The organism is Enterobacter cloacae complex sp. 385G4 (assembly GCF_057320665.1).
On sequence record NZ_JBXWDD010000012.1, the window covers coordinates 1 to 57,671 of the forward strand.

Genomic DNA, 57,671 nt, shown 5'->3' on the forward strand with positions numbered 1-57,671 from the left:
TTGGTATTCATTTTTCGTCTTGCGACGTTAAGAATCCATGTCACTTTGAGTGCCCACACAGATTGTCTGATAAATTGTTAAAGAGCAGTGCCGCTTCGTTTTCGCTGCGGCGCGGGGTGTGCATATTACGCTTTCCCGCTTCAGAGTCAAGCGTTTGTTTCGCTTTTCTCTGCTGACCCGGCGGCGTGTGTGCCGTTGTTCCGTGTCAGTGGAGGCGCATTATAGGGAGTAATTCCGAAGCTGCAAGGATAAAGTGAAAATTATTTACTGACTGCTCACTTTCCAGGCAAAACGCATCCCAGACCTCAATTTACGCCTGGTTTTTAAACAAAAACGAGCCGCAAGCGGCTCGTTTTTGCATTTTGTGACTTACTGCACTGCCACAATACGATCGTCGTTGGCTTCCAGACGGATAACTTTGCCCGGAATCAGTTCTCCGGAGAGGATCTGCTGCGCCAGCGGGTTTTCGATCTGCTGCTGAATAGCACGTTTCAGTGGACGCGCACCATAAACCGGATCGTAACCATTCTCGCTCAGCAGCTTCAGCGCATCGTCGGAGATGTGAATTTCATATCCACGCTCTTCCAGACGTTTGTACAGACGCTGCAGCTGGATCTGCGCAATCGACGCAATGTGTTTCTCACCCAGAGGATGGAATACAACCACTTCGTCAATACGGTTAATGAACTCCGGACGGAAGTTATGGCTCACCACACCGAGCACCAGATCCTTCATATGGCTGTAGTCCAGCTCACCGAAACGTTCCTGAATCAAATCGGAACCCAGGTTCGAGGTCATGATGACGACCGTATTACGGAAATCGACCGTTCTCCCCTGCCCGTCTGTCAGACGACCATCATCCAGCACCTGAAGCAGGATGTTGAACACATCCGGATGCGCTTTTTCCACCTCATCCAGCAGGATGACGGAATAAGGACGCCGGCGCACCGCTTCGGTCAGGTAGCCGCCCTCTTCATAACCCACATATCCCGGAGGCGCACCGACCAGACGCGAGACGGAGTGTTTCTCCATGAACTCGGACATGTCGATACGCACCATCGCATCGTCGCTGTCGAACATAAAGTTTGCCAGCGCTTTACACAGTTCGGTTTTACCGACACCGGTCGGCCCCAGGAACAGGAACGAACCGATCGGGCGATTTGGATCGGAAAGCCCAGCACGGCTACGGCGAATAGCGTTGGAGACCGCTTCAACCGCCTCGTCCTGACCAATCACCCGCTGATGCAGATCCTGCTCCATACGCAGCAGCTTATCGCGTTCGCTTTCCATCATGCGCGCCACCGGAATACCGGTCCAGCGAGCGAGCACTTCGGCAATTTCGGCATCCGTCACTTTATTACGTAACAGACGCATGGTTTTTCCTTCAGACTGCGTGGCGATCTCAAGCTGTTTCTCCAGCTCAGGGATTTTGCCGTACTGCAGTTCAGACATACGTGCCAGGTCACCCACACGGCGAGCCTGCTCAATGGCAATTTTGGCCTGTTCGAGTTCAGCTTTAATGGTCTGCGTGCCAGAGAGGGAGGCTTTCTCGGCTTTCCACTCTTCTTCCAGCTCAGAATACTGGCGCTCTTTATCGTCCAGCTCTTCATTGAGCATATCCAGGCGTTTCTTACTGGCTTCATCAGACTCTTTTTTCAGCGCCTGCTGTTCCAGCTTGAGCTGAATGATGCGGCGGTCGAGTCGGTCCAGTTCTTCCGGCTTCGAGTCAATCTGCATACGAATGCTCGACGCCGCTTCATCGATCAGGTCGATTGCTTTATCAGGCAACTGACGATCGGCGATATACCGATGCGAAAGCGTCGCCGCCGCAACGATGGCCGGGTCAGTAATTTGCACATGGTGGTGCAGTTCATAACGCTCTTTCAGACCACGCAGGATCGCGATGGTATCTTCAACGCTTGGCTCAGCAACAAACACTTTCTGGAAGCGACGTTCCAGAGCGGCATCTTTCTCAATGTACTGACGATACTCATCAAGCGTAGTGGCACCAACGCAGTGAAGTTCACCACGCGCCAGCGCAGGTTTCAGCATGTTCCCGGCATCCATCGCGCCGTCAGCCTTACCAGCCCCCACCATGGTGTGCAGTTCGTCGATAAACAGAATGACGTTGCCTTCCTGTTTCGCCAGGTCGTTAAGCACGCCTTTCAAACGCTCTTCAAACTCACCGCGGTATTTCGCCCCGGCCACCAGCGCGCCCATATCCAGCGCCAGTACGCGGCGGCCTTTCAACCCTTCCGGCACTTCACCGTTTACGATACGCTGCGCAAGCCCTTCAACGATAGCGGTTTTACCGACCCCCGGCTCACCAATCAGTACCGGGTTGTTTTTGGTACGACGCTGCAGTACCTGAATCGTACGGCGGATCTCTTCGTCACGGCCGATAACCGGGTCAAGTTTGCCCTGCTCGGCACGTTCGGTCAGATCGACCGTAAATTTCTTCAAAGCCTGACGTTGGTCTTCGGCTCCCTGATCGTTCACGCTTTCACCTCCGCGCATTTTCTCAATCGCCTGAGTCACATTGGCGGTGGTTGCACCGGCAGATTTCAGCAGGTCGGTCAAGGTACCGCGTGATTCAAGCGCCGCCAGAACAAAGAGCTCCGACGAAATAAAGTTGTCCCCACGTTTTTGCGCCAGCTTGTCGCAAAGGTTCAGCACGCGCACCAGATCCTGCGACGGTTGAACGTCGCCGCCGGTACCTTCTACCTGCGGTAAACGGCTCAGCGCCTGATCGATAGCGGTGCGTAACTGGCCAGCATTAATGCCAGCAGACGTTAATAAAGGACGTACCGATCCCCCTTCCTGATTCAGCAAGGCGCTCATTAAATGAAGAGGTTCGATGAATTGGTTGTCGTGCCCCAGTGCAAGGGACTGGGCATCGGCGAGAGCAAGCTGGAATTTATTAGTAAGACGATCCAGACGCATAACTCCTCCCATAACAGGTCAAATTTGCTACTGGAGATTAAATGAGGTCATCCCTCAATTATTCAAGGTTAATGACCTGAATTATGTGAAAAGAAAACGGCACGTGCCGGATCGTCTTGATTCTTTAGGTTATATCAGCCAAATGAAACTTGCCATACGACCCGTCGTCTTGTCGCGGCGATAGGAGAAAAAATCATCCTTTTCGGTGAACGTACAGCGATCGCCGCCGAAGATCTGCGTTACGCCAATATTATTCAGACGCTGGCGGGCAAGCTGGTAAATATCCGCCAGATATTTTTCCCCGGCAGGCAGAAAGGCCTCAATGGCTTGCGGATCTTTTTCCATGAATGCTTCGCGAACCTCCGGCCCCACTTCAAAAGCACGAGGGCCAATCGCCGGACCTAGCCAGGCCATGATATAGGCGGGATCATCATTGAAGCAGGCGACGGTCTCTTCCAGCACGCCCTCGCATAAGCCACGCCAGCCCGCGTGCGCTGCTGCTACCTCCGTACCGGCACGGTTACAAAACAGAACCGGCAGACAATCGGCGGTCATTACGGCACAAACCGTACCCGGCGTATTACTGTAAGAAGCATCGGCGCGTTTGGAAGCGTAAGGTTCTCCCGTCAGCTTCAGTACCGCTTTGCCGTGAACCTGCTCCAGCCAAACCGGTTTCGACGGCAGATTTCCCGCAGCAAACAGACGCGTGCGGTTCTCTTCAACGTGTTCCAGGCTGTCGCCGCAGTGCGCGCCGAGGTTTAAAGACTCCCACGCGCCCTGGCTCACGCCGCCAATACGGGTCGAACTACAGGCGGCCACGCCTGCAGGCAGCGGCCACTCCGGGACAATCAGTTTGGTCATAACCAGTCCACTTGATCCTTATGTTCTTCGAAATCGGCACGCATGGCATCAATGAGTTCCACCATATCCTGCGGGATAGGCGCATGCCATTCCATCTGGATACCACTGATCGGGTGATAAAGACGCAGCATGGTCGCGTGCAGCGCCTGACGATCGAATTTACGCAGTACGCTGATGAACTCATCCGACGCGCCTTTTGGCGGACGCGGACGACCGCCGTACACCTGATCCCCCACCAGCGGATGGGTAATGTGCGCCATGTGTACGCGGATCTGGTGAGTACGACCGGTTTCCAGGCGCAGGCGCAGGCGGGTATGAATACGGAAGTGCTCCATAATGCGATAGTGCGTCACAGCCGGTTTACCCATCGGATGCACCGACATATGGGTACGTTTCGTCGGGTGACGGCTGATCGGCTCTTCTACCGTGCCGCCAGCGGTCATGTGTCCAATCGCCACCGCTTCATATTCGCGAGTAATCTCACGCAGCTGCAGCGATTCCACCAGACGGGTCTGAGCGGGAACGGTCTTCGCCACCACCATCAGACCGGTGGTGTCTTTATCCAGACGGTGAACGATACCGGCACGCGGGACATCCGCAATCGGCGGATAATAATGAAGAAGTGCGTTAAGTACCGTACCGTCTGGATTCCCTGCGCCCGGATGAACAACCAGGTCGCGCGGCTTGTTGATCACCAGAATGTCATCATCTTCATAGACGATGTCCAATGGGATATCCTGCGGCTCGAAGCGGATTTCCTCTTCGATTTCAGCATTGATGGCAACAGCTTCCCCACCAAACACTTTCTCTTTTGGTTTGTCCCAGATCTTGCCGTTTACCAGCACGCGCTGGTCAAGGATCCATTCTTTTATGCGTGAACGCGAATAATCAGGGAACAATTCGGCCAAAGCCTGATCTAAGCGTTGACCGAGCTGATTTTCGGAGACTGTTGCGGTGAGTTCTACTCGTTGTGCCATAAACTGCTTCTTTGTTTAACGTTGGGTTTTACGGCTTTGCCGTTTAATATAGTGTGCTATTGTAGCTGGTCTTAATCGGGAGCAGGAACAGAGTTTCTCCCGGACAAACATTTGAGGAAAGTCAAAACGTCATGACGCGCATGAAATATCTGGTGGCAGCGGCCACGTTGAGCCTGGCTTTGGTGGGCTGCTCCGGTTCGAATGAACAGGTCCCTGACAATCCGCCGAATGAAATCTATGCGACTGCACAACAAAAGTTGCAGGACGGTAACTGGAAACAGGCGATAACGCAACTGGAAGCGTTGGATAATCGCTATCCATTTGGTCCGTATTCGCAGCAGGTACAGTTAGATCTTATCTACGCCTACTACAAAAATGCCGATCTGCCGCTGGCTCAGGCAACTATCGATCGTTTCATGCGTCTGAACCCGACTCATCCTAACATCGACTACGTCATGTACATGCGCGGCCTGACCAACATGGCGCTGGACGACAGCGCCCTGCAGGGCTTCTTCGGCGTAGATCGCTCCGACCGTGACCCGCAGCATGCGCGCGACGCCTTCAATGACTTCTCCAAGCTGGTGCGCGGCTATCCGAACAGTCAGTACGTCACCGACGCGACCAAACGTCTGGTGTTCCTGAAAGATCGTCTGGCGAAATATGAGTACTCCGTTGCGGAATACTATACCCGTCGTGGCGCATGGGTTGCCGTGGTTAACCGCGTAGAAGGTATGCTGCGTGATTACCCGGATACTCAGGCAACGCGCGACGGCCTGAAGCTGATGGAAAATGCTTACCGTCAGATGCAGATGACCGCTCAGGCTGAAAAAGTGGCGAAAATCATCGCCGCGAACAGCAGCAACACGTGATAGCGTTTCAATGCAAAACGGCAGCCCGAAGGCTGCCGTTTCTTTATTCAATTCAGACATCCGCTGAAGCGCTTTAGCCTCAACACATCCCGTCAACTATGACCGCAATTCGTACCTTCCACAAGGTAAATCTCATCTCTTCCTGCCCTGCCTCACAAAAAAGATTCCCTGACAAAAACCGACAAAATAACGTGATCTAAATCACACATTTTGACATTAGGTCGGGTATGCTGGAATCACCAAGACGGAAAGACAAGAGGTAAAATTTATGACAATGAACATTACCAGTAAACAAATGGAAATTACTCCGGCAATTCGCCAGCACGTCGCAGACCGTCTCGCCAAACTGGATAAATGGCAAACACATTTGATTAATCCACATATCATCCTGTCCAAGGAGCCTCAGGGTTTCATCGCTGACGCAACTATCAATACTCCAAACGGCCATCTGGTCGCCAGCGCAAAACATGAGGATATGTACACCGCAGTCAACGATTTGATCAACAAGCTGGAACGGCAGCTCAATAAAGTGCAACACAAAGGTGAAGCCCGTCGCGCCGCAACGTCGGTGAAAGACGCCAGCTTCGCGGAAGAAGTTGAAGAAGAGTAATCCTTTAAATTGAGTGTACCGCCAACGCGCCTTCGGGCGCGTTTTTTATTGACAGGGTGAAAACAGTACGGGTACTTTAACGGTATCAATCACAGGATGACTTTATGAAACTTACGCCGTTCTTCTTCGCATTCTTTTTTACCTTCCCCTGAACGGGAGGCGTTTCGTCGTGTGATAAAGAATGCGAAGACGAACAACAAGGCCTCCCACACCGGGGGGCCTTTTTTATTGATAACGATAAAATGAGACAGGCAACACTATGACACCGGAAAACCCGTTACTGGATCTGCGAGTAAAAATCAGCGCGCTGGATGAAAAATTACTGGCGCTGCTGGCCGAACGTCGCGCCCTCGCCGTTGAAGTGGGCAAAGCCAAGCTGGACTCTCATCGCCCGGTGCGTGATATCGACCGCGAGCGCGATCTGCTGGAGCGTCTCATCCAGCTCGGTAAAGCGCATCACCTCGATGCCCATTACATCACCCGGCTGTTCCAGCTCATCATCGAAGATTCCGTTCTGACCCAGCAAGCGTTACTCCAGCAGCATCTCAATAAAACCAACCCGCACTCGGCGCGCATCGCCTTCCTTGGGCCTAAAGGCTCCTACTCTCATCTGGCCGCACGCCAGTATGCCGCACGTCATTTTGAAGAGTTTATTGAGAGCGGCTGCGCAAAATTCGCCGATATTTTTAACCAGGTTGAGACCGGCCAGGCGGATTACGCCGTGGTGCCGATTGAAAACACCAGTTCCGGTGCCATCAACGACGTTTACGATCTGCTGCAGCATACCAGCCTGTCGCTGGTCGGCGAGCTGACGATCCCTATCGATCACTGCGTGCTGGTCTCCGGTTCAACGGACCTGAACACGATCGAAACGGTCTACAGCCATCCGCAGCCTTTCCAGCAGTGTAGCCAGTTCCTGAACCGCTATCCGAACTGGAAAATTGAGTACACCGAAAGCACCTCGGCGGCAATGGAAAAAGTAGCGCAAGCCAACTCCCCAACCGTTGCTGCGCTCGGCAGCGAAGCGGGCGGCGCGCTGTATGGCTTACAGGTTCTGGAACGCAATCTTGCTAACCAGACGCAAAACATTACCCGCTTCGTGGTGCTGGCCCGCAAGGCAATCAACGTGTCAGACCAGGTGCCGGCAAAAACCACGCTGCTGATGGCGACCGGCCAGCAGGCGGGCGCGCTGGTAGAAGCCCTGCTGGTGCTGCGCAACCACAATTTGATCATGACCAGGCTGGAATCACGCCCAATCCACGGTAATCCATGGGAAGAGATGTTTTACCTCGATATCCAGGCCAACCTGGAATCTGCATCCATGCAGAAAGCCCTGCGCGAACTGGGTGAAATTACCCGTTCAATGAAAGTGCTGGGCTGCTATCCGAGCGAAAACGTCGTCCCGGTCGATCCAAGCTAGCATTCGATAAAACGGCTTTTCTTCATCCCTGCCACATTAACCGGCAGGGTGAAGACGGCTCCGGAAAGCGGATACTTCGCCACCTCCTCCGCATCCATATTTTCCCGCGTGGTGGTAATGAACAGCGTTTTCATATCGTCGCCGCCAAAGCAGACCATCGTCGGGCAACGCACCGGCATGCGGTATTCTTCCAGTTGCTCCCCTTGTGGAGAAAAACGTGCGATACGCCAGCCGTCAAACAGCGCGCTCCAGTAGCAGCCTTCCACATCCATCGCCGCACCGTCCGGTATCCCCTCGCCCTCTTTAAACTGACGAAACACCCCACGCCTGCCGGGTTCGCCCTGCTCGTTAAGCGGCGTGCGGTAAATTACGCCGTTTGGCGTGTCTGAGGTAAACATCCACTGTTTATCCGGGGTAAACGCTAAGCCGTTGTGCCCGTGAATATCGCACTGGATCACTTTCGGCGTCAGGTCATTGTCGATGCGCATCAGCAGGGCACCGTTGTAATCTCCCGGCCCCCAGAACGTGCCCGCATAGAACCGGCCCTGATGGTCGGTGCCCCCATCGTTAAAACGTGCGAGTTGCGGGTTAGAGGGGTTATCACACACCTTGCGCTGCAGGAGCCCATGCTTATCGGCAAGCCAGATGCCGTTGCGCATAGCGACGATAAAACCGCCTCGCTCACGCAGGGCAAAGCAGCCCACCTCTTCATGGAAGGAAAGCACGGTATGTTCCCCCGTCGGCAGGTGGTAGCGGTGGATCTCCCCTTCCAGAATATCAGCCCAGTAAAGCGCATTTTCTTCTGCGCTCCACGTCGGGCATTCGGGCAGATGCCCGGTGTAGTTTAACAGCAGCTGCGGTTCAGCCATGACAGTTCCCCAAAATGAAAAAAGCCAGCATTGCTGGCTTTCAGTATATACATCATTGGATTACTGGCGACTGTCATTTGCCTGGCGCAACAGCGTGCGGCTTTCACTCTGGAAACGCGTGGCGTAATCGCCGAACCAGTGCTCCACTTTGCGGAAGCTGTCGATAAACGCCTGCTTGTCTCCGTGCTCCAGCAGCGTAATGGCTTCGCCAAAGCGCTGATAGTAGCGCTTGATCAGCGCCAGATTATTTTCAGACGACATGATGATGTCGGCGTAAAGCTGGGGATCCTGCGCAAACAGACGCCCGACCATCGCCAGCTCAAGACGATAGATCGGTGAAGAGAGCGCCAGCAGCTGTTCAAGCTGCACGTTCTCTTCCGCCAGATGCAGACCGTAGGCAAAGGTCGCAAAGTGGCGCAGCGCCTGAATGAACGCCATGTTCTGATCGTGCTCGACCGCGCTGATGCGGTGCAGCCTCGCGCCCCAGACCTGAATCTGTTCCAGGAACCATTGATAGGCTTCAGGCTGACGGCCGTCGCAGTAAACCACCACCTGCTTTGCCAGGCTGCCGCTGTCCGGGCCAAACATCGGGTGCAGCCCGAGCACCGGGCCCGTATGCGCAGCCAGCATCGCCTGCAGAGGACCGTTTTTAACGGAAGCCAGATCCACCAGAATGCAGTCTTTTGGTAAAGGAGGAAGCTTCCCGATGATCTGCTCCGTCACGTGGATCGGCACGCTGACGATAACCATTCCGGCATCTTTCATCAGTTCTGGTGCTTGTGCCCAGTCCTCTTTTTCCAGAATGCGCACCTGATAGCCAGAAAGCGTCAGCATTTTCTCGAACAGACGCCCCATCTGCCCTGCTCCGCCAACAATCACCACCGGACGCAGGGACGGACAGAGGGTTTTAAAGCCCTTGTCGTTTTCGCTGGAATAGGATTCCCGCATCACGCGACGCAGAACATCTTCAATCAAATCCGGCGAAACGCCCAGCGCCTGCGCCTCTTTACGACGGGAGGCCAGCATTGAGGCTTCGCGCTCCGGGACGTAAATCGGCAGGCCGTATTTGCTTTTCACCTCACCGACTTCGGCAACAAGCGCCATGCGGCGCGCCAGCAGGTCCAGCAGCGCCTTATCCACTTCATCAATTTGATCGCGCAGTGCGGTCAATTCAGCAACCATAACTACCCTCTTAAGCCAGACGCGTCGCCAACTGGCCGCTTAAATCTTTATGGATCTCACGCAGCAGCGCATCGGTGGTTTCCCAGCTGATGCAGGCATCCGTCACGGAGACGCCGTGCTTCATCGCGCTGCGCGGCTGTTCTGATGACTGATTACCTTCATGAATGTTGCTCTCAATCATCAGGCCGATAATCGAACGGTTTCCGTCTTTGATCTGTGCGACCACGGATTCCGCAACCGCTGGCTGGCGACGGTAATCTTTATTCGAATTACCATGACTGCAATCTACCATCAGTGCCGGACGCAGTCCCGCCTGTTCCATCTCTTTTTCACACTGCGCCACGTCCGCCGGGCTGTAGTTTGGCGCTTTACCGCCGCGCAGGATCACATGACCGTCCGGGTTGCCCTGCGTTTGCAGCAGGCACACCTGGCCCGCCTGGTTGATCCCAACAAAGCGGTGCGGCATGGCGGCGGCGCGCATGGCGTTGATCGCCGTCGCCAGGCTGCCATCGGTACCATTTTTGAAGCCAACCGGCATCGACAGGCCAGACGCCATCTCACGGTGGGTTTGCGATTCAGTCGTACGCGCACCAATTGCGGACCAGCTAAACAGATCGCCCAGGTATTGCGGGCTGTTTGGATCCAGCGCTTCGGTTGCCAGCGGCAGCCCCATGCTGACCAGTTCCACCAGCAGGCGACGCGCAATCTTCAGGCCTGCTTCCACATCAAACGAGCCATCCATGTGCGGATCGTTGATCAATCCTTTCCAGCCAACCGTCGTACGTGGCTTTTCAAAATAGACGCGCATCACCAGGTAGAGGCTATCGCTGACCTCCTCCGCTAATGCTTTAAATCGACGCGCATACTCAATGGCGGTTTCAGGATCGTGAATAGAGCAAGGACCACAAACCACCAGCAGGCGCGGATCGCGGCCGGCAATAATGTCAGAAATGGTCTGGCGAGAGTGCTCGATCTGAGCCTCCTGCGCGGCGCTCAGCGGAAACTCCGCTTTCAGTTGATCCGGGGTAATCAAAACCTGTTCGTCAGTGATATGTACGTTGTTCAGCGCGTCTTTTTGCATGATAGCGATCCTGTAAAGCTCGTTTGCGATAGTTGTTTTCCTCAGTGAGGTGAAACCACGATACCATAAAAAGTAAACATTTCAATCCAAAATACGTACACATTAGTTTACATTGGCACAATAAAGGCAAAAATCAGCCGCTAAAATCGTAAAGTTTAAATTACACTCTAAATTTCTCCCGCCAGGCTATGCTGAAGAAAAAGGAGAAGGGTTATGCGATCGATTGCTTTCGTCCTGCTGTCGCTGTTTTTATCGGGCTGCCAGATTAATCCTTACACTTTCCAGCCCAACTGGACGAGCCCGGACTGGTTCAGCGCGGGTAAAGAAGACGCCATAAATGGCCTGCCGGTTAAAGATAACCAGACCCTGGCCGATAGTTTTAACGACCCCCACGTCGATCGTAATGAATATCTTCGCGGCTATGCTGATGGTCAGAAGAAAGTGTGTGAAGAAGGCTTTATTCATGCATGGGGATTAGCGGGCAAATCTTATCCAGCCAGTTGTGATACTGTTGAAAATGCAGCGAAACTGCATGCGTCATGGCAAAAAGGTATGGATGAAAGTATGCGTTCCAGCAGGCTTAATTAAGTCTGCTTTTATTCTTTGGAAAATAAACAACTGTAGGATTTAGCTTAGGTCAGCCATGGGCTATTTCTGACATAATGACGGTTCTGATAAACAATGGTATTCTGCCCGCAACTCTTAAGGACATCTATTTCCGGAGCGGTACGGCGGATTCTGGTGAGAAATTTATACTTGAACTCTTTGTTCCGACTCACTCTGGTGCTAATGCTGTTCCTTATGGTGGGCCCGGCGATGGCAGGCGCGCTCTCGGAGACAGATAAATCGGTACGTTCTATTGTCTCAGGCATAGTGAGCTATACGCGATGGCCGTCGCTTTCCGGTCAGCCTAAACTCTGCATCTATGCCACTTCTCACTATACGCACGCGCTCAGCGAAGACCAGGGGCATAACGAGTTACCTTATACCCCCGTTATTGTACGTAACGATCGGGAAGCCCTGGCCGCGACATGCGATGCTGTTTATTTCGGGACTGAACCACCTGCGAAACAACTTGAATTAATAAGTCAATATCAGGGCAGAGCATTGCTATTAATCTCAGAGCAAAATCCGGAATGTGTTATTGGCAGCGCCTTTTGCCTGATAATCGATCGTGACCAGGTGCGATTTTCCGTCAATCTGGATGCGTTGACACGCAGTGGCGTCAGGGTTAACCCGGATGTATTGATGCTTGCACGGAATAAGCAGCATGGATAAAGATTTCATCTCGACGCAGCGTCCGACCTTTAAAAGAACGCTGAGGCGAAACAGCATGATAAGCGTCATCATCACAATGACGTTAATATGGCTATTGCTCTGTTTTGCCTCGGTCGTAACATTAAAACAATACGCGCAAAAAAATCTCGAATTAACCGGCGCCACAATGAGCCACAGCCTTGAAGCCTCTCTGGTTTTCAACGATTCACTGGCGGCCAACGAAACGCTCGATGCGCTGGGTAAGCAGGGGCAGTTTGCCGTAGCAGAAGTCATCAACGGGCATAAAAAGCGCTTTGCCTACTGGTCCTGGAACCCGAAGGATAATAACGACACGCTGGGGGCGCTGGTCAGCCGCTGGCTTTTCCCCGTTCCGGTTGCGCAGCCCATCCTGCACAACGGCGCGAAGATAGGTGAAATACGTCTTACCGCGCGTGACAGCCTTATCAGCCATTTCATCTGGATGTCGTTTGCCGTCCTCACCGGCTGTATTCTTTTTGCAACCGTCGTCGCGCTCACCATTACCCAGTCTCTGCACCGCGGCATGGTCACGGCGCTGCAAAATATCACCGACGTTGTGCATGACGTCCGCACCAATCGCAACTTTTCCCGTCGGGTGAAAGATGGGCGCATTGAAGAATTCCATCAGTTTGGAGAAGACTTCAACAGCCTGCTGGACGAGATGGAGGAGTGGCAGCTTAAGCTCCAGGCGAAAAACGCTCAGCTGCTTCGTACCGCCATGCACGACCCGCTCACCGGTCTTGCTAACCGCGCTGCGTTTCGTAACAGTATTGCGGCATTAATGAATGACCCCTCGGCAAAAACAAACTCGGCCCTGCTCTTCCTCGACGGTGATAATTTTAAGTTTATTAACGACACCTGGGGACACGCGGCAGGAGACTGCGTGCTGATTGAAGTCGCCAGCAGGATGGTGGAATTTGGCGATAAACGCCATCAGTCCTACCGCCTTGGCGGTGACGAATTTGCCATGGTGCTGTACGGGGTGCATTCTGAACCAGAGGTTCAACACATTTGTGCTGCGCTAGCGCAGCAGTTTATCCGTCCGTTTGATCTGCATAACGGACAAAAAGCATCGATGTCACTCAGCATTGGCTTTGCTCTGGCGTGGGAAAATGCTTCCGTGGAAGCATTACTGGAGAGGGCTGACCGCAACATGTACCAGGTTAAAAACCAGCGTACGAAAACAATAAGTTAGAAAGGATACACTATGTTAAAACGTTACTTCGCGCCGTTAGTTATGGCCTCACTGGTTCTGGCAGGCTGTCAGTCGCCGCCCCAGGGCAAATTTACTCCTGAGCAAATCGCGGCGATGAAGTCATACGGTTTTAACGAACTGAACGGCGACTGGTCGCTTGGTATGTCGGACACCATCCTCTTTGATAAGAATGACGCCAGACTGCGCCCGGAAAGTGAAACACAGATCCAGTCTATGGCCTCTCGTCTGGCGAAAACTGGCCTGAATCACGCGCGAATGGACGGTCATACGGATAATTACGGTGAAGCAAGCTACAACGAAGCCCTGTCGTTAAAACGCGCCAATGCCGTGGCCGACGCGTGGGCGAAGGGCGCGAATATCCCGCGCAGCAATCTCACCACCCGGGGATTAGGCCAAAAATATCCGATTGCGAGCAACAGCACTGCACAAGGGCGCGCTGAAAACCGCCGGGTGTCAGTGGTTATCAGCGCGCCATAGGATTATTTAGCGGATGATTCGGTGAGCGACACGCCTGTTGCCGCTCGCCAGCGCAGCCAGTCAATCAGAACAAACAGCGCCAGACTCACGCCCATCACCGGCAAAGCCAGCCCCAGCAGTGCGCTGATGACCACGGTAACACCTCTTCCCCACCCTGACAGCGCCAGCCAGCTCTGAGTAAGCGTCTGCACCGGATTCATTGCCGACTGTGCCGGACGACGCATCCACCACATCCGGTATCCCCAGATGATAAGCACGCACAGGGCAAGGCCGAAGGCAACGAGCAGCAGCTGATTCACCAGCCCGAATAAGATCCCCATATGGAAATCCACGCCCCAGCGGGTCAGTTTTGCCATGAGCGGGAAATCCTCGAATCGGGTTCTGTCGAGGATCTGCATCGTACCGGGATCAACCGCAACGGCGTCCACCTGAGTCGGCCAGCTGCGGTCGATTTCCGTCACTGTCCATGCGCGATCCATTGTTTTCGCCGGGCGGATCTCCAGCCTGTTGGCATCAATCCCCCCTTTACGCGCCGCGCTTAACACACCGTCAAACAGCGTCAGATCCATCGCCATTTCCGGCATCACCATTCCGCCGTGATGGCCACGGTGTTCGGCGTGCTCATCCACGCTCTCCGGCACGCCGGAGAGCGTCGTGTTCACCTGCGGGGTTAGCCAGTTCAACTCAGCGCGCAGCTTATCAACATTCCCCCCCGCCCACTGGGACCAGGTCAGGCCGGTTGCAGAGAAGAGCAGCATGCCCCCCAGTAATATCCAGCCGAGCGTCACATGCACCCGACGGCGGTTCTGGAAGCGATTGTTAATCCGGCGTTTTGGTCGGGTATAAAACCACAGGGCAATCCCTCCCAGTGCGGCCACCCACATCCAGGAAGCGGCCAGTTCGCTATAGAGCCGCCCGATATCGCCCAGCATCAGAGAGGTATGCAGATAATCAATGGTCTGACGCAGCGGTAAAATCCCGCTGGTGCCGTACACCGTCATATCCCCCAGCACCGCCAGGCTTACCGGATCGATAAAGATCGCCCGGTTTTCCGAGGGCCCCAGCGTCGGGTCAGCAAACATCACGCGGGTGGTTTCACCTTCAACCAGCCCCGGGCGAACGGCGTGCAAACGCAAATCTGAGCCAACGGCCTTTTCCGCCGTGGCGATTTGTTCCGCCAGCGGCTTCGGTTCGCCCACGGAATTCGTGTGGAGCGCGTCCCGGTAGAGCGCATTCTCGAGCTGCGGGGTCGCCACGTACAGCGTACCGGTCAGCGCGGCGAAGAAGATAAACGGGCCGACAAATAGCCCGACGTAGAAATGGAGGCGACGCAGCAGGTTTCCCCATGCCGCGCGCGGTGTGCAGGTAGTCATACTTTTCCTTTTTAAGGCAAAAAGTTATCGATTGAGTTTTTAAAGGGAAAAAGCAGACTTCCGCGGCGGCGCGCGGGTATCAGGGTAAAGCCAGGGGAAAAAGTGCCAGTGGCTGACCGCCTGACGTGGCGGCTTAACGCGAAGCCTCTGCAGCACGATACTGAGCAGCACAATCAGCGCGAGCATCACGCCCGGCACGTGGGCTAACAGCACGCAGTAGCCGCACGCTTCCGCATGGTCGACCGGCATCGTGTGCGGCATATCGCCGTGATGCTCGTCCATCGACATCATGCTCATGTCATGATGCATGCCCGGCATGGCGCTCATGGGGTCTTTCTGCAACGAGACGGAGATAAGGGGTGCCACCACGATCAGCAGGATCGCAAACAGCGCGGTCAATGCCGCTGCGCGTTTCCGGTTTTGCTGATGCAGTACGTTATCCACTTCCCCTCCATTCAAGAGGCAAGCATTGTAAATGATTTATGACGAAAGGGTTAATGCGAGAGGTGCGATGGGATAAAAAAAGGGCCAGCCTTTCGGCTAGCCCTTTCTAACAGGATGTCGCTTAAGCGAATCTTAGTTCAGACGCTCTTTAATACGAGCAGACTTACCAGTACGCTCACGCAGGTAGTACAGTTTAGCTTTACGTACAGCACCACGACGTTTAACAGCAATGCTGTCAACTACCGGAGAGTGAGTCTGGAAGACACGCTCAACGCCTTCGCCGTTGGAAATTTTACGAACAGTGAATGCAGAGTGCAGACCGCGGTTACGAATAGCGATAACCACGCCCTCGAATGCCTGCAGACGTTTTTTGGAACCTTCAACAACCCATACTTTCACTTCCACGGTGTCACCTGGACGGAAGGAAGGTACGTCCTGCTTCATCTGCTCTTGTTCAAGTTGCTTAATAATGTTGCTCATAATTTAATCTCTTATCCTGGGTAAACTGATATTCGGGAGCGTATTACGCATTCCCATCATGTTCATGCTGCTGGTGCGCGTGTTCGGTTTTGAACTCGGCCAGCAACTTTGCTTGCTCTTCAGTCAGAGCCAGGTTTTCCAGAAGTTCAGGTCTTCTAAGCCAGGTTCGGCCCAGCGACTGCTTCAAACGCCAGCGACGTATCTCGGCATGGTTTCCAGACAGTAACACTGCCGGTACTTCCATCCCTTCTAACACTTCAGGACGAGTATAGTGTGGACAGTCCAGCAATCCATCGGCAAAGGAATCTTCCGTTGCCGAAGCTTCATGGCCCAGTACCCCCGGAATAAACCGGGCGACGGAGTCAATCAGCGTCATTGCCGGTAACTCACCACCGCTGAGAACGTAATCGCCGATAGACCATTCTTCGTCAATCTCGGTTTGAATTACGCGCTCATCTATCCCTTCGTAGCGCCCACAGACCAGAATCAGCTTTTGATTCGTCGCCAGTTCGCTCACGCCCGCTTGATCAAGCTTGCGTCCCTGAGGTGACAGATAAATCACCTTTGCGCCTTCACCTGCCGCGGCTTTTGCTGTGTGAATGGCGTCCCGTAAGGGTTGCACCATCATTAACATCCCCGGTCCGCCGCCGTAAGGACGATCGTCCACGGTACGGTGCCGGTCATGAGTAAAGTCACGAGGACTCCAGCTCTGGATGCTCAGCAGGCCATTCTTTACTGCCCGGCCAGTTACCCCGTAATCGGTAATCGCGCGGAACATTTCAGGAAACAGGCTAATTATGCCAATCCACATAGCGCCGTCTTTTACCGTTTATCCGGAGAATTTAAAAACCAGGATCCCAATCTACTTCAATGGTTTGAGTAGCGAGATCGACTTTCTTGATAACCTGTCCATCGAGGAACGGGACCAGCCGCTCCTTGATGCCAAATGCATCTTTCAGGTTTGCCTTAATGACGAGAACGTCATTTGACCCGGTTTCCATCATATCGATGACTTTCCCCAGGCTGTAACCTTCAGTGGTGACTACCTGGCAGCCCATAAGGTCTTTCCAGTAGTAGTCGCCCTCTTCCAGCTGTGGCAACTGCGACGAATCCACGACAATTTCACAATTAGTCAGCGCATTCGCGGCATCACGATCGTCAATGCCTTTCAGCTTGATGATGATGTCCTGATTGTGGTGACGCCAGCTTTCCAGCTCGACCTCTTCCCACTTACCGGCTTTCTGGATGAACCAGGGCTGGTAATCAAAAATGCTATCAGCGTCTTCAGTGGAGGAAAACACTCTGAGCCAACCACGGATACCGTAGCAAGAACCCATTTTTCCCAATACGATCGGTTCAACAGGTGCTTTATTGCTCATCATGACCACCGTGACAGATTAAGCTGCTTTGTTTGCTGCTTTGATCAGCGTAGCAACGCGATCGGAAACAGTAGCGCCCTGGCCAACCCAGTGAGCGATACGATCCAGATCCAGACGGGTTTCTTCTTCTGCGCCAGAGGCCAGTGGGTTGAAGAAACCAACGCGCTCGATGAAGCGACCGTTGCGTGCATTACGGCTGTCAGTCACAACAACCTGGTAGAACGGACGCTTTTTAGCGCCGTGACGTGCTAAACGAATAGTTACCATAACATCCTCTTGTGTGAATAAAACAACCGGGCCCCATCGAGGAACGGAGCCCGGGTGTCATATTAAAAGCCCGAAAATTTTACTCATTTTCGGGCAAAAAGCAATCTCAAAAGCGATTAACGCCCTGGAAAACCGGGAGGCATCATGCCTTTCATGCCGCGCATCATCTTCGCCATGCCGCCTTTCTTCATTTTCTTCATCATGCGCTGCATGTCGTCGAACTGTTTCAGAAGGCGGTTAACGTCCTGCACCTGCATGCCGCAACCGGCAGCGATACGGCGCTTACGGGAACCTTTGATGATTTCTGGCTTGGCTCGTTCTTTCAGCGTCATGGAGTTAATGATCGCCTCCATACGCACCAGCACTTTGTCATCCATCTGGGATTTAACGTTGTCAGGGATCTGGCCCATGCCCGGCAGTTTGCCCATCAGGCTTGCCATGCCGCCCATGTTTTTCATCTGACGCAGCTGCTCAAGGAAGTCGGTCAGATCGAAACCGTCACCTTTTTTCAGCTTGCTGGCGAGCTTTTCAGCCTGCGCGCGGTCGACCTTGCTCTCGATATCTTCGATCAGCGACAGCACGTCGCCCATGCCAAGGATACGGGAGGCGATACGGTCCGGGTGGAACGGCTCCAGCGCTTCGGTTTTCTCGCCCACGCCGAGGAACTTGATCGGCTTACCGGTGATATGACGAATAGAAAGCGCCGCACCGCCGCGGGCGTCGCCGTCGACTTTGGTCAGCACCACGCCGGTTAACGGCAGCGCTTCGTTAAACGCTTTCGCGGTATTCGCCGCATCCTGACCGGTCATGGCGTCAACGACAAACAGGGTCTCTACCGGGTTGATAGAAGCGTGCACCTGCTTGATTTCGTCCATCATCGCTTCGTCAACGTGCAGACGACCGGCGGTATCCACCAGCAGCACGTCGTAGAATTTCAACTTCGCTTCTTTCAGCGCGGCGTTAACGATGTCGACAGGCTTCTGGGCAACGTCGGACGGGAAGAAGTCCACGCCGACCTGCTCGGCCAGCGTTTCCAGCTGCTTGATCGCCGCCGGGCGATAGACGTCCGCAGAGACCACCAGCACTTTCTTCTTGTGCTTTTCGCGCAGGAATTTACCCAGCTTACCGACGCTGGTGGTTTTACCCGCACCCTGCAGGCCCGCCATCAGCACCACGGCCGGCGGCTGAGCCGCCAGGTTAAGCACCTGGTTCTCTTCGCCCATCGCCGAAACCAGTTCGTTACGAACGATTTTGACGAACTCCTGACCCGGGGTCAGGCTCTTGTTAACTTCATGACCAACCGCCTTCTCTTTTACGCGGTTGATAAAATCACGAACAACCGGCAACGCCACGTCTGCTTCCAGCAGCGCCATGCGCACTTCGCGCAGCGTTTCCTTGATGTTCTCTTCAGTAAGGCGTCCGCGGCCGCTGATGTTGCGCAGCGTGCGCGACAAACGATCGGTTAAATTATCAAACATTGTCTCTCGCCTGAGTAGAAACGTTGGGCCGCATTGAGCGACACATACACAGAATTTTGCCGGAGTATAACATGAAGGCGCCTTTGTTGTTATGCAACGGTTGGAGCAGGCGTCACGTAACGTTATACTGCTTCTCTTTCTTATTAAGACAACTGTCGATGCCTATATGCCTGTTTTCGCACTGATCGCCCTTGTTGCCTACTCTGTCAGCCTCGCGCTGATTATTCCCGGACTGCTGCAAAAAAACAGCGGCTGGCGGCGCATGGCTATTCTTTCGGCGGTCATCGCACTGATAAGCCACGCGTTTGCGCTGGAATCACGCATCATTCCCGGCGACGGCAGCGTGCAAAACCTGAGCGTCCTCAACGTCGGCTCGCTGGTCAGCCTGATGATCTGTACGGTAATGACCATCGTCGCGTCTAAAAATCGCGGCTGGCTGCTGCTGCCGATTGTCTATACCTTCGCGCTGATCAATCTGGCTTTAGCCACTTTTATGCCTAATGAATTCATTACGCATCTGGAGGCGACGCCGGGGATGCTGGTGCACATCGGCCTGTCACTGTTCGCCTATGCGACGCTGATCATCGCCGCGCTTTACGCCATGCAGCTCGCCTGGATTGATTACCAGTTGAAAAACAAAAAGCTGGCGTTCAACCATGAAATGCCGCCGCTGATGGTCATTGAGCGTAAGATGTTCCACATCACCCAGATAGGCGTGGTGCTGCTGACCCTCACGCTTTGCACCGGCCTGTTTTACATGAAGAACCTGTTCAGCGTGGAGAATATCGATAAAGCAGTGCTCTCCATCATCGCGTGGTTTGTCTATATTGTCCTGTTGTGGGGCCATTATCATGAAGGCTGGCGCGGTCGTCGCGTCGTCTGGTTCAACGTCGCGGGTGCGGGCATTCTCACCCTTGCCTATTTTGGCAGCCGCTTCATACAGCAATTTGCTGGCTAAGTTATAAAAGGAGTTCCCCCTGGAACACATCTCTACCACCACGCTGATCGTTATCCTGATCGTCATGGTGGTCATCTCCGCCTATTTCTCCGGCTCGGAAACCGGCATGATGACCTTAAACCGTTACCGGTTGCGTCATCGTGCTAAACAGGGTAACCGTGCCGCCCGCCGCGTTGAAAAACTGCTCCGCAAGCCGGATCGGCTGATAAGCCTGGTACTTATCGGCAACAACCTTGTCAATATTCTGGCCTCAGCCCTCGGCACCATCGTTGGGATGCGCCTGTACGGCAATGCCGGGGTCGCGATTGCCACCGGCGTGCTGACGTTTGTGGTGCTTGTGTTTGCCGAAGTACTGCCAAAAACCATCGCCGCGCTTTACCCGGAAAAGGTGGCCTACCCGAGCAGCTTCCTGTTGGCGCCGCTGCAGATCCTGATGATGCCGCTGGTCTGGCTGCTGAACATGGTCACGCGCGTTTTAATGCGGATGGTGGGGATCAAAGCCGACGTCACTATCAGCAGCGCGCTCAGCAAAGAAGAGCTGCGCACCATCGTGAACGAATCCCGCTCGCAGATCTCCCGGCGCAATCAGGATATGCTCCTGTCGGTGCTGGATTTGGAAAAAGTGAGTGTGAATGACATCATGGTGCCGCGCAACGAGATCGTCGGTATCGACATCAACGACGACTGGAAAGCCATTGTCCGCCAGCTGACGCACTCTCCGCATGGGCGCATCGTGCTCTATCGCGACTCGCTGGATGACGCCATCAGCATGCTGCGCGTGCGCGAAGCCTACCGTCTGATGACCGAGAAAAAAGAGTTCACCAAAGAGGTGATGCTGCGCGCCGCCGACGAGATTTACTACGTGCCGGAAGGTACGCCGCTCAGCACGCAGCTGGTTAAATTCCAGCGCAACAAGAAAAAAGTCGGCCTGGTGGTCAACGAGTACGGCGATATTCAGGGCCTGGTGACGGTCGAAGATATTCTGGAAGAGATTGTGGGAGACTTTACCACGTCGATGTCCCCTTCCCTCGCGGAGGAAGTGACTCCGCAGAACGACGGTTCGGTGCTGATTGACGGTAGCGCGAACATCCGTGAACTCAACAAAGCCTTTAACTGGCATTTGCCGGAAGATGAAGCTCGTACCATGAACGGGATGATTCTGGAAGCGCTGGAAGAGATCCCAGCGGCGGGCACGCGGGTGCGCATTGAGCAGTACGATATTGATATCCTGGACGTGCAGGACAATATGATTAAGCAGGTGAAGGTGCTGCCCGTCACGCCACTTCGGGAAAGTATTGCCGAATAAAGCGTAGGCCGGGTAAGGCGAATGCCGCCACCCGGCACTACAGGTAGCAAATTAGGCTTTCGCTTTCGCCACGGTCACCATCGCAGCGCGAATGGTACGGCCGTTCAGGGTGTAACCTTTCTGCATCACGCCCAGCACTTTACCGGCTTCAATCTCTTCAGATTCCACCATCGCAATGGCCTGGTGAACGTTTGGATCCAGCGGCACATCGGTATCCGCAATCACTTCCACGCCAAACTTACGCACGACGTCAAGCATGGATTTCAGCGTCAGTTCGATACCTTCGATCATCGCCGCGTTATCCGGATTCGCTTTGTCAGCCACTTCCAGCGCGCGGTCGAGGCTATCGATCACCGGCAGCAGTTCGTTGACGAATTTCTCCAGCGCAAATTTATGCGCCTTCTCAACGTCCTGCTCGGTGCGACGACGCAGGTTTTCCATTTCCGCCTTGATGCGCAGAACGGTGTCGCGTTCGCGATTCTGTGCTTCTACCAGTTGGGCTTCCAGATTCGCAATTTTTTCATCGCGCGGGTCCACCTGCTCAGCAGATGCGTCTGGCTCTACAGCCTCAACTTCATCATGCTGTTCCGTGATAATTTCTTCAGGGGCTTGCCCCTCAGGCGTTTTCTGTTCTTTACTACTCATGAATTTCTCCGCGTTTTTCTGCATTCATCTCGCTAACTTCGCTTATTATGGGGATCAGTTTCCTGGATTCAAGGGAACAAGAGAGATTGTCATCATTCATCAGGCACAAGGACCTCCAGAAAATGAATAATCATTTCAGGTGTATTGGGATCGTCGGGCATCCGCGTCACCCTACCGCATTGACGACACATGAAATGTTGTATCGCTGGTTGTGTAGCAAAGGCTATGAAGTGATGGTCGAGCAGCAAATTGCGCAGGAACTGCAGCTGAAGAGCGTCAAAACCGGCACGCTGGCGGAAATTGGCCAACAGGCCGATCTCGCCGTGGTGGTGGGCGGCGATGGCAACATGCTCGGTGCGGCACGCACGCTGGCGCGTTATGACATCAAGGTCATCGGTATCAACCGCGGCAATCTCGGCTTTTTAACCGACCTCGACCCGGACAACGCGCAGCAACAGCTGGCCGACGTGCTGGAAGGTCATTATATCAGCGAAAAACGCTTTTTACTGGAAGCGCAGGTGTGCCAGCAGGACTGCCAGAAGCGCATCAGCACCGCGATTAACGAGGTGGTGCTTCATCCCGGTAAAGTGGCACACATGATTGAGTTCGAAGTTTATATCGACGAAATCTTTGCCTTCTCCCAGCGTTCTGACGGTTTGATTATCTCCACCCCGACCGGCTCAACCGCCTACTCGCTTTCTGCGGGCGGCCCGATCCTGACGCCCTCTCTGGATGCTATTACGCTAGTGCCGATGTTCCCGCACACGCTCTCCGCGCGCCCGCTGGTGATTAACGGCGACAGTACGATACGTCTGCGCTTCTCGCACCGCCGTAACGACCTGGAGATCAGCTGCGACAGCCAGATCGCGCTGCCAATCCAGGAAGGTGAAGATGTTCTTATTCGCCGGTGTGATTACCACCTGAACTTGATTCACCCGAAAGATTACAGCTATTTCAACACATTAAGCTCGAAGCTTGGCTGGTCAAAAAAATTGTTCTGATTTTGCATCCAGTACTTTACTGTATAAAAAACCAGTTTATACTGTATGAAAACACAGTTATGGTTTTTCATACAGGAAAACAATTATGCTGGCACAACTGACCATCAGCAACTTTGCCATTGTTCGTGAGCTTGAGATCGATTTCCACAGCGGCATGACGGCGATCACCGGCGAAACCGGTGCGGGTAAATCCATTGCCATTGATGCCCTCGGCTTGTGCCTTGGCGGCCGTGCAGAGGGCGACATGGTGCGCATGGGCGCAAACCGTGCCGATCTTTGCGCACGTTTCTCCCTGAAAGATACCCCTGCAGCCCTGCGCTGGCTGGAACAAAATCAGCTCGAAGATGGACGTGAGTGTTTACTTCGCCGCGTGATCAGCAGCGACGGGCGCTCCCGTGGCTTTATCAACGGCACGGCAGTCCCCCTCTCCCAACTCCGCGAACTCGGCCAGCTGCTTATCCAGATCCACGGTCAGCACGCGCATCAGCAACTCGTCAAACCAGAACAGCAGAAAGCCCTGCTTGATGGCTATGCTGGTGAGTACGCGCTTACTCAGCTTATGGCGGAGCACTACCGCCAGTGGCATCAGAGCTGCCGCGAGCTTGCCCAGCACCAGCAGCAAAGCCAGGAGCGCGCCGCGCGTGCGGAGCTGCTGGCGTACCAGCTTAAAGAGCTGAACGAATTCAACCCGCAGGCGGGTGAGTTTGAACAAATTGACGAAGAGTACAAGCGCCTCGCCAACAGCGGCCACCTGCTCTCAACCAGCCAGAATGCCCTCAACATGCTGGCAGATGGCGAAGACGTTAACCTGCAGAGCCAGCTGTACAATGTCCGTCAACTGGTCACCGAACTGGCCGGCATGGACAGTAAACTTTCTGGCGTACTGGATATGCTGGAAGAGGCCGCGATTCAAATCTCAGAAGCCAGTGACGAACTGCGTCATTATTGTGAACGGCTGGACCTCGACCCGAACCGCCTGTTTGAGCTGGAGCAGCGCCTTTCTCGTCAGATTTCACTGGCGCGCAAGCACCATGTTACGCCGGAAGAACTACCAGGCTATTATCAGTCTCTGCTCGAAGAACAGCAGCAGCTTGACGATCAGGTGGATTCGCAGGAAACCCTCTCTCTGGCAGTGAACCTGCATCATCAGCAGGCGCTGACCACGGCGAAAAAACTGCATGAGATCCGTCAACATTACGCTCAGGAGCTAAGCCAGCACATCACCGACAGCATGCACACGCTGGCGATGCCGCACGGTGTATTCACCATTGATGTCCGTTTTGAAGAGAACCACCTGACGGCAGAAGGGGCGGATCGCATCGAGTTCCGCGTCACCACCAACCCGGGGCAGCCGCTGCAGGCAATCTCCAAAGTGGCATCCGGCGGCGAACTGTCGCGTATTGCGCTGGCGATTCAGGTGATTACCGCACGTAAAATGGAAACCCCGGCGCTGATTTTCGATGAAGTGGATGTCGGCATCAGCGGCCCAACGGCGGCAGTGGTGGGTAAACTGCTGCGCCAGCTAGGTGAGTCAACGCAGGTGATGTGTGTCACCCACCTGCCGCAGGTCGCGGGATGTGGTCATCATCACTTTATTGTCAGTAAAGAAACCGACGGCGAAATGACCGAAACGCACATGAAGCCGCTGGATAAACGCGCGCGTCTGCAGGAGCTGGCACGACTGCTCGGAGGCAGTGAAGTCACGCGTAATACGCTCGCGAACGCGAAAGAACTGCTGGCGGCATAAACTTTTTCGGGATCTCAGGGTCATACAGAACAACAAAAACGCCGCCAGACCGGTTTCAAAGTGGGGCAAGGTCTATTATCATCGGCATATTACATATGAGCCGCGTTCTGCTCGGGCCCGAAAAGGAATCAAATCACTATGCGTTGTAAAATGCTGACCGCTGCCGCAGCGGTTCTTCTGATGTTGACCGCAGGCTGTTCCACTCTGGAGAAAGTGGTTTACCGTCCTGACATCAACCAGGGGAACTACCTTACCCCTAACGATGTGTCCAAAATCCGCGTGGGGATGACACAACAGCAGGTCGCTTATGCACTGGGAACCCCGATGATGACCGATCCGTTCGGCACTAACACCTGGTTCTATGTATTCCGTCAGCAGCCTGGCCACGAAAGCGTGACCCAGCAGACCCTGACGCTGACCTTCAGCAGCGCCGGTGTGTTGACCAACATCGACAACAAACCTGCCCTGACAAAATAATCAGAAGCCAGAAATGCAAAAAGGTGCTCAACGAGCACCTTTTTTGTTTTTCTTTATCCCTTCCCCCCTTTGGGAAGAGGGACAGGGTGAGGGGGAAACACGCTACTTAGCCGACTTCTCCGCACGCTGACGACGCAGCTCTTTCGGGTCGGCAATCAGTGGACGATAAATCTCCACCCGATCGCCCTCTTTCAACACGTCGCCCAGCTTCACCGGACGGCTGTAAATCCCGACCTTGTTCTTCTCCAGGTCGATATCTCTGCGAAGCTCAAGGATGCCGGACGCGCGGATAGCCGCCTCAACGGTTGCCCCCTCTTCCAGCATTACACGCTGTAGGTACTGCTTCTCCGGCAGCGCGTAGACCACCTCTACAGCAATCTTATGCGACACTGTAAACCTCTTTGGCGCGGGTGGTAAACGCCTGAACCATATTTGACGCCAGCTCTTTAAAGATGCGGCCAAACGCCAGCTCAATTAGCTTATTGGTGAACTCAAAGTCCAGATGGAACTCAATGCGGCAGGCGTCAGCGCTCAGTGGCGTAAACTTCCAGCCACCCATCAGGGTTTTAAATGGACCATCCACCAGATGCATCAAAATACTCTGATTGTTAGTCAGCGTATTGCGGGTGGTGAACGTCTTGCTGATCCCCGCTTTGGAGACATCCACCGCCGCAGTCATCTGCGTCGGGCCAGACTCCAGAACGCGGCTCCCGGTACATCCCGGGATAAACTCTGGATAAGACTGAACATCGTTCACTAACTGATACATTTGTTCCGCGCTGTAAGGAACGAGCGCAGTACGGCTAATCTGAGGCATAGCATTTTCCATGGTCACACAACGGACAAATAATAACATTTATCACCTGTTAAAAAAACGCTAAGCCTCATCTCGTGCTAAGATAGCGCGTTAGACCTCACAGGACGCAATGAGGTGACTTTTTGAAATCAGATTACCGACGGCTTTACGACACTTATGACGAAGAAAAAAGCACATAAACCAGGCTCGGCGACCATTGCGCTCAACAAGCGTGCTCGCCACGAGTATTTCATTGAAGAAGAATTCGAAGCTGGCCTTGCGTTGCAGGGCTGGGAAGTAAAATCGCTGCGCGCCGGGAAAGCCAACATCGGCGACAGCTACGTGATCCTTAAAGATGGCGAAGCCTTCCTGTTCGGCGCGAACTTTACGCCGCTGACCGTCGCCTCGTCGCACTACGTATGTGACCCAACGCGCACCCGTAAGCTGCTGCTGAACAAGCGTGAGCTGGAATCCCTCTACGGACGCATCAACCGTGAAGGTTTCACCGTGGTCGCCCTGTCACTGTACTGGAAAAATGCCTGGTGCAAAGTGAAAGTTGGTGTCGCGAAAGGTAAAAAACAGCACGACAAACGTACTGACCTGAAAGAACGTGAGTGGCAGTTGGATAAAGCGCGCATTATGAAAAACGCAGGACGTTGATTCTGCACACTTATTGTACTATTCAATAAGTTAGCGTTCCGGGCTGGTATCCAGGAAGTGAAATCTGGTATACTTAGTTCAACACTATTGGGGCTGATTCTGGATTCGACGGGATTTGCGAAACCCAAGGTGCATGCCGAGGGGCGGTTTGCCTCGTTAAAAGCCGCAAAAAAATAGTCGCAAACGACGAAAACTACGCTTTAGCAGCTTAATAACCTGCTCTGAGCCCTCTCTCCCTAGCTTCCGCTCTTAAGACGGGGATCAAAGAGAGGTCAAACCCAAAAGAGATCGCGTGGAAGCCCTGCCTGGGGTTGAAGCGTTAAAACTAATCAGGCTAGTTCGTTAGTGGCGTGTCTGTCCGCAGCTGGCGTGCGAATGTAAAGACAAACTAAGCATGTAGTACCGAGGATGTAGAAATTTCGGACGCGGGTTCAACTCCCGCCAGCTCCACCAAAATTCTCCATCGGTGATTACCAGAGTCATCCGATGAAGTCCTAAGAGCCCGCACGGCGCAAGCCCTGCGGGCTTTTTTGTGTCTGCATTTTATCCCGCGAAGTTCGTAAAATATTCCGGCAACAATGGAACATTACGCCATTAAACGTTATTTCGCTCATGCTCAATGAGCCATTCTTTGCGCGAAATACCACCGCCGTAACCCGTCATCTTTCCATCTTTGCCAATTATCCTGTGACAAGGGATCACAATCGCAATCCGGTTTGCACCATTAGCTGCAGCGACGGCGCGCACAGCATTGGGCTTATTCATCCCTAGCGAAATGGCCTGATAGTGCGAAGTCTGTCCATAAGGAACTGCACGCAACTCATGCCAGACGGATTGTTGAAAATCACTGCCCGGGGCATCCACAGAGAGCTCAAACTGTCGGCGAGTTCCGGCAAAATACTCGCTGATTTCTTTTACTGTCTGCCGGGTATGGCTGTTTTCTCCGGTGACAATTCTGGCGTTAAATAAACGCTGGATATCGCGGAATTCCGTTTCTAACATCCGGCGATCGGTAAACTCCAGCAGACACACTCCCCGCTCTGTCGCGCAGACAAACATAGGCCCAAGCGTAGTGGTAAACCGATGAATGACAATCACCTCGGTTGCCTGAGTCGGCGCTGCGCCAGTAAGCCGCTTGTAGATGTAACCAAACCCGCTCAGGGATTCATAGCCATTGTCCAGCGCAACGTCAGTAGCCGCTCGTCCGCTTTTGAGCTCCTGTAGGGCAACGTTCACCCGCTGCATTCGCTGGAAAGCCTGAAAAGTGATGCCGTGATGTTGCAGGAACCAGCGTCTTACCCGCTCCGGACTGATTCCGTGCTGGCGAAGCTGCGCGTCAGCCACACGGGATTTAATATCGCGCCTGACAAGCGCAAGCGCTTGTTCAACATATAATGGCGCACTGTGCGCATTTTCAGCGGGTCTGCAGACCTTACAGGGACGAAAGCCATCCGCCAGGGCGGATTTGGCATCTTTATAAAATTCAACATTTTCGCGCCTGGGCTTTCGCGCCCGGCATACCGAAATGCAGAATACGCCAGTAGTTTTGACGCCAACAAAAAATACGCCGGTATATTCTGAATCTCGTTCAAGTAATGCCTGATACCAGACATCACACAAATTCTTATCGGTTATTTTCATCGCTAAAAAGTCCTGCAAATGACTGACGAGTTCGAATCGCATGCATTACATCACTCAGCGTTGACTGCATGGCTGAATGAACAAAATTGCCCATTGAAATGCGGTTTACCCCGGCCAGCTTCAGCCTGTCGAACGACGGAAGATCGGGCATACACATGACGTTCAGAGGCAGGCCCGTTGCCTCTGCAATGAGGCTGATGTCTTTCTCTGACGTCAGGCAGGGAACAAAAAGGCCATCAGCACCTGCGGCTTTATAGCTCTGACCCCGTAATATCGTCTCCTGCAATGCGTCATCATGCCCGAGCAGGTAAGTGTCAGTCCGAATGTTCAGAAACAGGCTACAGTTTTCGCTTCTCAGCGCATTGCATACTGTTCTGAGATTACGGGAAAAATCAGAGATATCGTCAAGCTGACGCTTACCATTAATGACTCTGCTGTCTTCAAGGTTAACGCCTGCTACGCCTGTCTGAGCAAGGCGCCTGAGATTAGCGACTATCTCTTCGGCTGAATCACCATATCCTGCTTCCATGTCAACACTCAATGGCAGGCTGCTGACAGCCCGGATACGGGTGACCACATAAAATAATGCATCAAACGGCATTCCCTGCCCGTCTTCATATCCCAGCATGGACGCTATTGCTGCACTGGACGTTCCCAGTGCCTGATAGCCTGCTTCTTGCGCTGCGACAGCACTGGCGGCGTCCCAAACGTTAGCGATAAGCAGGGGCTGCTCCTGGTTGTGGAGTTCTGCAAAATTCATATTCATTTCCTCTCAATAGATTGAAAATGAATCTAAGCATTCAGTATGAACGTCACAACCGAAATTCAGACGACCATTTTTTAGCAAGCGTAGTCTGGATTCGCAGACCAGTCAGATCTGTTGTAAACCAGCTGCGCTAACCTGCATTTTTTCATCCGCAACGTTAGTTCGCAGATGCCGTCGGTCTGATCGTAATTTCTGTTGTATCGACACTCTCAGGCGCCTCGATGATGTGGCGTACAGCGCGGGCGATATCAGCAGGTTTGAGGGCAATAGCACGGTACGCGTCCATCGCCGCCATGGTTTCCGGGTGCGTAATGGTCGAGGCCAGTTCGCTTTCCACTACCCCAGGGTTAACGCAGGTCACGCGGATGTTCGAACTTTCCTGACGTAAACCATCCGAAATCGCCCGTACGGCGAATTTGGTGGCACAGTAGACGGCAGCCGTGGGCACCACGGACAAGGCACCAATCGAGCCGATATTAATGATTTGTCCCGAGCCCTGGGCTTCCATAATCGGCAGAACGGCGCCTATCCCCCACAGCACGCCCTTGATATTCACGTCAATGGTGCGCTCCCACTCATCCTGCTTGCCTGCCGAAAGCGGAGAAAGAGGCATGATGCCCGCGTTGTTAATCAGCACGTCAATGCGGCCCCACTTTTCACGCGCTGCCTGTACGAAGTCAGCCATCGACTGCCGGCTGGTAACGTCTAAGACTGCGGCCTCTGCTTCCCCCCCTGCACTGCGGATTTCAGCAGCCAGGGCGTTGATGCGATCCAGCCTGCGAGCGCCCAGGAAAACGTTCGCGCCTGCCTTGCCTAACTCTCTGGCAATACCTTCTCCGATACCGCTTGATGCACCGGTAATTAAGATAACTTTGTTCATATTTTGCTCCTTACGTTGAGTTCAACGTGATAATAGATACTCACCATTGTTTCTTGTATCCTGCATTTACTGAACTCACTGGTTAGCAATGTTAAACAATGAAAATCGATCTCAATCTGTTACCTGTTTTTCTGGCGGTCGCAGAGGAGCGCAGCTTTAGCGCTGCCGCCGCGCGGCTGGGCATAACCCGCTCCGCTGTCAGCCAGGGGATTAGGCGTCTTGAAGATGGTTTTCAAACCCTGCTGGTGATGCGCACCACGCGCTCGGTAAGCCTCACTGAAGCAGGGGAACGGCTGCGTAAATCGTTGCAGGCCCCCATCGCCAATATTGAAGCGGCATTTGAAGACGTCGCGTCGGACAGCGCACCGCGCGGCCAGCTCAGAATCGCGGTCACCTCAATCGCGGAAGCCTTTCTCTCTGGCCCGCTGCTCGCTTCGTTTGCGGCTGCGCATCCTGCGGTATCGCTTGATATCTTCGTGTCGGACGAGGAGTTCGATATCGTGGCGGCGGGCTATGACGCCGGGGTAAGGCTGGGTGAAGTTATTGAAAAAGACATGATCGCCGTTCCCCTTACGGGTCAGCAGCGTGAGAGGGTGGTGGCTTCACCATCCTATCTGGCGACTCATGGCGTACCTGAGCACCCCCGCGAGCTGGTGGCTCACCGGTGTATCGGCTGGCGCCCAGCCCCGGACGTTGCCCCCTATCGCTGGGAATTTGAGGAGGCGGGAGTTCCTTTCGATGTGGCGATTGAACCGCAGATCACCACAAACGATCTCCGCCTTATGCTCAGCCTGGCACTGGCCGGCGGCGGCATAACCTTAGCCACAGAGGATACATTCACTCCGTATATTGAAACGGGGCAGCTTGTTGCCCTGCTGGATGCGTTTCTTCCGTCTTTTCCAGGCTTTTATCTCTATTTCCCCCAGCGTCACAATATGGCGCCCAAGCTAAGAGCCCTGATCGAGCACGTCCGCCAGTGGCGACAGCCAGCGGCAACGCAAAGCGTTCAACGCTAACAAGGCCAGTAACTTTCATGCAGATTTTCCTTACCCTGCCGCTGCCCTTTGATAAACATCAACGACACCGCCCTCCTCCCATGGAAAAGTAAAAACGGACACAATTCACTCAGGGGATATGTCGTGCCGGGGATGGCTTAACGATGTATCCCGTACGCTGGACAAGACATCACACAAGGATGGAGCCTTAAAATGTACAGACCCATGGTCGTTATTTTCTTTATTCTGCTGACCCTTGCAGCCCTCATAGAAATAGGTTTTTTATCCTTCGGGTGATCCTCAAGCAAGGAGGCGCTTACCTGGGTACTTTGATCTCATTACAGTTTTTTCCTAAAGCCACCCCGCTTCGTCTGTGCCATGCTGAATCACGCTCATAACCGATAACGTTAAATGAGGATATTATGAAAAAAACAATTATCGCATTATCTGCCGTTCTGCTGGCCTCCCCAGTATTTGCTGCGACCACACATGCAACTGACGATACCGTCGCTGCGGCGAATGCAAACGCCAACGAAGCGAAGCAAAAACTGCACGAAGAGCAGAACAAGGGCGAAGAGCTGAAGCTGAAACAGCAGCATGCTGCGGAAGGTAAGAGCGAAAGCTTTGGCAGCAAAGTCAGCGAAGATTCCCAGAAAGCCTGGCATAAAACCAAAGAAGGCACCGAGAAGGGGTGGGATGCCACTAAAGAAGGCGCAGAGAAAGGCTGGAACAAAACCAAAGAAGGTGCCAGCGAGCTGGAAAAGAAAGTCACTGAGTAATCGACACACTCATCTCAGGGCCGCGTTAGCGGCCTTTTTAATGCTTCGAACAGAGGGTATTAATGCAAACGTCCGGCTGCCCATCCCCGTGGTCATATTTTTTCGACCTTAGTATCAGGCTAATAGATGAACCGCATTGAAAATAAAGCAGGTTATTATATTTTCGCTCGCAGTAGCAGAATTCCCACACCATATAAGAATATATTTTAAATTCTAATTAATATAATATATCCTACATTAAAAATGTTACCCTAACTTAAACACAAATTAAGCAGATTTAAATAATAACATTTTTAATTAGATTCAAAAACGTCACTACCAATTATTAAATTACACCTAAAGCACAAATAAAACACGCAAACTAAAAATAAAAAAACCAATAAAAACAAGACAGTAAGAAAATAAACACATAATCCACATCAATAAATTAATGCCCTTCTTACGACTTACCCCTTTATTTACGAAAGCTTAATTTGCACATTCACCGTTTTCTGTCTATATCATTTTTATATCCTCAAAACCAATTCCTCTATTAATTACAGGGTTTTATAAGGCGAAAATACGCATAGCAAACATTCTGTCTGATAAGTAATTACATTCGCTCTGATGTTGCCACTCTGAGTCCTGGCGGGCATCGTTCGCTCTAAAAAAGACGGTGAGTGCTGTTTAATAAACAGTAACTCCGCCGGGGGCGCCCTTTACCTTCTCCAGAGATGGCTCGTCTTGCTCGTCGTTCACGATAACTCTGCTGGAGTAATACCTAAATGAGCCAAATCTCTGTTATATCAAAACTCACTGGCGTGGAAACGACTACGGAAGGCACACAGGTTACGCTGAGCCATTCCTCTATCGTTGAGCTTCATGTAGAGCGAGCCGATGTCTCCCACTTCGCGCGAAGTGGTAACGATCTGGTGGTGACACTGCACTCAGGGGAAGTGATCACCCTTAAAAACTTCTATGTCACCGACGCGCAGGGCGTGAGCCAGCTGGTGCTCCAGGAGAGTGACGGTGCGTTATGGTGGATTGAAGATCCCACAGGAGCCGCCACGTACGAATCCATCGCGTCCACGGACGCCTTGCTGGCCGCATCCGGGAGTGATGCAGGTGGTGCCGCCATCTGGCCGTGGGCGCTGGGCGGCATTGTCGCGGCTGGCGCCATCGCGGCGGTGGCAAGCTCCAGTGGCGGCGGCGGCGGCGGGGATGACGATGATGGGAATAACAACAATCCTAACCCTAACCCCGGTACGCCAGTCGATCCCACCAACCCGGATACAACACCGCCGAATGCACCCTCCAGCCTTCAGTTCTCGTCGGACGGTAAAAGCGTCACCGGTACCGCCGAGCCCGGCAGTACCATCACGCTGAAAGATGCGTACGGCAACGTCCTTGGCACCGGAAAAACCGGCAGTGACGGCAACTTTACCGTGTCTCTCGGCACTCCGCTGACCAACGGCGAACAGGTGACCGCCACCGCGACGGATGCGGCCGGGAATACCAGCCAGGGCACAACGATTACGGCGCCGGATCTCACCGCACCCGATGCCCCAACGATCGGCAGCGTGACGGACGATATTGATCCTCAAACGGGGTCGGTCACAAACGGCGGCAGCACCAACGATCCACGCCCGCAGCTCAGCGGCACCGCGGAGGCGGGCTCCACCGTAACCATCTATGACGGCGGAGTCGCCATTGGCACGGCGCTCGTCGCCAGCAACGGCACCTGGACATTTACCCCGTCAACCGATCTGACTGAAAGCACCCACCAGATTACCGTGCGGGCAACCGACGCCGCCGGCAACCTCGGACCGGCCTCACCGGTATTTACCCTCACCGTGGATCTTACCCCGCCGACCGCGCCGACCGCGATTGTGCTGACCGACGACACGGGTGCGATCAGAGGGACCATAACCGCAGGCACGCCTACCGATGCGTCAAAGCCGATCCTGGCGGGAACGGGCGAGCCCGGTGGCACAATCACTATCTACGATAACGGCGTCGCGGTTGGAACCACAACGGTGCTGCCGAACGGCACCTGGAGCGTCACGCCAGACGGCCCGCTCGCGGACGGAACGCACACGATAACCGTCGTTGAAACCGATGCAGCCGGAAACCAGAGTGCGGCCTCAGAGCCAATCATCTTCACCGTGGACACCACGCCGCCGCTGGCCCCCGGCGACCTCGTCGTATCGAATGATGGCGGCACCATCACCGGCACCGCGGAGCCTGGCAGCACGGTAACCATCCGTGAAGGCGACGCTATCCTTGGCACCCCTGTGGCCGACAGCGAGGGCAACTTTAGCCTGACGCTGACCCCGCCTAAGCTCAACGGCGAAATCCTGACCGCAGACGCCACCGACGCTGCGGGCAACACGGGGCCAGCAACCTCCGCAGCAGCGCCGGATATCACCCCACCGCAGGCCCCGGTTATCGTGTCGGTGATTGACGACGTGCTGAACACAACCGGTCCCGTGGACCAGAATGGGCTGACCAACGACCGGGCGCCGACCCTGAACGGCACGGGCGAACCCGGTTCGACCATCACGATTTTCAACGGCAGCGATATCATCGGCGCGGTGGTCGTCCCCTCATCCGGCCTGTGGAGCTTTACGCCGCCCTCACCGCTGGCCGATGGTACGTACGTGCTGACGGCAACGGCGACGGATGCCGCCGGTAACCCGAGCGGACAATCGAACGCGTGGACCATTATCGTCGACGGGACGGCACCGGCCGCCCCGGTGATTACGCAGGTCGTTGACGATGTGCCTGAACGTACCGGCTCGCTCGACCTCAATGAGACCACCAATGATTCAACCCCGACGCTCAGCGGTACCGCCGCGGCCAACGCCACGGTCACCATCCGCGTGGATGGGGTTGATATTGGAACCACCGTCGCCGATGGCCTCGGCGCGTGGAGCTTTACTCCGGACACCCCGATCGCTGAGGGTCAACATACCCTGACCGCCGTCGCAACTGACGCGGCGGGCAACATTAGCGACGTTTCCAACAGCTGGGGCATCATCATTGACAGCGTTGCCCCGGATGCGCCGGTCATTACCCAGGTGGTGGATGACGTGCCAGAGCGCCTCGGCGCGCTCAACTCTGGCGACAGCACCAATGACACCACGCCGACGCTCAACGGCACCGCGGAGCCGGGCTCAACCGTCACCATCCGCCAGGACGGCGTTGATCTCACTACAATTGTAATCGACAGCAGCGGCACGTGGACCTATACCCCAACCACACCGCTTGTTAACGGCACCTATACCTTTACCGCTGTCACCACCGATGGAGCGGGTAATACCAGCCAGCCGTCAGGCGGCTTTACCCTGACCGTCGATACCACGCCGCCAGCGGCGGCCACCATCGCCACCGTAACCGATGACGTGGGCGGCGTTAACGGGCCGCTTACCAGCGGCGACACCACCGACGACACCACGCCGACCCTGAACGGCACGGGCGAACCCGGTTCGACCATCACGATTTTCAACGGCAGTGATATCATCGGCACGGTGGCCGTCCCCTCATCCGGCCTGTGGAGCTTTACGCCGCCCTCTCCGCTGGCTGATGGTACGTACGTGCTGACGGCAACGGCAACGGATGCCGCCGGTAACCCGAGCGGACAATCGAACGCGTGGACCATTATCGTCGACGGGACAGCACCGGCCGCCCCGGTGATTACGCAGGTCGTTGACGATGTGCCCGGACGAACCGGCTCGCTCGACCTCAATGAGACCACCAATGATTCAACCCCGACGCTCAGCGGTTCCGCCGAGGCCAACGCCACGGTCACCATCCGCGTGGATGGGGTTGATATTGGAACCACCGTCGCCGATGGCCTCGGCGCGTGGAGCTTTACTCCGGACACCCCGCTCGCTGAGGGTCAACATACCCTGACCGCCGTCGCAACTGACGCGGCGGGCAACATTAGCGACGTTTCCAACAGCTGGGGCATCATCATTGACAGCGTTGCCCCGGATGCGCCGGTCATTACCCAGGTGGTGGATGACGTGCCAGAGCGCCTCGGCGCGCTCAACTCTGGCGACAGCACCAATGACACCACGCCGACCCTGAGCGGCACCGCGGAGCCGGGCTCAACCGTCACCATCCGCCAGGACGGCGTCGATCTCACGACAATTGTGATCGACAGCAGCGGCACGTGGACCTATACCCCAACCACACCGCTTGTTAACGGCACCTATACCTTTACCGCTGTCACCACCGACGGAGCGGGTAATACCAGCCAGCCGTCAGGCGGCTTCACCCTGACCGTCGATACCACACCGCCAGCGGCGGCCACCATCGCCACCGTAACCGATGACGTGGGCGGCGTTAACGGGCCGCTTACCAGCGGCGACACCACCGACGACACCACGCCGACCCTGAGCGGCACCGCGCCGGCAGATGCGGTGATTACCGTTTATGACGGTACCACCCTGCTCGGCACCGCGACCCTCGACGGCAGCGGCGGCTGGAGCTTTACCCCCGTTATCCCGCTCACCGACGGCCCGCATACGCTGACGGTGCATGCCACAGATGCCGCGGGCAATACCACCATCTCAACGCCGTTTGAACTGACGGTAGATACCGTTCCGCCAGCTACGCCGGATATCCCGGCAATCACCGTCAATCCTGACGGCACAGAAACGCCGCTGAACCCGGGAGAAACCACCCGCGACACCACACCGACCCTGAGCGGCACCGGCAATCCGGGCGATACCGTGACCATCTACAACGGTGGCGTCAAGCTTGATGATGTGCTCGTGGACGGCACCGGCAACTGGACCTGGACGCCAGCTACCCCGCTGCCTAACGGCACCTATGACATTACCCTGACCGTCACCAATATGGACGGCACGGGCAACGAAAGCGCCCCGTCGCAGCCGGTCACCATCACCATTGATACCGATGCGCCAACAGCACCAGCAGCACCGGTGATTACCGACAGCGTCAGCCAGATAACCGGCCCCGTTCCCGATGGCGGAACCACCAACGATCCGCGCCCGGTCCTGAGCGGCACCGGTACGGCGAATGACGTTATCAACATCACTGATACCGTTAACGGCATACCGACCATCGTGGGCACCGTGACGGTAGACAGCAACGGCAACTGGAGCTGGCGTCCTGACAGTAATATTGGGGAAGGCAGCCACGTCTATACCGCCACCGCCACCGATGAGGCGGGCAACGTCTCTGACCCGTCGCCAGCGATTACGATTAACGTGGATACCGTAGCACCGGATGTCCCGGTATTTGACGCCGTCGGGGGCCAGCCGAATGGGGGCTTAATCACCGATGCGACGCCAACCGTCGGAGGTACCGGCACGACTGGCGACACGGTCATCGTTTACAACAACGGCGTTGAGGTAGGACGTGTCGATGTCGTTAACGGAGAATGGAGCTTTGTCCTGCCACCACAGCAGGACGGCCTGCTGAACATCACCGTTGCGGGAGTCGATGCCGCGGGTAACGTCAGCGCGCCGAGCCCGGTCGTTTCCGTCACGCTCGATACCCTTGCGCCGGAAATCCCAGTCATTAGCGCCGTTGCTGACAGCCAGCTGTCCAACAACCAGCTGTATACGCAGGACGGCACGCCAACCCTTACCGGGACCGGTGAGCCGGGAACTACCGTGATCGTTTCCGTAGACGGCACGCCATCTGCCGTGACGGTAACAGTGCAGCCGGATGGCACCTGGAGCTGGACTGCCGACGCGACGCTGCCGGATGCTACATATACCTTCACCGTCTCTTCCAGCGATCCGGCGGGTAACCTCTCTGGTAGTTCAGCACCGCTGAGCGTTACGGTCGATACCGTCGCCCCGGCCGATCCGGGCAACATGCTCCTGGCTGATGAAGGGACACCGCTGACCGGTACCGGCGAAGAGGGAAGCACCATTACCGTGAAAGACAGCGGTGGCACGGTCATTGGTACCGGCGTTGTCGGCAGCGACGGCAGCTTCTCCATTGCGCTGAGCCCGGCGCAGCTGGATCCAACCACGCTGACCGTGACCGCCACGGACGCCGCAGGAAATGCCAGCGCTGACGTGCCTTTTATCGTCACCGACTCGCCGCTTGAGCTGCCGCAGGTACCCGTCATTACGGCTATTGTCGATGACGTGGACCCGGTCATCGGCGATGTGAAAGGCAAAACCACCAACGACACCACGCCAACGCTTACCGGTACGGCCGAAGCGGGCAGCGTGATTACTATCTATCAGGACGGTAGCACGACGCCATTAACAACGGTGACCGCCGACGGCAGCGGCAACTGGAGCTATACGCCGGCCGCGCTTGGCGAGGGGCTGCACACCTTTGAGGTGACCGCGACCCTCAACGGTGCCACCAGCGGCCGCTCTCCGGCGGCCAGCGTAACCGTCGATCTGACCGCGCCGGGCACGCCAACCATTGGCTCGGTCATTGATGACGTAGGTCCTGTCACCGGTCCGCTGACCAGCGGCCAGACCACCAACGACAGCCAGCCGACCCTCACCGGCACCGGCGCGGTGGGAGATACCATCTCCATCTACAACAACGGCGTGCTGCTGGACAGCGTGGTGGTTGGTAATACCGGCACCTGGAGCTACACCACGCCCGCCCTGCCAGAAGGCAGTAATGTTCTGACCATCCGCGAAACCGATCCGGCGGGAAATCAGAGCGGTCCTTCGGCGGACTTCACCATCGTGGTGGATTCCATTTCCACCACGCCGGTCATCACCAGCGTAACGGATAATGTGGGCAATACCGCCACCCCGGTAGCGAGCGGCAGCGAAACGAACGACGCCACGCCAACCCTTTCGGGGACAGCGGACGCAAACAGCATCGTGACCATTTTCGATGGCGCTACCCAGATTGCCGTGGTTACGGCTGATGACACCGGCGCGTGGAGCTTTACGCCAGAGACCGCTCTTGTCGAAGGGCCACACGCGTTCACGGTTCAGGCAACCGATCCGCAGGGTAACCTGAGCCTGGTCTCCGCCCCGTGGAGCGTGGTGGTTGACCTCACGGCGCCGACGGTTCCAACGCTGGATACGGTAAGTGATAACGTCCCTGGCGGCGTCACGGGCAACCTCACCAGCGGGCAGGCGACCAACGACAACACCCCAACGATTAGCGGCACCGGACAGGCAGGCAGCACCATCTACATCATGAATAACGGTACGCAGTTGGGTACGACGACCGTCGACGTAAACGGTAACTGGTCCTTCACCCCGACCACGCCGCTGGACGACGGCAGCTACTCCCTGCGCGCGTACGCAACGGATGCCGCGGGCAACGCCTCGGCGAACTCGTCGGTCTTCGCCTTCACCGTCGATACCGCAGGCCCCGGCGTGCCGGTGGTGACCAGCGTGATTGACGATGTCGCACCGATCACGGGGACGCTCACGTCGGGTAACAGCACTAACGACGCGCGTCCGACCTTCAACGGTACGGGCGACGTGGGTTCTACGGTGCACGTGATTGTTGATGGCAACGAAATTGGCACCGCCGTGGTCAATGCCCAGGGCAGTTGGACCTTCACGCCGGGTACCGATCTGATCGACGGACCGCATGCCATTACCTTCAACGCCACCGACGCGGCGGGCAACGTGGGTACTGCAACAGCACCGTTTAACCTGACGGTGGATACGGGCGTGCCGTCTGCGCCGGTCATTTCAGCGGCGGCAGATAACGTGGGCAGTATTCAAATCCCGCTCACTTCCGGGCAAAGCACCGACGACACCACGCCAACGCTGAGCGGCACCGCGACGGCCAACGCCACGGTCACTATCTATGAAAACGGGCAGCCTGTCGGCACCGCGCTGGCTGACGGTACCGGTGCATGGAGCTTTACGCCGTCCACGCCGCTGGCGGCTGGCAGCCACACCTGGACCGCCACGGTCACCGATGCCGCAGGGAACATCAGCCCCGCCTCGCCAGGCTTTACGCTGGTTGTCGATAGCACGGCACCCACCGCGCCGGTTATCAGCCAGGCGATTGACGATGTGGGGAGCATTACCGGGCCAATCACGTCCGGGCAGACGACTGACGACACCGTACCGCGGCTGGTCGGAACCAGCGAACCGTTTGCCACCGTGAATATCTATGAGGGAACCACGCTGGTCGGGACGGGCACCGCAGACGGCAGCGGCAGCTGGAGTATCTTACTCAATACCACGCTGACAGAGGGGGCGCACAGCTTCACCGCGCAGGCTACGGATGCCGCAGGCAACACCAGCGCGTCGTCCGCAAGCTTCAGTCTGACGATTGACACCGCGCCGCCAGCGCTGCCGGTGCTCACCAGCATTCTGGATGACGTCGGCAATGCGGCAACGCCAGTCGCGAACGGAGGAATAACCAACGACGCGCAGCCAACCCTCAGCGGTACGGCGGAAGCGGGTTCTACGGTGAAAATTTTCGATAACGGCGTGCAGATCGGCAGCGTGATCGCTACCGGCGGGGCGTGGAGCTATACGCCTTCTCCGGCGCTGGGCAACGGCCCGCACACGTTGACCTTTACCGCCACCGATGCGACGGGCAATGCCAGCGCGCCAACCGCCGGGTACACGATTAACGTCGATACCCTTGCCCCGGCAGCGCCGGTCATCAGCTCGGTAATTGATGATGTCGGCAGCGTCATCGGCCCGGTAACCGGCACCAACCCGACCAACGACACGCGTCCGGCGCTGAGCGGGACCGCCGAAGCGAATGCAACGGTACGGATCTACGATGGCATCACGCTGGTGGGCACCGTCACCGCCGACGGCAATGGCAACTGGACGCTGCCGGAAACCACCACGCTGACACAGGGCACCCACAACTTCACCGCCACGGCCACCGATGCCGCAGGCAACACCAGCCCGGCATCGGCCGTGACGACGATTATCGTCGATCTGACCGCGCCAACGGCCCCAACCGGAACCTTCAACGCCGACGGTAGCGTATTAACCGGCAATGCTGAAGCAGGAAGTACCGTCACCATCCGTCTAACGGACGGCTCGACGGTCACGACCACAGCGGGCAGCAACGGCACGTACAGCTACACCTTCGTTAACAAACAGACTGAAGGCCAGACGCTGCAAATCACCGCCACCGACGCGGCGGGCAATATCTCGCAGCCCGGCTCGGCGCTCGCGCCGGTGGTGCCGCTCTCCGCCAGCAATAATGTCGAAGAGCTGGATCTCAGCACCACGGCCACCGTCACCAACAGCCAGTACAGCGACTACGGCTTCCTGCTGGTCGGCGCCGTGGGCAACGTCCTGACGCTGCTCGGTAATGACACCGCTCAGGTCAACTTCACCGTGGGCAGCGGCGGCAGCGCGGATATCGTCGTGAACGCCAACGCCACGGGGGCCGTGCTCTCTCTGCTCAACACCCTTGAGCTGGTGGTTCAGCGCTTTGACACCGTTAACAATACCTGGACTACCGTAGTCGATACCGGACAGCCGCAGTTTGCCGACCTGCTGACCCTGGGGGCAACAGGCGTTTCACTAAACCTGACCGGGCTGGCGGACGGCAACTACCGCGTGCTGAGCTATAACACCAACCTGCTGGCAACCGGCTCCTACACCAGCCTCGACGTGGCGGTGAAAGAGACCGGGCCGGGCACCGTTACGGGCGACACCAGCCTCGGCGGTAACGTGATCACCGACGTTGACCCAACCGCAGGCAGCGACAACGCTCCGGCAGGGGCAACGGTCACGGCCGTCACTAACGCCCAGGGTGTCACCACCAGCGTCACTGCCGACGGCACGGTGATCCAGGGACAGTACGGTACGCTGACCATTAACCGCGACGGCAGTTACACCTACGATCTGACCAACACCAGCGCATCGGTGATTGGCCGGACGGAGAGCTTCAGCTACACCATCACGCATAACGGCGTCAGCGCGTCGGCGAATCTGGTGCTGTCGCTGGGCACCGGTACCGCCACCAGCGGTATTGTCGCGGTTGACGATACGAACTCGCTGACCTTCGATACCACCGTCAACGCGATTAACAACGGTACGTCGTCCCAGGGCGGCTTTACCCTGGTGGGAATCAATCTCGGCAACACGCTGGGGCTGAACCTGCTGGACGATATGACCAATCCCATCATCTATAACGTGGAGGAAGGCACTACCCGCACCATGACCATCCAGGCCTCCGTGGGCGGCGTGGCGCTGGCGTCGGTGTTTGATTTGTACGTATACAAGTTCAACAACGCGACCCAGACCTTCGAGCAGATGCGCGTTGAACCAGGCTGGCTGCGCGCGCCGCTGTTGGGCGGCACCTCGCCTCAGCTGACGCTGCAACTGCCGGCCGGTGAGTACCTGTTCCTGCTGAATACGGCTGCGGGGATCACCGCCCTGACGGCCTACACGCTGGACGTGCTGCAGGATCATGTCTACAGCGTGGCGAGCGTCAGCGCGAGCACTACCGGGGACGTTCTGTCGGATGATATTGCGCCAGTCGGCACGCTGGTGACGGAAGTTAACGGCGTAGCGGTGAACAGCAGCGGTCTGACGAACATTACCGGCGAGTACGGTACGCTGAGCATCAACGCGGCCGGGGAGTACACCTACACCCTGAATAGCGGCGTCGGCGTTGACCACATCAGCACCCCGGATACCTTCGTCTACACCATTACCGCGCCGGACGGCACGAAAGACACGGCTTCGCTCAACATCACCCCAACCGCGCAGCCGATGAATGCGGTGAATGATGTCAGCACCGCGATGGACGTGACGTCGGTACACCACACCGCCGCGTACTCGGATACAACCGTCGGGTCGGCGAGCTGGAACGCCGCGCTGCTCGCTTCAACCCAGGGCTCCGGCTCCGGCACCTTCGTGGTGGATGCCAATACCGCGCTGCACAACGTGGTGCTGTCGTTTAACGTCGCCTCGTTGCTGACGCTTACAGGATTGACGGTTGACTGGACGCTGACCAACGGCGCCACCACCGTCAGAACCGGCTCGTTCAACGGCGGGCTGCTGCTGGGCGGCACGGCAACGGTCAACCTGACGGGTCTCGACCTGGAGGCGGGGACCTACACCCTGAGCTATACCGGCAGAATGGGGCCGCTGGGAGTAGGAAATATCACCATCACCCCAAGCGTCACCGGCACAAGCTACTCGCTGTCGCAGTTCGACGCCACGGGCACCCACACCGTTGACGGCAACATTTTCGACGGCACTGGTTCCGCAGGGACGATGGACCAGCTGCACTCGGTGGATACCCGCGTGAGCATTACCGGCTACGACGGCGTTACCACTACGCTGGATCCCTACACCGGCAGCACGCAGTCGAGCATCACGGGTCACTACGGCACGCTGGCAATTGCCGCAGACGGCAGTTACACCTATACGCTCAATCCGGGGATATCGCTCTCTACCATTACCACGAAGGAGGTCTTTAACTACACCCTGACCGATGCCAACGGCACCACGGACACCGCGTCGCTGACCATCAACATGGCGCCGAAATTTATCAGTTCGGAGCATAACGATGTGATTAGCGGTACGGCCTACGGAGACACGCTGATTTATCAGGTGCTGAACAGCACGGCGGGCAACGCGACGGGGGGCAACATCACCAGCGCCGGCGGCGACCACTGGACGAACTTCTCCCTGGCGCAGGGAGACAAGATCGACATTGGCGATCTGCTGGTGGGCTGGGACGGTAATACCGCCTCGCTGGGGAATTATATCCATGTCACACAAAGCGGTAGCAACACTGTGATCTCCATCGACCGTGACGGCGCAGGGAGCACCTACACTAATACTGCACTCGTTACGCTTGATAACGTGCAGACCACGTACGACGAGCTTGTGAACCAGCAACACATCATTACCTGATAGCACCTGCAGGACATGACCCGGGCGCACAGCGCCCGGGCATAAATAATAAAGCTGTACTTATTTATTAGGGACAAGACATGGGAATAAAGATGCCTTACTGGTGGCTCTCGTGCTGCCTGATATCTGTACCCGCCATCGCGGCAAACCCGGCGGCAACCATCAATACCGGACAGCTCCGCGAAACGCAGGAACTCCCCTCACTGAATGGCCGCGTCGCCCCGGTGGCAGGCAAAGCCGCTCCCGGTTCACTACAGCTTGGCGAGGCCGTTAATCGCGCCGTCACCTGGCACCCGGCGATCGCTGAAGCCGTGGGCAAACTCTACGAACAGAACGAAGAGGTCGACGTCGCCAAATCGAAATACTATCCGCAAATCAACGCCGGCATGGACAACGGGTATTCCCACGACGGCGACCAGAACGGCTTTACGCCGTCGCTGGTGCTCTCTCTATCACAGATGCTCTACGACTTCGGCAAAGTGGCAAGCCAGGTGCGGGCCGAAAACGCCGGGGTCGCCCAGCAGCAGGCCAACGTGCTGGTCAGCATCGACACCATCGCCCACGATACCGCTATCGCCATGGTGCAGGTGCAAACCTGGCAGCAGATGGTCGACACCGCCAAAGAGCAGCTTGACGCCCTCTCATCAATAGGCACCCTGACCCGCCAGCGTAACGACGAAGGGGCCACTTCCCTGTCTGACGTGGTGCAGACCGACGCGCGCATTGAAGGGGCGCGCGCCCAGCTGATGCAGTATCAGGCCAGCCTCGACAGCGCCCGCGCCACGCTGATGAGCTTTCTCGGCTGGAACAGCCTGAACGATATCAGCAATGACTTTCCGCAGAAGCTGGCCCGCAGTTGCGATATCGCCGAGCCGGACGATCGTCTGGTGCCTGCGGTCCTCGCCGCCTGGGCACAGGCGAATGTCGCTCAGGCTAACCTTGACTACGCCGACGCGCAGATGACGCCAACCGTCTCGCTGGAGCCGGAAGTCCGTCACTACCTGAACGATCGCTACGCGGGTAACGAAACGCGGGATCGCACCCAATATTCCGCCTGGGTGAAAGTCCAGATGCCGCTCTATCAGGGCGGCGGACTCACCGCCCGACGCAACGCCGCCGGTCACGCGGTGGAAGCGGCGCAGTCGACCATTCAGCGCACGCGCCTCGATGTCCGCCAGAAGCTGCTGGAGGCCCGCAGCCAGGTCATGAGCCTGCAAAGCACGCTGCAAATTCAGGGCCGCCAGGAGGCGCTCAGCGCCCGCACCCGCGAGCTCTACCAGCAGCAGTATCTCGATCTCGGCTCGCGCCCGCTGCTGGACGTGCTCAACGCCGAGCAGGAGGTCTATCAGGCGCGCTTTACCCAGCAGCAGACCCTCGGTCAGCTGCATCAGCTGCAGCTCAACTGCCTCTATAACACAGGGCAATTGCGTCATGCGTTCGATCTTGATAACCGCACCATCCAGACCGTGGAGATCCAGCCATGAAGCAACGCGACATCCCGCAGGGGGAAACGATGACGGATGAGGCGCTGGAGCAGTGGGCTCAGGCGTTTGGCTTTGTCGCCACGCGCTACCGCGTTGCCTGTTCGCCAGGCTCGCTCGTCGCGGGCGCGCCGTGGCTGAAAGGCAAACCGATGGTGCCCGCGCTGACTCAGCTTGCCCGTGAAGCCGGGCTGACGTTCCAGCTGCTGACGGCCGATCAGCAGTCGATCAACAGCTGGCGTCTGCCGGTGGTGGTGGCGCTGAACGACGGAAAAATCGGCGTGATTGAGAATTTCGACGGAGAAGATACGCTCGAGGTCAGCTTTTTCGACGACAAGACATACACCAACCGCCTGTCGATGAGCGCAATGCTGCCCGCCATCCGCCACGTTATCGCCCTGCGTCCGCTGGCCGCGCTGAAAGACAGCCGCGTGGACGCCTACATCTCAAAGTACCGTCCGGACTGGCTCTACCGGCTGGTGATGCGCGACCTGCGTCCCTACAGCTGGGTGATGCTGGCGGCGCTGTTTATCAATGTGCTCTCCCTCTCCGGCATTGTCTTTTCCATGCAGGTGTATGACCGGGTGATCCCCGCCCAGTCCTACCCGACGCTCTACGTGCTGACCATCGGGGTGCTGATCGCCACCCTGTTTGGCTTTGTGCTGCGCGTTGCGCGCGGGCACATTATGGATCTGCTGGGCAAACGCTCGGATCTGCGCGTCTCGGATCGCGTGTTCGGCCACGCGTTACGGCTGCGCCACAGCGCCATTCCGCGTTCCACCGGCAGCTTTATCTCCCAGCTGCGCGAGCTGGAGCAGATCCGCGAGATGGTCACCTCTTCCACCATCTCGACGATTGTCGATCTGCCCTTCTTCTTCCTGTTTGTGGTGGTGCTGGCGATCATCGCGCCGCAGCTGGCGTGGATCGCCCCGGTAGCGGCGGTAATCATGGTCCTGCCGGGCCTGCTGCTGCAAAAGAAGCTGGCCGAGCTGGCGAGGCAGTCGGCGCATGAATCCACCCTGCGCAACGCGGTGCTGGTGGAGAGCGTACAGGGGCTGGAGGACATCAAGCTGATGCAGGCGGAGAACCGCTTTTTGCAGCAGTGGAACAGCTATATCCAGATCACCGCGGAATCCGGCCTGCGCACCCGCGAGCTGACGCAGAACCTGATCAGCTGGGGGATGACCGTCCAGAGCCTGGTTTACGCCGCCGTGATCGTGGTTGGCGCGCCGATGGTGATTGACGGCACGCTGACCACCGGCTCGGTGGTGGCCGCTTCGATGCTGGCCTCGCGGATGATCGCCCCGATGGCGACGCTGTGCGGCGTGCTCGCCCGCTGGCAGCAGGTTAAGGCCGCTAAAGAGGGGCTGGACAGTATTATGCAGCTTCCTACTGAAAATCAGCGTGAAGAGACGCCGATCCGCCAGGACGTGCTGCGCGGACACTATCTTTTCGAGCAGGCGCAGTTCCGCTATCAGCCGGAAGATCCGCGCATGGCGCTGCGCATTAACCGTCTTGAGATCAGGCCGGGCGAGAAAGTGGCGATCCTCGGGCGTAACGGCGCGGGCAAATCCACTCTCCTGCAGGCGATGGCGGGCGGCATGGATCTGGCGGCCGGCGAGTTGCGGCTCGACAACCTCAGCCTGCCGCATCTGGACGTGGCCGACGTGCGGCGAAACGTTGGCTTTATGACCCAGAACGCGCGGCTGTTTTACGGCACCCTGCGCGAGAACATCACCCTCGGCATGCCGCGCGCCACCGACGAAGAGATCTTCGAGGTGCTGGAGATGTGCGGCGCGGCCAGCTTTGTGCAGAAGCTGCCGAAGGGGCTGGACTACCCGATTATGGAGAACGGCGTGGGATTGTCCGGCGGGCAGCGGCAGTCGATTCTGCTGGCGCGGATGCTGCTGCGCGATCCGAATATCGTGCTGATGGACGAGCCGACCGCTTCCCTTGACGAGCACACCGAGCGGGAATTTATCCAGCGCCTGGGGGCGTGGCTCGGCAACCGGACGCTGGTTGTCGCCACCCACCGCGTGCCGGTGCTGGAGCTGGTGGAGCGCGTGGTCGTGCTGAAAGATGGGATGCTGGTCATGGACGCGCCAAAAGCGCAAGCGCTGAACAACAGCCGCATGCAGCAACAGCAGCAGGCAGCAACCGGACGGGAGTGGAAAAATGAAAATCAGTCAGCGTGACGTGGCCGCGATGGACGATCTGGATAATGCGCTCGACTCCGAAAGCGGCTATACCGGCGCGCGGCGGATTGTGATCTTCTCGCTGCTGATGTTTGTGGCGCTGGGCGTCTGGGCGTGGTTTGGGATGCTGGATGAAGTCTCAACGGGAACCGGAAAAGTGATCCCCAGCTCGCGCGAGCAGGTGTTGCAGTCGCTGGACGGGGGGATCCTCACCGAGCTGAACGTACACGAAGGCGATCAGGTGCAGGCCGGACAGGTGCTGGCGCGGCTGGATCCTACCCGCTCGGAATCTAACGTCGGCGAAAGCGCGGCGCGCTACCGCGCGTCGCTGGCCTCCAGCGCCCGTCTGTACGCCGAGGTGAACGATCTGCCGCTGAAGTTCCCGCCTTCGCTGGAGAAATGGACCGAACTGACCGCCGCCGAAACGCGGCTCTACAATTCGCGCCGCGCGCAGCTGGAGGACACGCAGCGTGAACTGCGTTCAGCGTTAGATCTCGCAAACAAAGAGCTGGCGATCACCCAGCGGCTGGTAAAAACCGGCGCCGCCAGCCACGTGGAAGTGCTCCGCCTGCAGCGGCAGAAAAGCGATCTGGAGCTGAAGCTCACCGACGTGCGTTCCCAGTATTACGTTCAGGCGCGCGAGGCGCTATCCAAGGCCAACGCCGAGGTGGATATGGTCTCGGCGATCCTCAAAGGCCGCGAGGATTCCGTCACCCGCCTGACGGTAAAATCCCCGGTGCGCGGGATCGTGAAAAATATCAAAGTCACCACCATCGGCGGCGTGATCCCGCCCAACGGCGAACTGATGGAGATTGTGCCGGTGGACGATCATCTGCTGATTGAAACCCGCCTCTCGCCGCGCGATATCGCCTTTATCCACCCGAACCAGGAGGCGCTGGTGAAGATCACCGCCTACGATTACGCCATCTACGGCGGGCTGCACGGGGTGGTGGAGACTATATCCCCGGACACTATCCAGGACGAGGCCAAGCCGGAGGTGTTCTACTACCGCGTGTTTATCCGCACCAGCCAGGATTACCTGGTGAATAAGGCGGGCAGGCATTTCTCGATCGTGCCGGGGATGATTGCCACAGTGGACATTAAGACCGGGGAGAAAACGGTACTGGATTATCTGATCAAGCCGTTTAACCGGGCGAAGGAGGCGCTGAGGGAGCGATAGTCTTCGCCGGGCAGCGGCTACGATCTTCTCCCTCTCCCCAAAGGCTGAGGGTTCCCCACACATTAATGCTAGCACTGAACAATCCCCTCGCCCCTTTGGGGAGAGGGTTAGGGTGAGGGGAACATACGGCTGTGGTGGTCATTCCGTTCACTTTAGCCACCTTTAATCCCCCACTGCCCCGGCGTTTTACCGGTCCATGCTCTGAAAACCTCAATAAATGCGCTGACGCTGCTGTAGCCGCAGGACAGCGCAATCCATCCCACCGGCTTCCCCGCCGCCAGCCACTCCATTGCCTGCATGACGCGCGCCAGCTGCCGCCAGTTGACGAAGTTCATTCCCGTCTGGGCGCTAAATCGACGGTTAAAGGTACGCACGCTCATCCCGGCATGGCTGGCATGGCTCTTGACCGTTTGATTATCATCGACACACTGCAGCAAGTGGCTGACCACGTTCTTCAGACGCGGATCCGTCGGTACGGGCAGATAAAAGCGCACCTGAGGCGTCAGGGCAAGCTCATCCAGCAGCAGGGTGAGCTTTCGCGGATCGTACTCGTTTTCTGCAACGCTTAAGCGGGAAAACAGTGCATGAGTGAGATCGTCGGGCTCGAACAGCGCGGGGGCATCGGGAAGCATTGCACAGCACGGAGGGTCAAGATAGATAGCGCAGCCTTCTATCGCGCTTTCAGAAAAGGCGGCATGCTGCTGGCCCGGCGGGATCCAGCCAATATGGTTTGCCGGTACAACCGAACGCCCCTGTTGGGTCTCAATCACCAGCAGCCCCGTTGCAATACGCCAGAGCTGTCCGGTGGGATGGCTGTGCCACGCGGTGCGGTAACCGCTGGGATGGCGGAGCGTCTCTGTACCGATCATTTTATCCTGGCCGAAAATCGTTATTCATCGACGTATTACAGAAACTGCGCCGCCGACTGTCAAGGATAATGGTGGCTCAACTACACAAGGAGCCAACATGAGCATCATCACAACCCTGATAGCCCAGCCTGACAATACCCTACAGCGCGAAAAAATGGCGTGCCTGTTAAGCCGCTTGTTCAAAGGCGAATTAGATCCCGCAGAGGTGTTCACGCCCGATTACCAGCAGTACACGGATGGTCACGCGCTTGATTATCGGGGTTTTGTGCAGCACCTGAACCACGTCCGCTCGCAGATCCGCGCGATCGCATTCAGGGTAGAAGAGCTGGCCTGTCACGAGAATCTTTTAGCAGACCGGCACTGGGCTACGGTGACATATCCAGATGGTCGCCAGGCGGAATTAGAGGTGTATATGTTTGCCGCGTTGCGGGAGGGGAAAATTTGTCGGATCCATGAAGTTACGCAGGCGATCGGCGGTCATGCATCTGACCGCGCGCTCGCCCACGCCACACAATAAGCCCCGGTTACAGGGAGATCTTCAGGCGTCGAACCGCTTCTTTAAGCTGCTCATCCGTTGGGGTGACGAATGACATGCGCAGCGTTGTCTGGTCCGGTTCGTTGCAGTAGAAGAACTCGCCCGGTACAAACACCACGCCGTTGCTTAAGGTTTTTTCCAGCCATTTCGTCGTATTCATGCCGTTGTTCATTTTTGCCCACAGGAACATCCCGCCCTTCGGCTTGTGGAACGACATCACATCGCCCAGCTCGGCTTCCAGTTCCGTTGCAAACGTCTGGTATTTCTGGCGATAGGCCTCGCGGATCATTTTAATCTGGTTCGCCAGACGCCCGGTTTTCAGGTACTCGTAGGTCATCAGCTGGGACAGCGTGCTGGTGTGCAGATCGGTGGTTTGCTTGAGGTTCACCACCGCGCGCTTCAGCCATTCCGGCACCAGCACCCAGCCCACGCGGGTGCCCGGCGCGAGGATTTTGGAGAAGGTAGAGGTGTACACCACGTTATCTTCATTGCCGATATCTTTCGCATGGGCAATCAGCGGGCGGAATACGTCGTCGGTGTAGTTAATTTCGCTGTATGGATCGTCTTCGATAATCACGAAATCATAGCGCTTTGATAATTCCACCAGCTGTTTACGGCGCGCTTCGGAAAGCGTTACGCCGCCAGGGTTACCAAAGGTTGGAACGATATAAACCGCCTTGATGGTTTTCTTCGCCACCAACGCTTCAAGTTCATCGACCTTCATGCCGTCGCCGTCGGTGCCGACGGATTCAAAATTCGCCTGTGCCAGGCCAAAGACCTGCAGCGCGGCGAGATAGGTAGGACGTTCAACGACAACCGTATCGCCCGGATTAATTAACGCACGCGCCAGCACGTCCAGAGATTGTTGAGAGCCGGAAGTAATGACCACGTCATCGGCCTTACAGGCGATGCCGCGCCCCTCGCAGATGCGTTTAATTTCTTCGCGCAGCCCCGGTACGCCTTCCGTCAGGCCATACTGGAACGCCTCGCCAAAATTCTGTGACAACACGGCATCGGCGGCAATTTTAAGCCCTTCGCGATCGAACAGGTCCGGATTGGGAATACCGCCGCCCAGCGAAATCACGCCCGCCATTTTGCTATGTTTTAATAATTCACGGATGGCAGATGATTGCAGGCCCTGCGCGCTGCTGGCGAGTTTGTTTGCAGACATTCTTTGATTACCTTCTTTTTTTATATTGTGCCCAATCTTAGCAGAATATGAGCAATAAATTCCGTTAGCTTAGGGAGGGGACGCAAATCCTGACGCCACAGTAAATGTACCGGCCTCGGCGCGGGCGTGAACGGCTCCAGCACGCGCACCAGCCTGCCGCTTGCCAGCTCTTCCGCCACCAGCACTTCCGGTTGCAGCAGCAGCCCTGCCCCGGCTCGCGCCGCCATGCGTAAGCCGTAGCCGTCGTTGCATCTTAAGATCGCATCACGCTTCCAGCGCACCTCCCCTTCCGCACCCGGCAGCCGCCACTCGTTGCGCGCGGTCCACACCGTATGCGACAGGCACAGATGATCCACCAGATCGGCGGGCGTCTGCGGCGTGCCGTGTCGCGCCAGATAATCCGGCGCGGCGCAGATCACCATGTTGTAGGGACACAGATATTTCGCCACCAGATCGTCATTGCGGATATCGCCAATGCGAATGGCCAGATCGACCCCCTCTTCCACCAGATCGACCATCCGGTTGGTGAGATCCAGTTCGATACGCACTTCCGGGTGGCGCTGCAAAAATGTGGCCGTCAGAGGGGCGATCGCGCAGCCGCCAAACGACGTGGGGGCGGTGACGCGCAGGGTGCCGGCGGGCGCCGCGCGCAGCCGTTCAACCGCGCTTTCGGCAATCGAGACCTGCTCCAGCACGCGCCTGGCCTCTTCGAAATAAACGCGTCCGGCGTCGGTCAGGCTCTGGCGACGGGTATTGCGCTCCAGCAGCCGCGTGCCGAGCTGAGATTCGAGCAGCGCAATATATTTCCCGACCATCACCGCCGACATCTCCAGCCGCGCCGCCGCGCCGGTGAAGCTGCCGCTCTCTACCACCGCGATAAACGTCTCCATGCCGCGAAGCTTATCCATATTCCAAACCCCTGGTTAGCAATCATCTAACTTTAGCCCAGTTTATCTGACTTTTTATTTATTAAAGAATGAGGGCTCACAACATGAGGAGTCGGATATGAAAATCGTCATTATTGGTGCCAGCGGTACGGTCGGTCGTGCCGTAACCGAAGAGTTAAGCCGTCGTCACGAGGTCATCCGCGTGGGTCGCACGCGGGGCGACTACCAGGTGGATATCACCTCGCAGGCGAGCGTGCAGGCGCTGTTTGAGAAAATCGGCCCGGTGGATGCGATTGTCTCCGCCAGCGGTGGTCTCTACTTTGGCCCGCTCGCGACCATGAAGGACAGCGACTTCAACCAGGGCCTGCAGGACAAGCTGCTCGGGCAGGTGCGTCTGGCGCTGACTGGCCAGCATTATCTGAACGAAGGCGGCTCGATTACGCTGATAAGCGGGATTGTGGCGCACGAGCCGATTGCGCAGGGCGTGAATGCCACCACGGTCAATGCGGCGCTGGAAGGGTTTGTCCGCGCCGCAGCCTGCGAACTGCCGCGCGGGATCCGCATTAACCTGATTAGCCCAACGGTACTGACGGAATCCGCCGAAGCATATGACGGGTTCTTCCCTGGCTTTGAAAGCGTTCCCGCCGCGACCGTGGCCCAGGCCTACCGCCGCAGCGTGGAAGGGGTGCAGAGCGGGCGGGTGTATAAGGTAGGTTACTGAGCCTTACGGGCGGACATCAGCACCAGCATCGGGCGCTCCGCCTCTTCGGACAATGCAGGCCAGGCGTCAATCTGCGCCTGCGTTGGTCCCCACTCATTGACTTCACTTATCGTTAACCCGGCCTTTATCAGCGCGTTAAGCGTGGTGCCCAGCGTTCGGTGGTATTTAATCACTCCATCCGCCAGCCAGTTGCTGACGCGCTGGCTTTCGTCCTGATAATGGTTCACGCCCCAGAACCGCTCGCCACTGTCGTCGGTCAGCCAGCCCTGACGGGTGGCGCAGGTGTAAATTGGGTGCTCCATCGAGAAGACCAGGCTGCCACCCGGTTTTAGCGCGCGCTGAACGTTGGCGAATAGCGTGTCCAGCTCCGGCAGGTAGTGTAGCGCCAGCGAGCTATAGACCAGATCGAGACTGTTTTCGCGAAGCTGAAGAGATTCCAGATCGCTACGCTGATAGTGAATCTGCACGTCATCCGTCAGTTCAGCCGCGCGGGCAAGCATTTTTTCTGAGATATCGACGCCCGTAACGTCGCTAGCGCCCAGCGCGCGCGCCGCGCGGCAGAACCAGCCGTAGCCGCAGCCGAGATCGATAACCGCTTTGCCGGTTAAATCAGGCAGCATTGCCTTGAGCGCAGGCCACTCAGGCGCACCGTCCAGCCCGTGCACCGAACGCGGAAGCTGAGCGTAGCCTTCAAAAAACGCCGGGTTGTCGTAGATGTTTTGTGCCATGACGGACTCCTTTATCGCAACAGAGGCGAGGGTAAAGCACCCCTCGCCCGTTGGCAACGTATCCGTCTGATAAATCACAGCCTGCGCCGGATTTTCTCCACCATGGCTGTGGTTGAGATCCCGTAGCGGTCATGGAGGGTGGGCAACGCGCCCGCATCAAGGAACGCGTCCGGCAGCGCGACGGTATCGAAATCCACGTTCACGCGGTTGCGCATCAACAGCGACGCGACGGCTTCGCACAACCCGCCTACGCTGCTGTGGTTTTCCGCCACGATGACCAGCCGTCCCGGCTTCGCGGCCTGCGCCAGGATCGTCTCTTCGTCCAGCGGCTTAATGGTGGGCGAGTGCAGCACCGCCACGCTGACGTTATCCTTACGCAGCTGCTTCGCCGCCTCCAGCGCACGCATGGTCATCAGGCCTGAGGCGACGATCAGGACATCGCTCCCCTCTTCCAGCAGCGCAGCTTTGCCAATCTTAAACTGGTAGTTGTACTGGTCCAGCACCACCGGCACCTTGCCGCGCAGCAGGCGCATATAGACAGGGCCATCGTGCGCTGCCATCGCCGGCACCGCCTGTTCCGTGTCGATTGCGTCACAGGGATCGATAATCGTCATGCCCGGAATACCGCGCATAATCGCAATATCTTCCGTCGCCTGGTGGCTCGGCCCGTAACCGGTGGTTAGCCCCGGCAGCGCCGCGCAGATCTTCACGTTCAGGTGCTCTTCAGCAATCACCTGATGGATAAAGTCGTAGGCGCGGCGGGTAGCGAAGACGGCATAGGTTGTGGCGAAAGGAATAAAGCCCTCTTTCGCCATGCCGCCCGCGGCCCCCATTAGCAGCTGTTCGGCCATGCCCATCTGGAAGAAGCGTTCCGGGTAGGCCTGGGCAAAAATGTGTAGATCGGTGTACTTCGACAGATCCGCCGTCATGCCGACGATCTCCGGTCGCTGTTCCGCCAGCTTCACCAGCGCGTGACCGAACGGTGCGGCGCGCGTCTCCTGGCCCTCTTCCGCGATGGAGGCAATCATCGCCGACGTGGTTAAACGCGGTTTTTTCTCCGTGGTCTGGCTCATTACAGCACTCCTTCAGGTTTGTTGGCATCCAGCACGGCGAGTGCCTTTTGCCACTCGTCAGCATCCACGCGAATAAAATGGTTCTTGTCACGCTTTTCGAGGAACGGCACGCCCTTGCCCATCAGCGTGTCGCACAAAATGACGCGCGGCTGGTTTTCCGGGTAGCGTTTGGCGTTATCAAACGCCGTCACCAGCGCAGGAACATCGTTGCCGTTCACGCGCTGCACGTACCAGCCGAAGGAGGTCCATTTATCCTCCAGCGGCTCAAAGCCGAGGATCGCGTGCGAGTTGCCATCCGCCTGCTGGCGGTTAATGTCCACCAGCACGATCAGGTTCGACAGGCCGTGATGTGCCGCCGACATCGCCGCTTCCCAGGTTGACCCTTCGTCCAGCTCGCCGTCCGACATGGAGTTAACGACCCATGCCGCGCTCTGCTTGTGCTTCAGCCCCAGCGCCATGCCAACGCCAATGCTTAAGCCCTGCCCCAGCGAACCGCCGGAGATCTCCATACCTGGCGTGTAGGTTGCCATACCGGACATCGGCAGGCGGCTGTCGTCCGCACCATAGGTCTCCAGCTCCTCTTCAGGAACGATCCCGGCTTCAATCAGGGCCGCATAACAGGCAATGGCGTAATGGCCGTGGGAGAGCAGAAAACGGTCGCGCTCTTCCCACTCCGGCTCGCCCGGCTTTAGGTTCATTCCGTGGGTAAACGCGGTGGCCAGCACATCGGCATAGCCCAGCGCCTGCCCGATGTAGCCCTGCCCCTGCACTTCGCCCATGCGCAGCGCGTAGCGGCGAATGCGCCAGGCCGCAGCGGCAACCTGTTGAACTGTGGTATCCATCATCGTCGTATCTCCTTAATGGATCAGCATCCCGCCGTTCACGTCGAGCGTGATACCGGTGGAGTAAGAAGAGAGGTCGCTGCCGAGGAACAGCGCGGCGCGGGCAATATCCTGCGCGTCTCCGAGGCGGTTAAGCGGAATGCCCGCCAGAATGGACGTTTTCATCTCATCGCTCAGCTTGCCTGCGGTGATGTCCGTCTGGATAAGACCCGGCGTGATGCAGTTTACCCGCACATTGTCGGGCCCCAGTTCACGCGCCATGGCTTTTGCCAGTCCCAGCACACCCGCTTTTGCAGCGCTGTAGTGTGGGCCGCCGAAGATGCCGCCGCCGCGCTGGGCCGATACCGATGAAATGCAGACGATGCTGCCCGACTTTTGCGCGCGCATAGTGGGAATAACCGCCTGGGACATTAGCAGCGTGCCGCGCAGGCTGACGTCAAGCACCGCATCGTAATTTTCGCGTTTGATATCCATCAGCTTGATCGGCTGAGTAATGCCGGCGTTATTCACCAGAATATCGATGCGCCCGTATTTCCCCAGCACCTGCTCAATGGCGGCATTAACCTGTAATTCATTGCTGACGTTCGCCGCAAGGCCCAGATGTTCGTCGCCCAGACTCGCGGCGGCAGCCCGGCTGGCTTCAGCGTTTAAATCGATAATCACCACTTTCGCACCCTGTTCGGCATATAATTTCGCCGTAGCGAAACCCAAACCGCGTACGGAAGCCGCGCCGGTAATAACGGCGACTTTATTTTTCAGTAGCATATATTTACTCCATTCGGACAAGAGATATTTAATGATTTATTTCGGTTCTTCCAGCAGCATAATCATAATTAAGCCAATGGCTGCGCAAATACCGAAATAAATAAACACGGAATTAAAACTACCTGTTTTATCCAGCAGATAACCTGCCAGCATCGGGGAAACAAATCCGCCGAGATTACCGCCGCTATTGATGATGGACGCGGCAATGGGATAGGTTTTACTGTCCGCAACAGCCATGCCATAAGCTGTAAAAGCGGGCCAGCCAATATTCAGACAGAGACCGACAAAAAATAGTCCGACGCAAACCGCCACGGTGCTTTGCGGAATATTCAGCATAATGACCATCATTAAAACGGTGCTGATGGCGGTAAACATCATGGTCGGTTTACGTCGGCGGCCGAGCAGTTTGTCGGAGACGTAGCCGCCAAAAATCGCACCGATAAATCCACCGATGCACGGCATGCTGGCGACCAGCCCCATGCTCATAAACGTAAAGCCTTTCTCTTTCACCAGATAGAGCGGGATCCACGTCAACAGTCCGTACAGCACGCTGACCATCATAAAATAGGCCAAGCAGTCGCCGAGAATATTCTTCGAGGTAAACAGCCCTTTCACCGTGCTTACCGGGGCTAACTCCCGCACGCGGATCAGCCGATCGAGGCGTGCAAAGCCCGGTGAAATCACGATGTTTTCACGTCTGGCGTCCGGCGTCTCCTGACCGGCGGTAATGGTCTCCAGCTCCGCTTTAGAGACGAATGCGCTCTCGGACGGCTTCGTGCGTACCAGCAGATACCACAGGACGGCAATGACCAATCCTGGGATCGCAAAGGAGAAGAAGACCCAGCGCCAGCCCCAGGTCATGGCGATCCACACGGCCAGCGGCGGCACGAGGATGGGCGCGAACATGGTGGCGGCGATGTAGACGCCCGTGGCCGTGGCCTTCTCCTTTGGCGGAAACCAGTTATTGATGGTGGAGGCCAGCCCGACCGGGCACGGCCCCTCTGTTAACCCCAGCCCCAGGCGGATACACTTCAGGCCCAGAACCGAGGTTGCGGTGCCCATCAGCCAGGTAAAGGCAGAGAAGCCGAATATCGACAGTGCCACCATGCCGCGAATTCCCTTTTTGGCAATAAAAAAGCCCGCAGGAATTTGGCTCAGGGCGTATCCCAAAAAAAACATGCTGGCGATGGCACCGGCTTCGAAATTATTGATATGAAATTCGTCAATGATAAACGGCAGTACCGCACCAATATTTGTTCGGTCAGCATAGTTAATGGCATAAACAATAAAAATTAATGCCAGCACAACGAAACGGTAATTGGTTTTTTTAGTCTTTATGTAGGGGACAGCTTGTTCTATACGAGACATAACTTACCTCATTATTCGAACACCGTGAGTCGTTTTATTATTGCGTTCAACGTCAATATATCGGCTCCCCCATGAAACGCCATTCAATAAAGCTCATTTATTGCTGAGATAAATTTGATTCGCGATACAGCTCAAAAAAATAACATCGGGATAAAATTGCCCGCTCGCAG

At 56.5% G+C, this 57,671-nt stretch carries 49 protein-coding genes, 1 other RNA gene and 1 other annotated feature; of the genes, 23 read left to right on the forward strand and 27 right to left on the reverse strand.

Features of this window, described 5'->3' with window-relative positions; translation table 11 throughout:
- Positions 1 to 369: 369 nt before the first annotated feature.
- The 3 genes from clpB to rluD form a co-directional block, all read right to left on the reverse strand.
- Entirely contained in the window at positions 370 to 2,943 is a 2,574-nt protein-coding gene (gene clpB, locus AC2FAJ_RS20870; RefSeq protein ID WP_041908644.1) for an ATP-dependent chaperone ClpB, read from the reverse strand.
- Positions 2,944 to 3,072: 129 nt separating this feature from the next.
- Complete coding sequence (yfiH, locus tag AC2FAJ_RS20875; protein WP_163332857.1) at positions 3,073 to 3,804, reverse strand: purine nucleoside phosphorylase YfiH; 732 nt, start codon at positions 3,802 to 3,804, stop codon at positions 3,073 to 3,075.
- A complete protein-coding gene (gene rluD / locus AC2FAJ_RS20880) occupies positions 3,801 to 4,781 on the reverse strand; it encodes a 23S rRNA pseudouridine(1911/1915/1917) synthase RluD (protein ID WP_028014116.1) in 981 nt (326 codons plus the stop codon). Before rluD ends, yfiH begins: the two co-directional genes overlap by 4 nt.
- A 131-nt stretch (positions 4,782 to 4,912) precedes the next feature.
- Here rluD and bamD point away from each other — a divergent pair, with 131 nt between their 5' ends.
- The 4 genes from bamD to pheA all read left to right on the forward strand — a co-directional run bounded on the left by bamD (position 4,913) and on the right by pheA (position 7,680).
- The gene (gene bamD / locus AC2FAJ_RS20885) at positions 4,913 to 5,650 is read left to right on the forward strand and encodes an outer membrane protein assembly factor BamD (protein ID WP_023308867.1); all 738 of its coding nucleotides are present in this window, start codon (positions 4,913 to 4,915) and stop codon (positions 5,648 to 5,650) included.
- Positions 5,651 to 5,918: 268 nt separating this feature from the next.
- A complete protein-coding gene (gene raiA / locus AC2FAJ_RS20890) occupies positions 5,919 to 6,260 on the forward strand; it encodes a ribosome-associated translation inhibitor RaiA (RefSeq protein WP_214578413.1) in 342 nt (113 codons plus the stop codon).
- Positions 6,261 to 6,363: 103 nt separating this feature from the next.
- Positions 6,364 to 6,489 (forward strand) — a sequence feature (Phe leader region).
- The gene (gene pheL, locus AC2FAJ_RS20895) at positions 6,365 to 6,412 is read left to right on the forward strand and encodes a pheA operon leader peptide PheL (protein ID WP_100249759.1); all 48 of its coding nucleotides are present in this window, start codon (positions 6,365 to 6,367) and stop codon (positions 6,410 to 6,412) included. (Overlaps the previous feature by 48 nt.)
- Positions 6,490 to 6,519: 30 nt before the next feature.
- Positions 6,520 to 7,680 (forward strand): bifunctional chorismate mutase/prephenate dehydratase, encoded by a 1,161-nt coding sequence (gene pheA, locus AC2FAJ_RS20900; RefSeq protein ID WP_028014117.1) that lies wholly within the window; start codon positions 6,520 to 6,522, stop codon positions 7,678 to 7,680.
- On the opposite strand, the gene AC2FAJ_RS20905 is transcribed toward pheA, so the two are convergent.
- Genes AC2FAJ_RS20905 through aroF form a run of 3 tightly spaced genes read right to left on the reverse strand, consistent with a single transcriptional unit; the run spans position 7,677 to position 10,812 of the window.
- On the reverse strand, positions 7,677 to 8,549 hold the full coding sequence (locus AC2FAJ_RS20905) for an SMP-30/gluconolactonase/LRE family protein (RefSeq protein WP_041908639.1): 873 nt from the start codon (positions 8,547 to 8,549) through the stop codon (positions 7,677 to 7,679). The genes pheA and AC2FAJ_RS20905 overlap by 4 nt on opposite strands.
- A gap of 60 nt (positions 8,550 to 8,609) precedes the next feature.
- Positions 8,610 to 9,731, reverse strand: coding sequence for a bifunctional chorismate mutase/prephenate dehydrogenase (gene tyrA, locus AC2FAJ_RS20910; RefSeq protein ID WP_028014119.1), 1,122 nt, complete (start codon positions 9,729 to 9,731; stop codon positions 8,610 to 8,612).
- 10 nt (positions 9,732 to 9,741) lie between these two features.
- Positions 9,742 to 10,812 (reverse strand): 3-deoxy-7-phosphoheptulonate synthase AroF, encoded by a 1,071-nt coding sequence (gene aroF, locus AC2FAJ_RS20915; RefSeq protein ID WP_041908638.1) that lies wholly within the window; start codon positions 10,810 to 10,812, stop codon positions 9,742 to 9,744.
- 213 nt (positions 10,813 to 11,025) lie between these two features.
- On the opposite strand from aroF, the gene AC2FAJ_RS20920 reads away from it, so the two are divergent.
- From AC2FAJ_RS20920 to AC2FAJ_RS20935, 4 genes are all read left to right on the forward strand, one after another.
- Positions 11,026 to 11,400 (forward strand): DUF2799 domain-containing protein, encoded by a 375-nt coding sequence (locus AC2FAJ_RS20920; RefSeq protein WP_041908636.1) that lies wholly within the window; start codon positions 11,026 to 11,028, stop codon positions 11,398 to 11,400.
- 228 nt (positions 11,401 to 11,628) lie between these two features.
- Entirely contained in the window at positions 11,629 to 12,090 is a 462-nt protein-coding gene (gene yfiR, locus AC2FAJ_RS20925; protein ID WP_369797228.1) for a regulatory sequestration protein YfiR, read from the forward strand.
- Positions 12,083 to 13,303: a diguanylate cyclase DgcN/YfiN gene (gene dgcN / locus AC2FAJ_RS20930; protein WP_041908632.1), complete on the forward strand. Its 1,221-nt coding sequence runs from the start codon at positions 12,083 to 12,085 to the stop codon at positions 13,301 to 13,303. The genes yfiR and dgcN overlap by 8 nt, the downstream gene beginning before the upstream one ends.
- A gap of 12 nt (positions 13,304 to 13,315) precedes the next feature.
- Positions 13,316 to 13,801, forward strand: coding sequence for an OmpA family protein (locus AC2FAJ_RS20935; protein WP_028014123.1), 486 nt, complete (start codon positions 13,316 to 13,318; stop codon positions 13,799 to 13,801).
- Between the two features lie 2 nt (positions 13,802 to 13,803).
- On the opposite strand, the gene AC2FAJ_RS20940 is transcribed toward AC2FAJ_RS20935, so the two are convergent.
- The 7 genes from AC2FAJ_RS20940 to ffh form a co-directional block, all read right to left on the reverse strand.
- Positions 13,804 to 15,174, reverse strand: coding sequence for a PepSY-associated TM helix domain-containing protein (locus AC2FAJ_RS20940; protein ID WP_485454488.1), 1,371 nt, complete (start codon positions 15,172 to 15,174; stop codon positions 13,804 to 13,806).
- 39 nt (positions 15,175 to 15,213) lie between these two features.
- On the reverse strand, positions 15,214 to 15,618 hold the full coding sequence (locus tag AC2FAJ_RS20945) for a DUF2946 domain-containing protein (protein WP_048957936.1): 405 nt from the start codon (positions 15,616 to 15,618) through the stop codon (positions 15,214 to 15,216).
- Between the two features lie 132 nt (positions 15,619 to 15,750).
- Positions 15,751 to 16,098 carry a 50S ribosomal protein L19 gene (gene rplS, locus AC2FAJ_RS20950; protein ID WP_002914145.1) on the reverse strand — a complete coding sequence of 116 codons (348 nt, stop codon included), beginning with the start codon at positions 16,096 to 16,098 and terminating at the stop codon, positions 15,751 to 15,753.
- 43 nt (positions 16,099 to 16,141) lie between these two features.
- Positions 16,142 to 16,909, reverse strand: coding sequence for a tRNA (guanosine(37)-N1)-methyltransferase TrmD (trmD, locus tag AC2FAJ_RS20955; RefSeq protein WP_014832949.1), 768 nt, complete (start codon positions 16,907 to 16,909; stop codon positions 16,142 to 16,144).
- A gap of 31 nt (positions 16,910 to 16,940) precedes the next feature.
- On the reverse strand, positions 16,941 to 17,480 hold the full coding sequence (gene rimM, locus AC2FAJ_RS20960) for a ribosome maturation factor RimM (RefSeq protein WP_028014127.1): 540 nt from the start codon (positions 17,478 to 17,480) through the stop codon (positions 16,941 to 16,943).
- Positions 17,481 to 17,495: 15 nt separating this feature from the next.
- Positions 17,496 to 17,744, reverse strand: a complete 249-nt coding sequence (gene rpsP / locus AC2FAJ_RS20965; RefSeq protein ID WP_022649067.1) for a 30S ribosomal protein S16 — start codon at positions 17,742 to 17,744, stop codon at positions 17,496 to 17,498.
- A gap of 116 nt (positions 17,745 to 17,860) precedes the next feature.
- On the reverse strand, positions 17,861 to 19,222 hold the full coding sequence (gene ffh / locus AC2FAJ_RS20970; protein WP_003863132.1) for a signal recognition particle protein: 1,362 nt from the start codon (positions 19,220 to 19,222) through the stop codon (positions 17,861 to 17,863).
- A gap of 166 nt (positions 19,223 to 19,388) precedes the next feature.
- Here ffh and AC2FAJ_RS20975 point away from each other — a divergent pair, with 166 nt between their 5' ends.
- Positions 19,389 to 20,180, forward strand: coding sequence for a cytochrome C assembly family protein (locus tag AC2FAJ_RS20975; protein ID WP_032645009.1), 792 nt, complete (start codon positions 19,389 to 19,391; stop codon positions 20,178 to 20,180).
- 19 nt (positions 20,181 to 20,199) lie between these two features.
- The gene (locus AC2FAJ_RS20980) at positions 20,200 to 21,486 is read left to right on the forward strand and encodes an HlyC/CorC family transporter (protein ID WP_032644905.1); all 1,287 of its coding nucleotides are present in this window, start codon (positions 20,200 to 20,202) and stop codon (positions 21,484 to 21,486) included.
- Between the two features lie 51 nt (positions 21,487 to 21,537).
- On the opposite strand, the gene grpE is transcribed toward AC2FAJ_RS20980, so the two are convergent.
- Positions 21,538 to 22,131: a nucleotide exchange factor GrpE gene (gene grpE / locus AC2FAJ_RS20985; protein ID WP_032644906.1), complete on the reverse strand. Its 594-nt coding sequence runs from the start codon at positions 22,129 to 22,131 to the stop codon at positions 21,538 to 21,540.
- Positions 22,132 to 22,253: 122 nt separating this feature from the next.
- Between grpE and nadK the strand changes: the two genes are divergently transcribed.
- From nadK to bamE, 3 genes are all read left to right on the forward strand, one after another.
- A complete protein-coding gene (gene nadK, locus AC2FAJ_RS20990) occupies positions 22,254 to 23,132 on the forward strand; it encodes an NAD(+) kinase (protein WP_008502500.1) in 879 nt (292 codons plus the stop codon).
- Between the two features lie 85 nt (positions 23,133 to 23,217).
- A complete protein-coding gene (gene recN / locus AC2FAJ_RS20995) occupies positions 23,218 to 24,879 on the forward strand; it encodes a DNA repair protein RecN (protein ID WP_060572343.1) in 1,662 nt (553 codons plus the stop codon).
- A 138-nt stretch (positions 24,880 to 25,017) separates the two neighbouring features.
- Positions 25,018 to 25,356 carry an outer membrane protein assembly factor BamE gene (gene bamE / locus AC2FAJ_RS21000; protein ID WP_028014132.1) on the forward strand — a complete coding sequence of 113 codons (339 nt, stop codon included), beginning with the start codon at positions 25,018 to 25,020 and terminating at the stop codon, positions 25,354 to 25,356.
- A gap of 102 nt (positions 25,357 to 25,458) precedes the next feature.
- Here bamE and AC2FAJ_RS21005 read toward each other — a convergent pair whose 3' ends face one another.
- Entirely contained in the window at positions 25,459 to 25,746 is a 288-nt protein-coding gene (locus AC2FAJ_RS21005) for an RnfH family protein (RefSeq protein WP_060572341.1), read from the reverse strand.
- Positions 25,736 to 26,173, reverse strand: a complete 438-nt coding sequence (locus tag AC2FAJ_RS21010; RefSeq protein WP_008502504.1) for a type II toxin-antitoxin system RatA family toxin — start codon at positions 26,171 to 26,173, stop codon at positions 25,736 to 25,738. The genes AC2FAJ_RS21005 and AC2FAJ_RS21010 overlap by 11 nt, the downstream gene beginning before the upstream one ends.
- Positions 26,174 to 26,329: 156 nt before the next feature.
- Here AC2FAJ_RS21010 and smpB point away from each other — a divergent pair, with 156 nt between their 5' ends.
- Together smpB and ssrA are read left to right on the forward strand one after the other, a co-directional pair.
- On the forward strand, positions 26,330 to 26,812 hold the full coding sequence (gene smpB, locus AC2FAJ_RS21015; RefSeq protein ID WP_008502505.1) for an SsrA-binding protein SmpB: 483 nt from the start codon (positions 26,330 to 26,332) through the stop codon (positions 26,810 to 26,812).
- 89 nt (positions 26,813 to 26,901) lie between these two features.
- Positions 26,902 to 27,265: a transfer-messenger RNA gene (gene ssrA, locus AC2FAJ_RS21020) on the forward strand.
- 141 nt (positions 27,266 to 27,406) lie between these two features.
- Here the strand turns inward: ssrA and AC2FAJ_RS21025 are convergent.
- The 3 genes from AC2FAJ_RS21025 to AC2FAJ_RS21035 all read right to left on the reverse strand — a co-directional run bounded on the left by AC2FAJ_RS21025 (position 27,407) and on the right by AC2FAJ_RS21035 (position 30,099).
- On the reverse strand, positions 27,407 to 28,453 hold the full coding sequence (locus AC2FAJ_RS21025; RefSeq protein WP_447087580.1) for a bifunctional transcriptional activator/DNA repair enzyme AdaA: 1,047 nt from the start codon (positions 28,451 to 28,453) through the stop codon (positions 27,407 to 27,409).
- The gene (locus AC2FAJ_RS21030; RefSeq protein ID WP_163332853.1) at positions 28,437 to 29,213 is read right to left on the reverse strand and encodes an isocitrate lyase/PEP mutase family protein; all 777 of its coding nucleotides are present in this window, start codon (positions 29,211 to 29,213) and stop codon (positions 28,437 to 28,439) included. Before AC2FAJ_RS21030 ends, AC2FAJ_RS21025 begins: the two co-directional genes overlap by 17 nt.
- Positions 29,214 to 29,376: 163 nt before the next feature.
- Positions 29,377 to 30,099: an SDR family oxidoreductase gene (locus tag AC2FAJ_RS21035; RefSeq protein WP_047367534.1), complete on the reverse strand. Its 723-nt coding sequence runs from the start codon at positions 30,097 to 30,099 to the stop codon at positions 29,377 to 29,379.
- 98 nt (positions 30,100 to 30,197) lie between these two features.
- Here AC2FAJ_RS21035 and AC2FAJ_RS21040 point away from each other — a divergent pair, with 98 nt between their 5' ends.
- The 6 genes from AC2FAJ_RS21040 (at position 30,198) to AC2FAJ_RS21065 (ending at position 48,542) form a co-directional block, all read left to right on the forward strand.
- Positions 30,198 to 31,115, forward strand: coding sequence for a LysR family transcriptional regulator (locus AC2FAJ_RS21040; protein WP_048957969.1), 918 nt, complete (start codon positions 30,198 to 30,200; stop codon positions 31,113 to 31,115).
- Between the two features lie 401 nt (positions 31,116 to 31,516).
- Complete coding sequence (locus AC2FAJ_RS21045) at positions 31,517 to 31,873, forward strand: hypothetical protein (RefSeq protein WP_028014145.1); 357 nt, start codon at positions 31,517 to 31,519, stop codon at positions 31,871 to 31,873.
- 764 nt (positions 31,874 to 32,637) lie between these two features.
- Positions 32,638 to 43,686 carry a BapA/Bap/LapF family large adhesin gene (locus AC2FAJ_RS21050; protein WP_485454489.1) on the forward strand — a complete coding sequence of 3,683 codons (11,049 nt, stop codon included), beginning with the start codon at positions 32,638 to 32,640 and terminating at the stop codon, positions 43,684 to 43,686.
- A gap of 80 nt (positions 43,687 to 43,766) precedes the next feature.
- The gene (locus AC2FAJ_RS21055) at positions 43,767 to 45,170 is read left to right on the forward strand and encodes a TolC family outer membrane protein (RefSeq protein WP_041908566.1); all 1,404 of its coding nucleotides are present in this window, start codon (positions 43,767 to 43,769) and stop codon (positions 45,168 to 45,170) included.
- Positions 45,167 to 47,362 (forward strand): type I secretion system permease/ATPase, encoded by a 2,196-nt coding sequence (locus tag AC2FAJ_RS21060; protein WP_041908564.1) that lies wholly within the window; start codon positions 45,167 to 45,169, stop codon positions 47,360 to 47,362. Before AC2FAJ_RS21055 ends, AC2FAJ_RS21060 begins: the two co-directional genes overlap by 4 nt.
- A gap of 10 nt (positions 47,363 to 47,372) precedes the next feature.
- Positions 47,373 to 48,542, forward strand: coding sequence for a beta-barrel domain-containing protein (locus tag AC2FAJ_RS21065; protein WP_088204896.1), 1,170 nt, complete (start codon positions 47,373 to 47,375; stop codon positions 48,540 to 48,542).
- A 152-nt stretch (positions 48,543 to 48,694) separates the two neighbouring features.
- Here the strand turns inward: AC2FAJ_RS21065 and AC2FAJ_RS21070 are convergent, their stop codons facing one another.
- Complete coding sequence (locus AC2FAJ_RS21070; RefSeq protein WP_485454490.1) at positions 48,695 to 49,411, reverse strand: AraC family transcriptional regulator; 717 nt, start codon at positions 49,409 to 49,411, stop codon at positions 48,695 to 48,697.
- Positions 49,412 to 49,508: 97 nt separating this feature from the next.
- Between AC2FAJ_RS21070 and AC2FAJ_RS21075 the strand changes: the two genes are divergently transcribed.
- A complete protein-coding gene (locus AC2FAJ_RS21075) occupies positions 49,509 to 49,928 on the forward strand; it encodes a nuclear transport factor 2 family protein (protein ID WP_060572327.1) in 420 nt (139 codons plus the stop codon).
- 7 nt (positions 49,929 to 49,935) lie between these two features.
- On the opposite strand, the gene AC2FAJ_RS21080 is transcribed toward AC2FAJ_RS21075, so the two are convergent.
- Both AC2FAJ_RS21080 and AC2FAJ_RS21085 read right to left on the reverse strand, forming a co-directional pair.
- Positions 49,936 to 51,117, reverse strand: coding sequence for an aminotransferase-like domain-containing protein (locus AC2FAJ_RS21080; RefSeq protein WP_028014153.1), 1,182 nt, complete (start codon positions 51,115 to 51,117; stop codon positions 49,936 to 49,938).
- Between the two features lie 20 nt (positions 51,118 to 51,137).
- A complete protein-coding gene (locus tag AC2FAJ_RS21085; RefSeq protein ID WP_485454491.1) occupies positions 51,138 to 52,025 on the reverse strand; it encodes a LysR substrate-binding domain-containing protein in 888 nt (295 codons plus the stop codon).
- Positions 52,026 to 52,122: 97 nt separating this feature from the next.
- Here AC2FAJ_RS21085 and AC2FAJ_RS21090 point away from each other — a divergent pair, with 97 nt between their 5' ends.
- Positions 52,123 to 52,725 carry a short chain dehydrogenase gene (locus tag AC2FAJ_RS21090; RefSeq protein ID WP_028014155.1) on the forward strand — a complete coding sequence of 201 codons (603 nt, stop codon included), beginning with the start codon at positions 52,123 to 52,125 and terminating at the stop codon, positions 52,723 to 52,725.
- Here AC2FAJ_RS21090 and AC2FAJ_RS21095 read toward each other — a convergent pair.
- The 5 genes from AC2FAJ_RS21095 to AC2FAJ_RS21115 form a co-directional block, all read right to left on the reverse strand.
- Complete coding sequence (locus tag AC2FAJ_RS21095) at positions 52,719 to 53,453, reverse strand: class I SAM-dependent methyltransferase (RefSeq protein WP_059353949.1); 735 nt, start codon at positions 53,451 to 53,453, stop codon at positions 52,719 to 52,721. The two genes, AC2FAJ_RS21090 and AC2FAJ_RS21095, sit on opposite strands and share 7 nt — an antisense overlap.
- Before the next feature lie 74 nt (positions 53,454 to 53,527).
- Entirely contained in the window at positions 53,528 to 54,526 is a 999-nt protein-coding gene (locus AC2FAJ_RS21100; RefSeq protein WP_047364369.1) for a transketolase family protein, read from the reverse strand.
- Positions 54,526 to 55,371, reverse strand: coding sequence for a transketolase (locus AC2FAJ_RS21105; protein WP_041908553.1), 846 nt, complete (start codon positions 55,369 to 55,371; stop codon positions 54,526 to 54,528). Before AC2FAJ_RS21105 ends, AC2FAJ_RS21100 begins: the two co-directional genes overlap by 1 nt.
- 12 nt (positions 55,372 to 55,383) lie before the next feature.
- Positions 55,384 to 56,133 carry an SDR family NAD(P)-dependent oxidoreductase gene (locus AC2FAJ_RS21110; protein ID WP_003862216.1) on the reverse strand — a complete coding sequence of 250 codons (750 nt, stop codon included), beginning with the start codon at positions 56,131 to 56,133 and terminating at the stop codon, positions 55,384 to 55,386.
- Between the two features lie 36 nt (positions 56,134 to 56,169).
- Positions 56,170 to 57,501, reverse strand: coding sequence for an MFS transporter (locus tag AC2FAJ_RS21115; RefSeq protein WP_041908551.1), 1,332 nt, complete (start codon positions 57,499 to 57,501; stop codon positions 56,170 to 56,172).
- Between the last annotated feature and the right edge of the window lie 170 nt (positions 57,502 to 57,671).

Bases quoted from the DNA above. Each gene is read 5' to 3' on its own strand.
- bamE (WP_028014132.1), top strand. From the start codon at position 25,018: ATGCGTTGTAAAATGCTGACCGCTGCCGCAGCGGTTCTTCTGATGTTG.
- rpsP (WP_022649067.1), bottom strand. From the start codon at position 17,744: ATGGTAACTATTCGTTTAGCACGTCACGGCGCTAAAAAGCGTCCGTTC.
- AC2FAJ_RS21115 (WP_041908551.1), bottom strand. From the start codon at position 57,501: ATGTCTCGTATAGAACAAGCTGTCCCCTACATAAAGACTAAAAAAACC.
- AC2FAJ_RS21040 (WP_048957969.1), top strand. From the start codon at position 30,198: ATGAAAATCGATCTCAATCTGTTACCTGTTTTTCTGGCGGTCGCAGAG.
- AC2FAJ_RS21100 (WP_047364369.1), bottom strand. From the start codon at position 54,526: ATGAGCCAGACCACGGAGAAAAAACCGCGTTTAACCACGTCGGCGATG.
- raiA (WP_214578413.1), top strand. From the start codon at position 5,919: ATGACAATGAACATTACCAGTAAACAAATGGAAATTACTCCGGCAATT.
- aroF (WP_041908638.1), bottom strand. From the start codon at position 10,812: ATGCAAAAAGACGCGCTGAACAACGTACATATCACTGACGAACAGGTT.
- AC2FAJ_RS21055 (WP_041908566.1), top strand. From the start codon at position 43,767: ATGGGAATAAAGATGCCTTACTGGTGGCTCTCGTGCTGCCTGATATCT.
- AC2FAJ_RS20920 (WP_041908636.1), top strand. From the start codon at position 11,026: ATGCGATCGATTGCTTTCGTCCTGCTGTCGCTGTTTTTATCGGGCTGC.
- AC2FAJ_RS20905 (WP_041908639.1), bottom strand. From the start codon at position 8,549: ATGGCTGAACCGCAGCTGCTGTTAAACTACACCGGGCATCTGCCCGAA.
- yfiR (WP_369797228.1), top strand. From the start codon at position 11,629: ATGGCAGGCGCGCTCTCGGAGACAGATAAATCGGTACGTTCTATTGTC.
- AC2FAJ_RS20975 (WP_032645009.1), top strand. From the start codon at position 19,389: ATGCCTGTTTTCGCACTGATCGCCCTTGTTGCCTACTCTGTCAGCCTC.
- rimM (WP_028014127.1), bottom strand. From the start codon at position 17,480: ATGATGAGCAATAAAGCACCTGTTGAACCGATCGTATTGGGAAAAATG.
- AC2FAJ_RS21070 (WP_485454490.1), bottom strand. From the start codon at position 49,411: ATGATCGGTACAGAGACGCTCCGCCATCCCAGCGGTTACCGCACCGCG.
- grpE (WP_032644906.1), bottom strand. From the start codon at position 22,131: ATGAGTAGTAAAGAACAGAAAACGCCTGAGGGGCAAGCCCCTGAAGAA.
- trmD (WP_014832949.1), bottom strand. From the start codon at position 16,909: ATGTGGATTGGCATAATTAGCCTGTTTCCTGAAATGTTCCGCGCGATT.
- smpB (WP_008502505.1), top strand. From the start codon at position 26,330: ATGACGAAGAAAAAAGCACATAAACCAGGCTCGGCGACCATTGCGCTC.
- clpB (WP_041908644.1), bottom strand. From the start codon at position 2,943: ATGCGTCTGGATCGTCTTACTAATAAATTCCAGCTTGCTCTCGCCGAT.
- AC2FAJ_RS21065 (WP_088204896.1), top strand. From the start codon at position 47,373: ATGGACGATCTGGATAATGCGCTCGACTCCGAAAGCGGCTATACCGGC.
- recN (WP_060572343.1), top strand. From the start codon at position 23,218: ATGCTGGCACAACTGACCATCAGCAACTTTGCCATTGTTCGTGAGCTT.
- pheA (WP_028014117.1), top strand. From the start codon at position 6,520: ATGACACCGGAAAACCCGTTACTGGATCTGCGAGTAAAAATCAGCGCG.
- AC2FAJ_RS21095 (WP_059353949.1), bottom strand. From the start codon at position 53,453: ATGGCACAAAACATCTACGACAACCCGGCGTTTTTTGAAGGCTACGCT.
- AC2FAJ_RS21060 (WP_041908564.1), top strand. From the start codon at position 45,167: ATGAAGCAACGCGACATCCCGCAGGGGGAAACGATGACGGATGAGGCG.
- bamD (WP_023308867.1), top strand. From the start codon at position 4,913: ATGACGCGCATGAAATATCTGGTGGCAGCGGCCACGTTGAGCCTGGCT.
- AC2FAJ_RS21080 (WP_028014153.1), bottom strand. From the start codon at position 51,117: ATGTCTGCAAACAAACTCGCCAGCAGCGCGCAGGGCCTGCAATCATCT.
- AC2FAJ_RS21085 (WP_485454491.1), bottom strand. From the start codon at position 52,025: ATGGATAAGCTTCGCGGCATGGAGACGTTTATCGCGGTGGTAGAGAGC.
- tyrA (WP_028014119.1), bottom strand. From the start codon at position 9,731: ATGGTTGCTGAATTGACCGCACTGCGCGATCAAATTGATGAAGTGGAT.
- AC2FAJ_RS21010 (WP_008502504.1), bottom strand. From the start codon at position 26,173: ATGCCTCAGATTAGCCGTACTGCGCTCGTTCCTTACAGCGCGGAACAA.
- AC2FAJ_RS20940 (WP_485454488.1), bottom strand. From the start codon at position 15,174: ATGACTACCTGCACACCGCGCGCGGCATGGGGAAACCTGCTGCGTCGC.
- AC2FAJ_RS21045 (WP_028014145.1), top strand. From the start codon at position 31,517: ATGAAAAAAACAATTATCGCATTATCTGCCGTTCTGCTGGCCTCCCCA.
- AC2FAJ_RS21035 (WP_047367534.1), bottom strand. From the start codon at position 30,099: ATGAACAAAGTTATCTTAATTACCGGTGCATCAAGCGGTATCGGAGAA.
- AC2FAJ_RS21030 (WP_163332853.1), bottom strand. From the start codon at position 29,213: ATGAATTTTGCAGAACTCCACAACCAGGAGCAGCCCCTGCTTATCGCT.
- AC2FAJ_RS21090 (WP_028014155.1), top strand. From the start codon at position 52,123: ATGAAAATCGTCATTATTGGTGCCAGCGGTACGGTCGGTCGTGCCGTA.
- rluD (WP_028014116.1), bottom strand. From the start codon at position 4,781: ATGGCACAACGAGTAGAACTCACCGCAACAGTCTCCGAAAATCAGCTC.
- dgcN (WP_041908632.1), top strand. From the start codon at position 12,083: ATGGATAAAGATTTCATCTCGACGCAGCGTCCGACCTTTAAAAGAACG.
- ffh (WP_003863132.1), bottom strand. From the start codon at position 19,222: ATGTTTGATAATTTAACCGATCGTTTGTCGCGCACGCTGCGCAACATC.
- yfiH (WP_163332857.1), bottom strand. From the start codon at position 3,804: ATGACCAAACTGATTGTCCCGGAGTGGCCGCTGCCTGCAGGCGTGGCC.
- AC2FAJ_RS21050 (WP_485454489.1), top strand. From the start codon at position 32,638: ATGAGCCAAATCTCTGTTATATCAAAACTCACTGGCGTGGAAACGACT.
- AC2FAJ_RS21025 (WP_447087580.1), bottom strand. From the start codon at position 28,453: ATGAAAATAACCGATAAGAATTTGTGTGATGTCTGGTATCAGGCATTA.
- AC2FAJ_RS21075 (WP_060572327.1), top strand. From the start codon at position 49,509: ATGAGCATCATCACAACCCTGATAGCCCAGCCTGACAATACCCTACAG.
- AC2FAJ_RS20935 (WP_028014123.1), top strand. From the start codon at position 13,316: ATGTTAAAACGTTACTTCGCGCCGTTAGTTATGGCCTCACTGGTTCTG.
- nadK (WP_008502500.1), top strand. From the start codon at position 22,254: ATGAATAATCATTTCAGGTGTATTGGGATCGTCGGGCATCCGCGTCAC.
- AC2FAJ_RS21110 (WP_003862216.1), bottom strand. From the start codon at position 56,133: ATGCTACTGAAAAATAAAGTCGCCGTTATTACCGGCGCGGCTTCCGTA.
- rplS (WP_002914145.1), bottom strand. From the start codon at position 16,098: ATGAGCAACATTATTAAGCAACTTGAACAAGAGCAGATGAAGCAGGAC.
- AC2FAJ_RS21105 (WP_041908553.1), bottom strand. From the start codon at position 55,371: ATGATGGATACCACAGTTCAACAGGTTGCCGCTGCGGCCTGGCGCATT.